54 protein-coding genes and 1 pseudogene (2 of these 55 cut by a window edge) are annotated in these 55,757 nt (G+C 65.0%); 26 read left to right on the forward strand and 29 right to left on the reverse strand.

Features of this window, described 5'->3' with window-relative positions; all coding sequences use genetic code 11:
• Positions 1-668, reverse strand: partial view of an amidase gene (locus tag HAP47_RS23960; protein ID WP_173642496.1) — the 5' portion only. Its footprint begins 571 nt before the window's first position; the window shows 668 of its 1,239 coding nt (coding positions 1-668); the start codon lies at positions 666-668; its stop codon lies beyond the left edge, outside the window.
• A gap of 101 nt (positions 669-769) precedes the next feature.
• Here HAP47_RS23960 and dprA point away from each other — a divergent pair, with 101 nt between their 5' ends.
• Positions 770-1,885, forward strand: coding sequence for a DNA-processing protein DprA (gene dprA / locus HAP47_RS23965; protein WP_173642495.1), 1,116 nt, complete (start codon positions 770-772; stop codon positions 1,883-1,885).
• A gap of 165 nt (positions 1,886-2,050) precedes the next feature.
• On the opposite strand, the gene HAP47_RS23970 is transcribed toward dprA, so the two are convergent.
• On the reverse strand, positions 2,051-2,449 hold the full coding sequence (locus HAP47_RS23970; protein ID WP_173642494.1) for a winged helix-turn-helix transcriptional regulator: 399 nt from the start codon (positions 2,447-2,449) through the stop codon (positions 2,051-2,053).
• Positions 2,450-2,548: 99 nt separating this feature from the next.
• Between HAP47_RS23970 and HAP47_RS23975 the strand changes: the two genes are divergently transcribed.
• A complete protein-coding gene (locus HAP47_RS23975) occupies positions 2,549-3,157 on the forward strand; it encodes an FMN-dependent NADH-azoreductase (protein WP_173642493.1) in 609 nt (202 codons plus the stop codon).
• A gap of 201 nt (positions 3,158-3,358) precedes the next feature.
• On the opposite strand, the gene HAP47_RS23980 is transcribed toward HAP47_RS23975, so the two are convergent.
• A complete protein-coding gene (locus HAP47_RS23980) occupies positions 3,359-3,523 on the reverse strand; it encodes a hypothetical protein (protein ID WP_173642492.1) in 165 nt (54 codons plus the stop codon).
• A 208-nt stretch (positions 3,524-3,731) separates the two neighbouring features.
• Complete coding sequence (locus tag HAP47_RS23985) at positions 3,732-4,505, reverse strand: SDR family NAD(P)-dependent oxidoreductase (RefSeq protein WP_171947609.1); 774 nt, start codon at positions 4,503-4,505, stop codon at positions 3,732-3,734.
• A gap of 109 nt (positions 4,506-4,614) precedes the next feature.
• Here HAP47_RS23985 and HAP47_RS23990 point away from each other — a divergent pair, with 109 nt between their 5' ends.
• Complete coding sequence (locus HAP47_RS23990) at positions 4,615-5,091, forward strand: winged helix-turn-helix transcriptional regulator (RefSeq protein WP_173642491.1); 477 nt, start codon at positions 4,615-4,617, stop codon at positions 5,089-5,091.
• A 438-nt stretch (positions 5,092-5,529) separates the two neighbouring features.
• Here the strand turns inward: HAP47_RS23990 and HAP47_RS23995 are convergent, their stop codons facing one another.
• On the reverse strand, positions 5,530-6,570 hold the full coding sequence (locus HAP47_RS23995; RefSeq protein WP_173640214.1) for an IS110 family transposase: 1,041 nt from the start codon (positions 6,568-6,570) through the stop codon (positions 5,530-5,532).
• A 135-nt stretch (positions 6,571-6,705) separates the two neighbouring features.
• Positions 6,706-6,948, reverse strand: a complete 243-nt coding sequence (locus HAP47_RS24000; RefSeq protein ID WP_173640770.1) for a hypothetical protein — start codon at positions 6,946-6,948, stop codon at positions 6,706-6,708.
• Between the two features lie 229 nt (positions 6,949-7,177).
• Here HAP47_RS24000 and topA point away from each other — a divergent pair, with 229 nt between their 5' ends.
• The 7 genes from topA (at position 7,178) to HAP47_RS24035 (ending at position 15,998) form a co-directional block, all read left to right on the forward strand.
• Positions 7,178-9,949, forward strand: a complete 2,772-nt coding sequence (gene topA, locus HAP47_RS24005) for a type I DNA topoisomerase (RefSeq protein ID WP_173642490.1) — start codon at positions 7,178-7,180, stop codon at positions 9,947-9,949.
• Positions 9,950-12,310 (forward strand): ribonuclease R, encoded by a 2,361-nt coding sequence (gene rnr, locus HAP47_RS24010; RefSeq protein WP_173642489.1) that lies wholly within the window; start codon positions 9,950-9,952, stop codon positions 12,308-12,310.
• A complete protein-coding gene (locus HAP47_RS24015; protein ID WP_173642488.1) occupies positions 12,301-12,738 on the forward strand; it encodes a DUF983 domain-containing protein in 438 nt (145 codons plus the stop codon). Before rnr ends, HAP47_RS24015 begins: the two co-directional genes overlap by 10 nt.
• A gap of 36 nt (positions 12,739-12,774) precedes the next feature.
• Positions 12,775-13,524, forward strand: coding sequence for an NUDIX hydrolase (locus HAP47_RS24020; RefSeq protein ID WP_173642487.1), 750 nt, complete (start codon positions 12,775-12,777; stop codon positions 13,522-13,524).
• A 212-nt stretch (positions 13,525-13,736) separates the two neighbouring features.
• Positions 13,737-15,062 (forward strand): LLM class flavin-dependent oxidoreductase, encoded by a 1,326-nt coding sequence (locus tag HAP47_RS24025; RefSeq protein ID WP_173642486.1) that lies wholly within the window; start codon positions 13,737-13,739, stop codon positions 15,060-15,062.
• 128 nt (positions 15,063-15,190) lie between these two features.
• Positions 15,191-15,358, forward strand: a complete 168-nt coding sequence (gene rpmG / locus HAP47_RS24030; protein WP_018271988.1) for a 50S ribosomal protein L33 — start codon at positions 15,191-15,193, stop codon at positions 15,356-15,358.
• A gap of 109 nt (positions 15,359-15,467) precedes the next feature.
• The gene (locus HAP47_RS24035) at positions 15,468-15,998 is read left to right on the forward strand and encodes a hypothetical protein (RefSeq protein WP_173642485.1); all 531 of its coding nucleotides are present in this window, start codon (positions 15,468-15,470) and stop codon (positions 15,996-15,998) included.
• On the opposite strand, the gene HAP47_RS24040 is transcribed toward HAP47_RS24035, so the two are convergent.
• The 3 genes from HAP47_RS24040 to HAP47_RS24050 form a co-directional block, all read right to left on the reverse strand.
• The gene (locus HAP47_RS24040) at positions 15,995-16,192 is read right to left on the reverse strand and encodes a hypothetical protein (protein WP_173642484.1); all 198 of its coding nucleotides are present in this window, start codon (positions 16,190-16,192) and stop codon (positions 15,995-15,997) included. The two genes, HAP47_RS24035 and HAP47_RS24040, sit on opposite strands and share 4 nt — an antisense overlap.
• A 2-nt stretch (positions 16,193-16,194) precedes the next feature.
• The gene (locus HAP47_RS24045) at positions 16,195-17,592 is read right to left on the reverse strand and encodes an ammonium transporter (protein ID WP_173642483.1); all 1,398 of its coding nucleotides are present in this window, start codon (positions 17,590-17,592) and stop codon (positions 16,195-16,197) included.
• Positions 17,593-18,040: 448 nt separating this feature from the next.
• Positions 18,041-19,273, reverse strand: a complete 1,233-nt coding sequence (locus tag HAP47_RS24050; RefSeq protein WP_173642482.1) for an MFS transporter — start codon at positions 19,271-19,273, stop codon at positions 18,041-18,043.
• A gap of 133 nt (positions 19,274-19,406) precedes the next feature.
• Here HAP47_RS24050 and HAP47_RS24055 point away from each other — a divergent pair, with 133 nt between their 5' ends.
• Both HAP47_RS24055 and HAP47_RS24060 read left to right on the forward strand, forming a co-directional pair.
• The gene (locus HAP47_RS24055; RefSeq protein WP_173642481.1) at positions 19,407-20,009 is read left to right on the forward strand and encodes a TetR/AcrR family transcriptional regulator; all 603 of its coding nucleotides are present in this window, start codon (positions 19,407-19,409) and stop codon (positions 20,007-20,009) included.
• 128 nt (positions 20,010-20,137) lie between these two features.
• Positions 20,138-21,343 carry a serine hydrolase domain-containing protein gene (locus tag HAP47_RS24060; RefSeq protein ID WP_231168353.1) on the forward strand — a complete coding sequence of 402 codons (1,206 nt, stop codon included), beginning with the start codon at positions 20,138-20,140 and terminating at the stop codon, positions 21,341-21,343.
• Between the two features lie 141 nt (positions 21,344-21,484).
• Here the strand turns inward: HAP47_RS24060 and HAP47_RS24065 are convergent, their stop codons facing one another.
• Both HAP47_RS24065 and HAP47_RS24070 read right to left on the reverse strand, forming a co-directional pair.
• On the reverse strand, positions 21,485-22,858 hold the full coding sequence (locus HAP47_RS24065) for a PleD family two-component system response regulator (RefSeq protein WP_173642480.1): 1,374 nt from the start codon (positions 22,856-22,858) through the stop codon (positions 21,485-21,487).
• A 15-nt stretch (positions 22,859-22,873) separates the two neighbouring features.
• Positions 22,874-23,239, reverse strand: coding sequence for a response regulator (locus tag HAP47_RS24070; RefSeq protein ID WP_027538546.1), 366 nt, complete (start codon positions 23,237-23,239; stop codon positions 22,874-22,876).
• A gap of 228 nt (positions 23,240-23,467) precedes the next feature.
• On the opposite strand from HAP47_RS24070, the gene HAP47_RS24075 reads away from it, so the two are divergent.
• Together HAP47_RS24075 and HAP47_RS24080 are read left to right on the forward strand one after the other, a co-directional pair.
• Positions 23,468-23,767, forward strand: coding sequence for a DUF3572 domain-containing protein (locus HAP47_RS24075; protein WP_050425563.1), 300 nt, complete (start codon positions 23,468-23,470; stop codon positions 23,765-23,767).
• Complete coding sequence (locus HAP47_RS24080) at positions 23,746-25,062, forward strand: DNA polymerase IV (protein WP_173642479.1); 1,317 nt, start codon at positions 23,746-23,748, stop codon at positions 25,060-25,062. The genes HAP47_RS24075 and HAP47_RS24080 overlap by 22 nt, the downstream gene beginning before the upstream one ends.
• Before the next feature lie 167 nt (positions 25,063-25,229).
• Here HAP47_RS24080 and HAP47_RS24085 read toward each other — a convergent pair whose 3' ends face one another.
• Together HAP47_RS24085 and HAP47_RS24090 are read right to left on the reverse strand one after the other, a co-directional pair.
• Entirely contained in the window at positions 25,230-25,631 is a 402-nt protein-coding gene (locus HAP47_RS24085; protein WP_173642478.1) for a RidA family protein, read from the reverse strand.
• A 253-nt stretch (positions 25,632-25,884) separates the two neighbouring features.
• Positions 25,885-26,748: a cell envelope integrity EipB family protein gene (locus tag HAP47_RS24090; protein ID WP_173642477.1), complete on the reverse strand. Its 864-nt coding sequence runs from the start codon at positions 26,746-26,748 to the stop codon at positions 25,885-25,887.
• Positions 26,749-27,008: 260 nt separating this feature from the next.
• On the opposite strand from HAP47_RS24090, the gene HAP47_RS24095 reads away from it, so the two are divergent.
• The 4 genes from HAP47_RS24095 to HAP47_RS24110 all read left to right on the forward strand — a co-directional run bounded on the left by HAP47_RS24095 (position 27,009) and on the right by HAP47_RS24110 (position 30,140).
• The gene (locus HAP47_RS24095) at positions 27,009-27,476 is read left to right on the forward strand and encodes a RidA family protein (protein WP_173642476.1); all 468 of its coding nucleotides are present in this window, start codon (positions 27,009-27,011) and stop codon (positions 27,474-27,476) included.
• 3 nt (positions 27,477-27,479) lie between these two features.
• A complete protein-coding gene (locus HAP47_RS24100) occupies positions 27,480-28,232 on the forward strand; it encodes a glycerophosphodiester phosphodiesterase (RefSeq protein ID WP_173642475.1) in 753 nt (250 codons plus the stop codon).
• Between the two features lie 178 nt (positions 28,233-28,410).
• Positions 28,411-29,661: a GNAT family N-acetyltransferase gene (locus HAP47_RS24105; RefSeq protein WP_173642474.1), complete on the forward strand. Its 1,251-nt coding sequence runs from the start codon at positions 28,411-28,413 to the stop codon at positions 29,659-29,661.
• A 53-nt stretch (positions 29,662-29,714) separates the two neighbouring features.
• Entirely contained in the window at positions 29,715-30,140 is a 426-nt protein-coding gene (locus tag HAP47_RS24110) for an HIT domain-containing protein (protein WP_173642473.1), read from the forward strand.
• Between the two features lie 105 nt (positions 30,141-30,245).
• On the opposite strand, the gene tsaA is transcribed toward HAP47_RS24110, so the two are convergent.
• The 5 genes from tsaA to HAP47_RS24135 all read right to left on the reverse strand — a co-directional run bounded on the left by tsaA (position 30,246) and on the right by HAP47_RS24135 (position 34,195).
• The gene (gene tsaA, locus HAP47_RS24115) at positions 30,246-30,737 is read right to left on the reverse strand and encodes a tRNA (N6-threonylcarbamoyladenosine(37)-N6)-methyltransferase TrmO (protein ID WP_173642472.1); all 492 of its coding nucleotides are present in this window, start codon (positions 30,735-30,737) and stop codon (positions 30,246-30,248) included.
• Positions 30,738-30,740: 3 nt separating this feature from the next.
• Entirely contained in the window at positions 30,741-31,721 is a 981-nt protein-coding gene (locus HAP47_RS24120; RefSeq protein WP_231168355.1) for a Bug family tripartite tricarboxylate transporter substrate binding protein, read from the reverse strand.
• Positions 31,722-31,782: 61 nt separating this feature from the next.
• Positions 31,783-32,127, reverse strand: a complete 345-nt coding sequence (locus tag HAP47_RS24125) for an AzlD domain-containing protein (RefSeq protein ID WP_173642471.1) — start codon at positions 32,125-32,127, stop codon at positions 31,783-31,785.
• Positions 32,124-32,876, reverse strand: a complete 753-nt coding sequence (locus HAP47_RS24130; protein ID WP_173642470.1) for an AzlC family ABC transporter permease — start codon at positions 32,874-32,876, stop codon at positions 32,124-32,126. Before HAP47_RS24130 ends, HAP47_RS24125 begins: the two co-directional genes overlap by 4 nt.
• Positions 32,877-33,115: 239 nt before the next feature.
• Positions 33,116-34,195 (reverse strand): lytic transglycosylase domain-containing protein, encoded by a 1,080-nt coding sequence (locus HAP47_RS24135; protein ID WP_173642469.1) that lies wholly within the window; start codon positions 34,193-34,195, stop codon positions 33,116-33,118.
• A gap of 121 nt (positions 34,196-34,316) precedes the next feature.
• Between HAP47_RS24135 and HAP47_RS24140 the strand changes: the two genes are divergently transcribed.
• Entirely contained in the window at positions 34,317-35,246 is a 930-nt protein-coding gene (locus HAP47_RS24140; RefSeq protein WP_173642468.1) for a glycine/sarcosine/betaine reductase selenoprotein B family protein, read from the forward strand.
• A gap of 156 nt (positions 35,247-35,402) precedes the next feature.
• On the opposite strand, the gene HAP47_RS24145 is transcribed toward HAP47_RS24140, so the two are convergent.
• Entirely contained in the window at positions 35,403-36,416 is a 1,014-nt protein-coding gene (locus tag HAP47_RS24145) for a bile acid:sodium symporter family protein (RefSeq protein ID WP_173642467.1), read from the reverse strand.
• Positions 36,417-36,519: 103 nt separating this feature from the next.
• Between HAP47_RS24145 and HAP47_RS24150 the strand changes: the two genes are divergently transcribed.
• Positions 36,520-37,371, forward strand: a complete 852-nt coding sequence (locus tag HAP47_RS24150) for a LysR family transcriptional regulator (RefSeq protein WP_173642466.1) — start codon at positions 36,520-36,522, stop codon at positions 37,369-37,371.
• A gap of 671 nt (positions 37,372-38,042) precedes the next feature.
• Here HAP47_RS24150 and HAP47_RS24155 read toward each other — a convergent pair.
• Positions 38,043-39,095, reverse strand: a complete 1,053-nt coding sequence (locus HAP47_RS24155; RefSeq protein WP_173642465.1) for a phenylacetaldoxime dehydratase family protein — start codon at positions 39,093-39,095, stop codon at positions 38,043-38,045.
• A 35-nt stretch (positions 39,096-39,130) separates the two neighbouring features.
• On the reverse strand, positions 39,131-40,141 hold the full coding sequence (locus tag HAP47_RS24160; protein ID WP_173642464.1) for a carbon-nitrogen hydrolase family protein: 1,011 nt from the start codon (positions 40,139-40,141) through the stop codon (positions 39,131-39,133).
• Between the two features lie 208 nt (positions 40,142-40,349).
• Here HAP47_RS24160 and HAP47_RS24165 point away from each other — a divergent pair, with 208 nt between their 5' ends.
• The 3 genes from HAP47_RS24165 to HAP47_RS24175 all read left to right on the forward strand — a co-directional run bounded on the left by HAP47_RS24165 (position 40,350) and on the right by HAP47_RS24175 (position 43,363).
• A complete protein-coding gene (locus tag HAP47_RS24165; protein ID WP_173642463.1) occupies positions 40,350-41,306 on the forward strand; it encodes a helix-turn-helix domain-containing protein in 957 nt (318 codons plus the stop codon).
• A 151-nt stretch (positions 41,307-41,457) separates the two neighbouring features.
• Complete coding sequence (locus HAP47_RS24170) at positions 41,458-41,811, forward strand: PilZ domain-containing protein (protein ID WP_173642462.1); 354 nt, start codon at positions 41,458-41,460, stop codon at positions 41,809-41,811.
• Between the two features lie 130 nt (positions 41,812-41,941).
• Positions 41,942-43,363, forward strand: a complete 1,422-nt coding sequence (locus HAP47_RS24175; protein ID WP_173642461.1) for an MFS transporter — start codon at positions 41,942-41,944, stop codon at positions 43,361-43,363.
• A gap of 85 nt (positions 43,364-43,448) precedes the next feature.
• On the opposite strand, the gene clpA is transcribed toward HAP47_RS24175, so the two are convergent.
• Both clpA and clpS read right to left on the reverse strand, forming a co-directional pair.
• Positions 43,449-45,848 carry an ATP-dependent Clp protease ATP-binding subunit ClpA gene (clpA, locus tag HAP47_RS24180; RefSeq protein WP_173642460.1) on the reverse strand — a complete coding sequence of 800 codons (2,400 nt, stop codon included), beginning with the start codon at positions 45,846-45,848 and terminating at the stop codon, positions 43,449-43,451.
• Between the two features lie 259 nt (positions 45,849-46,107).
• Positions 46,108-46,440, reverse strand: a complete 333-nt coding sequence (clpS, locus tag HAP47_RS24185) for an ATP-dependent Clp protease adapter ClpS (protein ID WP_106318898.1) — start codon at positions 46,438-46,440, stop codon at positions 46,108-46,110.
• Positions 46,441-46,940: 500 nt separating this feature from the next.
• Between clpS and HAP47_RS24190 the strand changes: the two genes are divergently transcribed.
• The gene (locus tag HAP47_RS24190) at positions 46,941-48,836 is read left to right on the forward strand and encodes a TadE/TadG family type IV pilus assembly protein (protein ID WP_173642459.1); all 1,896 of its coding nucleotides are present in this window, start codon (positions 46,941-46,943) and stop codon (positions 48,834-48,836) included.
• A gap of 72 nt (positions 48,837-48,908) precedes the next feature.
• On the opposite strand, the gene HAP47_RS24195 is transcribed toward HAP47_RS24190, so the two are convergent.
• Positions 48,909-49,244, reverse strand: coding sequence for a phasin family protein (locus HAP47_RS24195; protein WP_021078275.1), 336 nt, complete (start codon positions 49,242-49,244; stop codon positions 48,909-48,911).
• A gap of 425 nt (positions 49,245-49,669) precedes the next feature.
• On the opposite strand from HAP47_RS24195, the gene HAP47_RS24200 reads away from it, so the two are divergent.
• Positions 49,670-51,463: a D-alanyl-D-alanine carboxypeptidase gene (locus tag HAP47_RS24200; RefSeq protein WP_173642458.1), complete on the forward strand. Its 1,794-nt coding sequence runs from the start codon at positions 49,670-49,672 to the stop codon at positions 51,461-51,463.
• Between the two features lie 245 nt (positions 51,464-51,708).
• On the opposite strand, the gene HAP47_RS24205 is transcribed toward HAP47_RS24200, so the two are convergent.
• Positions 51,709-52,428, reverse strand: a complete 720-nt coding sequence (locus HAP47_RS24205; RefSeq protein WP_092114839.1) for a DnaJ domain-containing protein — start codon at positions 52,426-52,428, stop codon at positions 51,709-51,711.
• A 129-nt stretch (positions 52,429-52,557) separates the two neighbouring features.
• On the opposite strand from HAP47_RS24205, the gene HAP47_RS24210 reads away from it, so the two are divergent.
• Positions 52,558-52,965: a DUF302 domain-containing protein gene (locus tag HAP47_RS24210; RefSeq protein WP_173642457.1), complete on the forward strand. Its 408-nt coding sequence runs from the start codon at positions 52,558-52,560 to the stop codon at positions 52,963-52,965.
• Positions 52,966-52,978: 13 nt separating this feature from the next.
• On the opposite strand, the gene HAP47_RS24215 is transcribed toward HAP47_RS24210, so the two are convergent.
• The 4 genes and pseudogenes from HAP47_RS24215 to HAP47_RS24230 all read right to left on the reverse strand — a co-directional run.
• Complete coding sequence (locus HAP47_RS24215) at positions 52,979-53,719, reverse strand: VWA domain-containing protein (protein WP_173642456.1); 741 nt, start codon at positions 53,717-53,719, stop codon at positions 52,979-52,981.
• Between the two features lie 103 nt (positions 53,720-53,822).
• Entirely contained in the window at positions 53,823-54,764 is a 942-nt protein-coding gene (locus tag HAP47_RS24220; RefSeq protein ID WP_173642455.1) for an alpha/beta hydrolase family protein, read from the reverse strand.
• 343 nt (positions 54,765-55,107) lie between these two features.
• Positions 55,108-55,361: pseudogene (locus HAP47_RS24225) on the reverse strand (MmyB family transcriptional regulator).
• Between the two features lie 187 nt (positions 55,362-55,548).
• Positions 55,549-55,757, reverse strand: the 3' end of a protein-coding gene (locus HAP47_RS24230) for a serine hydrolase domain-containing protein (protein ID WP_231168356.1). It continues 913 nt past the right edge of the window; only the last 209 of its 1,122 coding nucleotides appear in the window; its start codon lies off the right edge, out of view — the gene reads right to left on this strand; the stop codon is at positions 55,549-55,551.

A 55,757-nucleotide genomic window follows, 5' to 3' on the forward strand; every position in this document is an offset into this window, starting at 1 on the left:
CGCGGTGCTGCGAGCTCGGACGGCACGACAAGCTCAGGACGCCTGGTCATCGCAGCCAGCCCCAACGCGACATCGCGCACGCCGGCGCCGAACAGCCCGACGGTATCGAGCGTCCAGGAGAAGCACTTCACGCCGACAGTCGGCAGCAGCCGGTAGCTCGGCTTGATCGCAGCGACGCCGCAGAACGAGGCCGGCCGGATCACCGATCCGCCGGTCTGCGTGCCCAGCGCCAGCGGGATCATCCCGGCGGCGACCGCGGCCGCCGAGCCCGACGACGAGCCGCCCGGCGTGTGCGCGTGATTGTGCGGATTGAGCGTTGCGGTCGGATCGTTCGCCGCGAACGCCGTCGTCGTGGTCTTGCCGACGATGGTCGCGCCGGCCTGCTTCAGCGCCATCACGACCGGCGCATCGGCGCGCGGTTGATGGCCGCGATAGATCACAGCCCCCATCTCGGTCGGGAATCCGGCGGTATCGATGATGTCCTTGATGCCGACCGCGATGCCGCGCAGCGGCCCGGCATCCTGCGCACGCGCCTTCGCGTCGTGGCGGACAAAGGCGCCGATCTTCTTCTCCTGCGCATCGATCGCCTGCAGCGATTGGTTGATGGCGGCCTCGGGCGACAGCGCGCCCTGTTCGATACGCGCTTGGAGGTCGGCAAGTGAGATCATCGGCGGCTTCCTCGAATTGGCGACCGCTTGTAGCGCGTCATGCCTACTCCGCCAATGTCGCGGTTGATCACAATCCCAGGTTGGGCGAAGCTGCACCCCGCATGCATGACCGGTCACCCAGCACCACTGAACTCACCGACACCGAACGGCTCAACCGCCTGCGGTTGATCCGCTCCGACAATGTCGGCCCGCGCACCTTTGCATCGCTGCTCCGCCATTTTGGCGATGCGGCGCACGCGCTGGAGCGCCTGCCGGATCTCGCGCGCCGCGGCGGTGCTTCGGGACCCGGGCGCATCACGAGCGAGGCCGATGCCGCCGCGGAGTTCGCGGCCTGCGCCAAGTTCGGCATCGATCTCGTCGCACCGGAGGAAGCCCACTATCCGGCGCGGCTTGCCACCATCGACGACGCGCCGCCGCTGCTTGGCGTGCGCGGCGCGCGCGACACGCTGATGCGGCCGATGATCGCGATCGTCGGCTCCCGCAATGCTTCCGGCGCAGGGCTGAAATTCGCGGGCCAGCTGGCGCGCGATCTCGGCGACGCCGGCTTTGTCGTGATCTCCGGCCTCGCCCGCGGCATCGATCAGGCGGCGCATCGCGCCACCGTTGCAAGCGGCACGGTCGCCGTGCTAGCCGGCGGCCATGACCGCATCTACCCGCCGGAGCACGAGGATCTGCTGGCCGCCCTGCTCGCGCGCGGCGCGGCGATCTCGGAGATGCCGCTCGGCCACGTGCCGCGGGCGCGCGACTTCCCCCGCCGCAACCGGCTGATCTCGGGCGCATCGCTCGGCGTTGTGGTGGTGGAGGCCGCGCACCGCTCGGGCTCGCTGATCACTGCACGGATGGCCGCCGAACAGGGCCGCGAGGTGTTCGCGGTGCCGGGCTCGCCGATCGATCCGCGCGCCGCCGGCGCCAACGATTTGATCAAGCAAGGCGCCACGCTGGTCACCGAAGCCGCCGACGTCATCAGCGCGGTCACGCCGATCATGGAGCGGCCCGTCATGCTGTCCGCGCGCGAAGACGACGAGCCGCTGGATTTTGCCACCGATGCGTCCGATCGTGCCCGCATCATCAATCTGCTCGGACCGAGCCCGATCAGTCTCGACGATCTGATCCGGATGGCCGATGTCTCGCCCGCCGTCGTCCGCGCGGTGCTGCTGGAGCTCGAACTCGCCGGCAGGCTTGAGCGTCACGGCGGCGGCCTGGTGTCGATGATCTAGCGTGGGCGGCTCTGGCTTACGCCAATCCGTCACCGTCATCCCGAGGACCTGCGCAGCAGGCGTCTCGAAGGATGCACGGCCTCGATGTCGCCGGGTTGAGAGAGCCGGGCCGTCGACCCTTCGAGGCTCGCTCCGCTCGCTCCTCAGGGTGACGGATAACACTCCCTACTCGTTGCGTCCGTCAAACCGTGTCCGCGCGCCCTCGATCTCCGGCAGATGCGCGAACGCCCATTCGCCGAGCGCCTTCACGGGCGCGGCCAGACCACGGCCAAGATCCGTGAGTTCGTAATCGACCCGCGGCGGAATGGTTGGAAACATCGTGCGCGTGACGAGGCCATCGCGCTCCAGCCCGCGCAGCGTCAACGTCAGCATCCGTTGCGAGATGCCGTTGATCATGCGCTTCAGCTCGTTGAAGCGCTTTGGCCCATCGGTCAGCATCATGATCACGAACACGCTCCACTTGTCGCCGACCCGCGCCAACACGGAGGCAACCGCGCGGCAATCGCTGTGATCCTGATCAGGCAGGGGTGGAAGGGCAGGCACACGGATGTGCTCGGGTTTCATTGCTGTGCTCGGGTTTCAAAAATGTGCGTTCTTGCGGACATCTAGGACGGTCACTCATATAGCGCCAGTTACAAACCTATACCAAAGGTGACCCCTGCCATGAAACTTCTGCACATCGACTCCTCGGTCCTCGGCCCCCACTCCGTCAGCCGCCAGGTTTCCGCCGCCGCCGTCGAGCGGCTGCGCCAGGCCAATCCCGGCCTAGTCGTGAGCTACCGCGATCTGACCCAGACCCCGCTCGCCCACCTCTCCGGCCTGCACCTCGCCGCCAGCCAGGGCGCGGCGCCGGACCCGTCGGTGCGCGACGACATCGCGACCGGTCAGGCGGTTCTCGACGAGTTCCTTGCCGCCGACGTCGTCGTGATCGGCGCGCCGATGTACAATTTCACCATTCCCTCCCAGCTGAAGGCCTGGATCGACCGCGTCGTGGTCGCGGGCAAGACCTTCAGATACGGCGCCACCGGCGTCGAGGGATTGGCCGGCAACAAGCGCGTCATCATCGCGATCTCGCGCGGCGGCTATTACGGCGCCGACACGCCAATGGCCGCGCTCGAGCATCTCGAGACCTATCTGCGCGGGGTGTTCGGCTTCATCGGCGTCAAGAATCTCGAGTTGATCCCCGCCGACGGCATCCAGGTCGGTCCCGAGCATCGCGAGAAGGCGGTCGCGGGTGCGCTGCAGGCCGCCGGCAGTCTGAACGCCGCCTAGTTCCGCAAGCGCTGTCGTCACCCGTCATCGGGCCTCGCCTTCGGCGAGCCCGACGACAGGCTCCAGCGGGTGACCCAGTATTCCAGAGAGGTCGTCATTGAACCGATGGGCCGCGGCGTACTGGATACCCCGCATGCGCGGGTTATGACAGTTGTGGACGGGGCAAGGCTTACGCCAAGCGGGCTTAGCCCGCGCGATACCTCAGAGCCAGACGCCCTGAATGCCGAAGATGACGGCGACGAGCGAGATCAACAAACCGATGCCGGAAAACAGCGCGACCGTCACAAATTGTGCCGAGTCTGAGGTTTCATCTCTGGAGGTAGACGAAACCGGGATCGGCGTCGAGATGCGGGCTGCTTTCGGCATGAAGGAACTCCAAAATGATTCCGTGGTGAAAAAAATTCCCGCCCATTCAAGAGTCCGGCGAGTACGTCAAAGGTTCAAGCACGATCCGGAAAAGTGCGAAGTCGCTTCCGACGAAATCATGCTTCGACAACGAAGCGATGATAGTCGCGTACGAAATCGGCCGGTGTGAACTGCTTCACACCGGCCGTTCTCTACAATGCGAAACAAATTAGCCGCGATAGATCGGCGCGCCGGCGGGAGATGCCGTTGCACCGCCATCGATGAACAGTTCCTGTCCCTGCACATGTGCCGCGTCGTCGGACGCCAGGAACAACACCGTCTTCGAGATGTGATCGGGTTCACCGATGCGTCCGAGCGGCGTGGACTTTCCGATCCGCTGCTCGAACGCCTTCTCGGCCTCGGGCGTTGCGATCGCAGCGCCCCAGATCGGCGTACGCACCGCGCCCGGCGCCACCACGTTGACGCGGATGTTGCGCGGCGACAGTTCTGACGCCATCACCCGCGCCATCGCGCGCACGCCGGCCTTGCTCGCGGCATAGGCCGAGTAGCCGGGATTGCCGAGCACCGAAATTACCGAGCCGTTGAGGATGATCGAAGCGCCGTCGTTGAGATAGGGCGCGACCGCCTGCACGGTGAAGAACACGCCGGTAAGATTGGTGCGGATCACATTTTCGAATGCGGCGAGCGTGGTGCCGCCGACCGGCGTCTGGCCGGGAATGCCGGCATTGGCGAACAGCACGTCGTACTTGCCGAACTTCTCCGCGCCCTGCTTCACCGCGGCTTCCAGCGCCGCGACATCGGTGGCATCGGCCACCACCGCGAGCGCGTTCGGTCCAAGCTCCCGCGCCGCCGCCGCGAGCGTCTCCTTGTTGCGCCCGGTAATGACGACCTTGGCGCCTTCGGCCACGAACAGCTTTGCTGTCGCAAGCCCGATGCCGCTGTTGCCGCCGGTGATCAACGCCGTCTTGTTCGCCAGTCTCATGTCCGCCTCCAGTTGGTTGCATTATTAAACTTCGTTGCCTACCTAGGGCATCAGGTTTAATATTGCAACCACACAAGACCGTGATGGCCCAACTTTCGGAGCGAGCGTCGTGAAACGAACCAGCCTTGCAGGCGACAGCTGTCCGGTGGCGCGCGCGCTCGACGTGTTCGGCGACTGGTGGTCGCTCCTGATCATCCGCGACGCCAGCCTCGGCCGGCGCCGTTTCGGCGAATTCCAGGCCAGCCTCGGGCTTGCGAAGAACATCCTCACCACCCGGCTGCGCACGCTGGTCGAGCGCGGCATCCTGAAGATGGTCCCCGCCTCCGACGGCAGCGCCTACCAGGAATACGTCCTGACGCCGAAGGGCCACGGCATCTTTCCGATCCTGGTTGCACTCCGGCAATGGACCGAGGAATTCGACGACCATCCGGACGAGATCGCGACCATCATGGTCGACCGCGACAAGGGCAAGCCGGTGAAGAAGCTCGCACTGCTTTCGCAGGACGGTCGCGTGCTGGGGGCGGCCGATACGACGCTGAAGCCGCGGCCTGCGGCGAAGCGCGCGCGGCGTGTTATGATGACGTAGGCGCAGACAGCGTAGGCGGATCAGTTAGCGAAGCGCAATCCGCCGCAACAGCACGTATCGCAGATTGGCGGATTACGCCTTCGGCTAATCCGCCCTACGGTCCCTGCTTTCGCAGGGACGATCATCGGGACGCAGGCCGCGCAACACACTCGGTGTCGTCCTGGCGAAAGCCAGGACCCATATGTGGACGGCCCCCGTGGCACAAGAGCTTTCTGGGATTGATCGGATCGCTTGCATCCATATGTCCGGCCTGTTGAGTGCGATCGAATGGATCGCTGGCCAAGATGGTTTGCGCGATGCGAGTTCCAAACAACCACGCGACCTGTTGGCGGCCGATGGGTCCTGCGGATTGTCTCGCATCGTTGCTCGATCGATCGCTCCATCTGCTCTTGCAGCTCCGGGTCGGCTGACGAGCGAGCCCGCCGGCCGGCCAATCTGTTAAGCGGTACCCGTCGTAGCGGCATTCAGCCGTGCGGCGTCATAACTCTCGCCCGTCACCATCAGCTTCCAGGCGATGCGCGCCACCTTGTTGGCGAGCGCTACGGCCGCAAGCTTCGGCGGCTTGCGCTTGATCAGCGCCAGCAGCCAGCGCGAGTGATGACCGCGTCCGCGCCTGGCCTGCTGGATCACCGCCGTGGCCCCGACGACCAGCAAACGGCGCAGGTCCTCATCGCCCGCCCGCGTGATCTTGCCAAGCCTGGTCTTGCCAGCGGTGGAGTGGTCCTTGGGTGTCAATCCCAGCCAGGCCGCAAAGTGACGACCGGAGCGGAACGCGCCCGGATCAGGTGTCTTCATCACCAGCGCGGTTGCAACGATCGGACCGACCGAGGGGATCTGAGCCAGGCGCCGGCCCGTGGCATCGCCGCGGTGCCAGGCCATCAGCTTGGCCTCAACCGCCTCCAACTCACCCTCGAGCCTGACGCGCTCCCGGCCCAGCACCACAAACAGTTCGCGCGCCAGAGCGGGAAGCGTCTCGTCCTGCGCGATCCGCGCCAGCAGTGGTTCGATCGCGTCCAGTCCCTTGGGCGCGATCAGGCCGTACTCCGCCGCATGGCCGCGTATCGTATTGGTCAATTGGGCGCGCCGGGCGATCAATCCGTCGCGGACCCCCATCAGCATCAGCGCAGCCTGCTGCTCGGCCGTCTTCACCGGTACGAAGCGCATGCTCGGCCGGCTCATCGCCTCACACAGGCCTTCTGCATCCCGCCCGTCATTCTTGTTCCGCATCACGTAGGGTTTAACCAATTGCGGCGCCATCAGCTTCACCTCATGGCCCAGCCTGGAAAGCTCTCGCGCCCAATATTGCGACGCCCCGCAGGCCTCCATCCCGATCACGGTCGGCGGCAATTTGGCGAAGAACTCCAGCACCTGTCTGCGCGACAGCTTCTTGCGCAGTACCACCTGCTCCGTCGCATCAACCCCATGCAACACAAAAATATACTTCGACGTATCCATCCCAATGCGGATAATCTGGCTCACGGACGGTCTCCATGTCTGAGATTTGCAACAACCTCATTCTGGCACACTGATGCCGTAGGGGGCCGTCCACACCATCAACCACAAATCTCAATTGTTGCGCGACGCTAGGGCCGCGATCACGCCCATCACCGAATCTCACGACAGCTTCCTTCGGCTGCGCGCGCGCAATTGCTCGTCGGCCTCCAGCCGGGTCATCGCGAGCAGATGGTCGAGGACTTCGAATTTGTGGCGCTGGGCGAGTTTGGCGAGCTCGGTCGCGGCCGCTGCGATCAGGACCAGGGCGTCATCCGGGCCGCCCTCCCCACCTGGCTCGTCGTCGCCTTCCGGTCGCCGTCGGCCGGACGGCTTGGGCTTCCGCCCACCCCCTGTGTTGCTCAAAAGGCCTAATCCGATTCCCACCCTATATATAAAGAGATACGCGGTTTCCGGCCGCAACTCTAGGACGTATTTTTCAACCCTTGGGATCAAAACTCCACAGCTTGAGCCTACCCTTCAATATCTGGCGATTTGACAGGGACCGCCCCAGCACCCATGTTCGCCCCGACACGGCGGGCCGCGAGTCTAGCGGAACCCGCCTTCAAGATTTCCCGTAAGCCATTGGAATGACATGAATATCGTCATTGTGGAGTCGCCTGCCAAGGCCAAGACGATCAACAAATATCTGGGGTCCTCCTACGAGGTCCTGGCGTCGTTCGGCCATGTTCGCGACCTCCCGGCCAAGAACGGTTCGGTCGATCCGGACGCCAATTTCCAGATGATCTGGGAGGTCGATGCCAAGGCCGCCGGCCGGCTGAACGACATCGCCAAGGCGCTCAAGGGGGCCGACCGCCTGATTCTGGCGACCGACCCTGATCGCGAGGGCGAAGCGATCTCCTGGCACGTGCTGGAAGTGATGAAGGAGAAGCGCGCGCTGAAGGACCAGAAGGTCGAGCGCGTCGTGTTCAACGCCATCACCAAGCAGGCGGTCACCGACGCCATGAAGGCGCCGCGCCAGATCGACGGCGCGCTGGTCGACGCCTATATGGCGCGCCGCGCGCTGGACTATCTGGTCGGCTTCACCCTCTCCCCCGTGCTGTGGCGCAAACTGCCGGGCGCCCGCTCCGCCGGCCGCGTGCAGTCGGTCGCGCTGCGGCTGGTCTGCGACCGCGAGCTCGAGATCGAGAAGTTCGTGCCCCGTGAGTACTGGTCGCTGGTCGCGACGCTGCTGACGCCGCGCGGCGAAGCCTTCGAGGCCCGGCTGGTTGGCGCCGACGGCAAGAAGATCGCACGGCTCGACATCGGCTCCGGCGCGGAAGCCGAGGACTTCAAGAAGGCGATCGAGGCCGCGCTGTTCAAGGTCGCGACCGTCGAGGCCAAGCCGGCCCGACGCAATCCGCAGGCGCCCTTCACCACCTCGACCCTGCAGCAGGAAGCCAGCCGCAAGCTCGGCTTCGCGCCGGCGCACACCATGCGCATCGCGCAGCGGCTGTATGAGGGCATCGACATCGGCGGCGAGACCACCGGTCTCATCACCTATATGCGAACCGACGGCGTGCAGATCGATCCGTCCGCGATCACCCAGGCCCGCAAGGTGATCGGCGAGGATTACGGCAACGCCTATGTGCCGGATGCCCCGCGCCAATATCAGGCCAAGGCCAAGAACGCGCAGGAAGCGCACGAAGCGATCCGCCCGACCGATCTGTCGCGCCGTCCGGCCACCATCGGCCGAAGGCTCGATACCGATCAGGCGCGGCTCTACGAATTGATCTGGAAGCGCACCATTGCGAGCCAGATGGAATCGGCCGAACTCGAGCGCACCACCGTCGACATCGAGGCCAAGGCCGGCGCCCGCGTGCTGGAGCTGCGCGCTTCCGGTCAGGTCATCAAGTTCGACGGCTTCCTCGCGCTCTACCAGGAAAGCCGCGACGACGAAGAGGACGAGGATTCACGCCGCCTGCCCGCGATGAGCCAGGGCGAGGCGGTGAAGCGCCAGAGCCTTGCCGTCACCCAGCATTTCACTGAGCCGCCGCCGCGCTTCTCGGAAGCCTCGCTGGTGAAGCGGATGGAAGAGCTCGGCATCGGCCGCCCCTCGACCTACGCCTCGATCCTGCAGGTCTTAAAGGACCGCGGCTACGTCAAGCTTGAGAAGAAGCGGCTGCACGGCGAGGACAAGGGTCGCGTCGTGGTCGCGTTCCTGGAGAATTTCTTCTCGCGCTATGTGGAGTACGACTTTACGGCCGATCTCGAGGAACAGCTCGATCGCATCTCCAACAACGAGATCGCCTGGCAGCAGGTGCTGCAGGATTTCTGGCGCGGCTTCATCGGCGCGGTCAACGACATCAAGGACCTCCGCGTCGCCGAGGTGCTCGATGCGCTCGACGAGATGCTCGGCCCGCATATCTATCCGCAGCGTGCGGATGGCGGCGACGTCAGGCAGTGCCCGACCTGCGGCACCGGCCGGCTCAACCTCAAGGCCGGCAAGTTCGGCGCCTTCGTCGGCTGCTCGAACTATCCGGAATGCCGTTACACCCGCCCGCTCGCGGCCGACAGCGCTGAGAGCGCCGATCGGGTGCTCGGCACCGATCCCGACTCCGGGTTCGACGTCACGGTGAAGGCCGGTCGGTTCGGCCCCTACATCCAGCTCGGCGAGCAGAAGGATTACGCCGAAGGCGAGAAGCCGAAGCGCGCGGGCATTCCAAAGGGCACCTCGCCTGCCGATGTCGATCTTCAACTGGCGCTGAAGCTGTTGTCGCTGCCGCGCGAGATCGGCAAGCATCCGGAGACCGGGCAGCCGATCACCGCCGGCCTCGGCCGGTTCGGGCCGTTCGTGAAGCACGAGAAGACCTATGCCAGCCTCGAGGCCGGCGACGAGGTCTTCGACATCGGATTGAACCGCGCCGTCACGCTGATCGCGGAGAAGATCGCGAAGGGCCCGAGCGGCCGCCGCTTCGGCGCCGATCCGGGCAAGCCGCTCGGCGATCATCCGACGCTCGGCGCCGTCGCGCTGAAGAACGGCCGCTACGGCGCCTACGTCGCGGCCGGCGGCGTCAACGCGACGATCCCGAGCGACCGCACCCCGGACGAGATCACGCTCGCGGAAGCGATCGCGCTGATCGACGAGCGCGCGGCCAAGGGCGGCGGCAAGAAGGTCAAGAAGGCAAAGGCGGAGAAGCCCGCCAAGGCCAAGAAGGCCAAGTCCGACACGACTGAGACCAACGGCGACGCCGAGGCCAAGCCTGCCAAGAAGGCTGCGTCGAAGAAGGCCGCGGCGAAGCCGAAAACGGATGCGACCAGCAAGGCGCGCGCGCCGGTCGCCTCCGGTGCCAAGACCTCGCCTGCAAAGTCATCGGCACCAGCGAAAGCGCCCGCGAAGAAGAGCGCCGGCAAGGCAAGAGGATAAGTGAAACGAAAACCCGACCATGGCTTTCCGGGCCGGGACGCCATCGTCGCCTTCATCCGCGCCAATCCCGGCAAGGTCGGCACCCGCGAGATCGCGCGCGAGTTCGGCCTGAAGAACGCCGACCGCATCGAGTTGAAGCGGATCCTCCGCGAACTCGCCGACGACGGCACGCTCGCCAAGCGCCGCCGCAAGATCCACGAGCCGGCGGCGCTGCCGCCGACCGTGCTCGCCGACATCACCGGCCGCGACAGCGACGGCGAGTTGATCGCGACGCCCGCCGAGTGGGACTCGGAAGACGGCACCGCCCCGAAAATCCGCATCGAGACGCCGCGGCGGCCAAAGCCCGGCACCACCGCCGGCGTCGGCGACCGCGCGCTGCTCCACGTCGAGGTGACCGACGAGCACGACGGCACGCCCTACCGCGGCCGCGTCGTCAAGGTGATCGATCACGGCCGCGCTCGCATCCTCGGCATCTTCCGCAAGAACCCTGATGGAGGCGGGCGCCTGATCCCCGTCGACAAGAAGCAGGCCGGCCGCGAGCTCAACATCGCCAAGGCCGACAGCGGCGACGCCGAGGACGGCGACCTCATCAGTGTCGACCTGATCCGCACCCGCGGCTACGGGCTCGCCTCCGCCCGGGTCAAGGAGCGGCTCGGCTCGATCGCGAGCGAGAAGGCGATCAGCCTGATCGCGATCAACACCCACGACATCCCGCAGGTGTTTTCGTCCTCTGCGCTGCGCGAAGCCGAAGAGGCAAAACCCGCGACGCTGCAGGGCCGCGAGGACTGGCGCGACGTGCCGCTCGTCACCATCGATCCGCCTGACGCCAAGGACCACGACGACGCCGTGCACGCGGAAGCCGACCCCGATCCGAACAACAAGGGCGGCTTCATCGTCCATGTCGCGATCGCCGACGTCGCCTTCTACGTGCGGCCCGGCTCGGCGCTCGACCGCGACGCGCTGCAGCGCGGCAACTCGGTGTATTTCCCCGATCGCGTGGTGCCGATGCTGCCCGAGCGGATCTCCAACAATCTCTGCTCGCTGGTGCCGGGGGAACCGCGCGGCGCGCTCGCGGTGCGGATGGTGATCGGCGCCGACGGCCGCAAGCGCTCGCATACATTCCACCGCGTGCTGATGCGCTCGGCAGCGAAGCTCAATTACGCGCAGGCGCAGGCGGCGATCGACGGCAGGCCCGACGACACGACAGGTCCCCTGCTCGATCCGATCCTGAAGCCGCTGTGGTCGACCTACGAGCTGGTCAAGCTCGCACGCAACGAGCGCGACCCCCTCGATCTCGATCTGCCCGAGCGCAAGATCCTGCTGAAGCCGGACGGGACCGTCGATCGGGTGACCGTGCCGCAGCGGCTTGATGCGCATCGGCTGATCGAGGAGTTCATGATCCTCGCCAACGTCGCCGCCGCCGAGATGCTGGAGAAGAAGGCGCTGCCGCTGATCTACCGCGTGCATGATGAGCCGAGCCAGGAGAAGGTCCACAACCTCCAGGAATTCCTGAAGACGCTCGACCTGCCCTTCACCAAGCAGGGCGCGCTGCGTCCCACGCAATTCAATCGCGTGCTGGCGCAAGTTGCCGGCGAGGATTACGAACCGCTGGTCAACGAGGTGGTGCTGCGTTCGCAGGCGCAGGCCGAATACTCTGCCGAGAACTACGGCCATTTCGGCTTGAACCTGCGCCGCTACGCGCACTTCACCTCGCCGATCCGCCGCTACGCCGATCTGATCGTGCATCGCGCGCTGATCCGCGCGCTCGGCCTTGGCGAAGGCGCCTTGCCGACCGACGAGAGCGTGGAGACGCTGGCCGAGATCGCCGCGCAGATTTCGGTCACCGAGCGCCGCGCGATGAAGGCGGAGCGCGAGACCACCGACCGGCTGATCGCGCATTTTCTCGCCGATCGCATCGGCGCATCGTTCCAGGGCCGCATTTCCGGCGTGACACGAGCCGGCCTGTTCGTGAAGCTCGACGACACCGGCGCCGACGGCCTGATCCCGATCCGCACCATCGGCAGCGAGTATTTCAACTACGACGAAACTCGCCACGCGCTGATCGGCACGCGCAGCGGCACCATGTATCGGCTCGGCGATGTCGTCGACGTGCGGCTGGTCGAGGCCGCGCCGGTGGCGGGCGCACTGCGCTTTGAGCTATTATCCGACGGTCAGGCAATTCCGCGCGGCAGAAAACGCGATGGCGTCGGAACCGAGCGCCGCAGCGCGGGATTTGGCAAGGGGCCCAATAAGGGATCCGGCAAGAAAGCGCACAAGGAACGGAAGGCACGCAACAAGAAGGACCGCAAGCCGGCGAAGCAGACGTCCGGCAAATCGAAGCGAGGCAAGTCATGGAAATGACACCGCCCACGGTGGTCTGGACCCGCGACCCAGCTGAGCCCGAAAAGCGCGACGTGTGGACCGCGATGAAGCGCGGGTTCCTTGGCCGCTGCCCGCGCTGCGGAAAAGGCAGGCTGTTCCGCAAATTTCTCAAATGCGACGGCCATTGCCCGGTCTGCGATCTCGATTTCACACCGCATCGCGCCGACGATCTGCCCGCCTATCTCGTCATCGTCATCGTCGGCCATATTGTGGTACCGACCGCGCTGTGGATCGAGACCAACTATTCGCCGCCGGTGTGGCTGCAACTTGCGATCTATCTGTCGTTCACGCTGTTCGCATCGCTGGCGCTGTTGCAGCCGGTGAAGGGAGCCGTGATTGGATTGCAATGGGCCCTGCGCATGCATGGCTTTGACGAGAATCCCCCTAGCGACATCCCGCCGGTCTAGCTAAACCGGGCACCAAGAAGAAATGAAAGGGATGAAATGACTGAAGCTGCCGCCCCTGCCGCCGCCGTCCACCAGGGCGAAAAGGAAGCCGATCATCACGCATACTTCCGGCCGAAGGATGCGGCGACGCTGATCCTGATCGATCGCTCCGGTGCCAAGCCGAAGGTCTTGGTCGGCAAGCGCCACGACAAGGTCGTGTTCATGCCGGGCAAATTCGTCTTCCCCGGCGGCCGCGTCGACAAGGCCGACAACCGCGTGCCGGTCGCAGCCCCGATCACACCGGAGCTCGAAGCCAATCTGTTGAAGGGCAGCCCGAAGATCACACCCGGCCGCGCACGCGCGCTCGCCAACGCCGCGATCCGCGAAGCCTGCGAAGAGACCGGGCTCTGCCTCGGCCGCAAGGTCGAGAAGACGACGAAGCTGGACGGGCCTTGGGCGCCGTTCGCCGACGCAGGACTCTTGCCCGATCCGTCCGGCCTGTTCCTGATCGCGCGCGCGATCACCCCGCCCGGCCGCGTCCGCCGTTTCGACACGCGCTTCTTCACCGCCGATGCCTCGGCGATCGCACATCGCGTCGAAGGCGTGGTGCATGCCGATGCCGAGCTGGTCGAGCTCGTGTGGGTCGAGATCGGCTCCGAGCCGCTCGCGGACGCGCACGCCATGACCAAGAACGTGCTCGCAGAGCTCGCCCGCCGTCTCGCCACCGGCCCGCTCCGCCACGACGCGCCGGTGCCGTTCTTCCATTTCTACGGCGGCAAGATGCAGAAGCACGTGCTGGGGGCGTGATATGAGGCTCGTCATTCCGGGGCGATGCGCAGCATCGAGCCCGGAATCTCGAGATTCCCCGGTGCGCAATTGCGCATCTGAGGTTCTCGCATCGCGAGCCCGGGAATGACGATGTCGAGAGATCGGCCAAAAACAAAATAATCTTCCCGATGGCGTGCCGCGAAACGCCTCCCTATCTGTTCCGCTAACGACAACAACGACGGAACGGGGCAATGGCGAAGCGTCAACTCAAGCTCGGCGCATTCATGCGGCCGATCAGCATCCACACCGGCGCCTGGCGCTATCCCGGGGCCTGGCCCGACGCCAATTTCAACTTCGACCATATCAAGACGCTGATCCGAAAGCTCGAGGCCGGCAAGTTCGACGCCTTCTTCATGGCCGACCATCTGGCCGTGCTCAACATGCCGATCAATGCGCTGAAGCGCAGCCACACCGTGACCTCGTTCGAGCCGTTCACCCTGCTCTCGGCGCTCGCGGCCGTCACCGAGAATATCGGCCTGATCGCGACCGGCTCGACCACCTTCGACGAGCCCTATCACGTCGCCCGCCGCTTCGCCTCGCTCGACCACATCTCCGGGGGCCGCGCCGGCTGGAATATCGTCACCACTTCCAATCCGGACGCGGCGCTGAATTTCGGCCTCGACGATCACATGGAGCACGCCGAGCGCTACAAGCGCGCCCGCGAGTTCTACGACGTCGTCACCGGCCTGTGGGATTCCTTCGCCGATGATGCGTTCGTCCGCGATGTCGAGTCCGGGCTGTTCGTCGATCCCGACAAGATGCACGTGCTCAACCACAAGGGCAAATATCTCTCGGTGCGTGGCCCGCTGAATATCGCCCGCCCCGTGCAGGGCTGGCCGGTCATCGTGCAGGCCGGCGCATCCGACGACGGCAGGCAGCTTGCGGCCGAGACAGCGGAGGCCGTGTTCACCGGCGGCGGCAGCCTTGCCGACGGACAGAAGCTCTATGCCGACATCAAGGGCCGCATGGAGAAGATCGGCCGCGATCCCGAGCATCTGAAGATCCTGCCCGGCGCCTTCGTCGTGGTCGGCGACAGCGTCGAGGAAGCCAAGGAGAAGCGCGCGCTGCTCGACAGCCGCGTGCATTACGACAGCGCGATCGCCTCGCTCTCGGTGATCCTCGGCACCGATGCGTCGGGCTTCGATCCCGACGGGCAATTGCCGCCGATCCCGGAAACCAATGCCAGCAAGAGCGGCCGCCAGCGCCTCGTCGATGTCGCGGCGCGCGACAAGCTGACCGTGCGCCAGCTCGCCCAGCGCGTCGGCGGCTATGGCGGGCTTGCCTTCGTCGGCACGCCGCAGACCATCGCCGACCAGATGGAAGAATGGCTGACCGGCCGCGGCAGCGACGGTTTCAACATCATGTTCCCCTATCTGCCGCAGGGCCTGTTCGAGTTCGTCGACAAGGTGGTCCCGGAACTGCAAAAGCGCGGGATTTTCCGCACCGAGTACGAAGGGCGGACCCTGCGCGAGAATTTGGGCCTGCCGCGGCCCAAAAATCAGTTCTTCGGGGGGTAATCGGCCCGGAATCGGGGTGGTTTTGGCTCGGAAATCCTTGACTTTGGACGGTTTCTGGCTAGTTTCCGGGCCAAACGCGGGCCGATTTGGCCGGCTCCCGAACTCCCTGCATTTTCGAGGTTTTGTACATGGCCAAAGCGGTCACCATCAAGGTCAAGCTCGTGTCGACGGCCGATACCGGCTTCTATTACGTCGCCAAGAAGAATTCGCGCACCATGACCGACAAGCTGGTCAAGAAGAAGTACGATCCGGTCGCGCGCAAGCACGTCGAGTTCAAGGAAGCCAAGATCAAGTAAGATCGCCTGCTTCCGACGTTTCGAACGGGGCCCTCGCGGCCCCGTTTTTGCTTTCTCACCTGCGTCATCCCGCATGATTCCCGGACGAGTCCCGGGGCGCAGGGCACAGATGATCGCAAGCTTGGACGAGGGAAACGCAGGCGGCTACTCGGTCGCCTACGGCCGCGAGGACATCTACTTTCCGGTCTATGTCACGGCCGCTTTGGCCGCGATCTTCCTGACCGCGAGCTGGATCACGGGCGCGATCTATTGGCTGGCGCCGGCGGCGGCGGCGGGCGGCTTCACCTATTACAACATCCCCCTGCTGGAGGCCGGTCGTCCGACCATCGGTGCCAACCAGTACGGCATCTTCATCCAGGCCTTCGGGCTGATTCGCTGGCGCGCCATCACGCGCATCGACCTTGTCGAGATCGCCGAGCGCGCGATGACCGTTCACGAACTGCAGATCGCGCTCAACGGGCCGCTCGGCAGCGCGCTGGTGGCCGATTGGCGCAAACGGCCGGCCTATCGGCTGCTGATGCGCCTGCCGTGGCACATGGACCATCGCGGCGTGGTCCGCGTCAGTCTCGAGCCATTCGACCGGACGCCCGACGAGATCCACCGGACGTTCCTCAGGATGTGGCGCTACTACCGGAGCTAGCCTTTGAACGCCTCATCGCGCAGATGCGCGTCCGCGATCTCTGCATCCGGATTGTGTGTGATGGTCATGAACCAAATGAGGCTGAAGAACAGCGACCAGGCTGTGTTCCAATAGAACCAGTTCATCGGATCACCTCGAACAGCTTTGATCCGCGCCAGCCGGCGAAGATCGCCGGCTGAGCGGAACGCCGCCAAGTCTACTGCACGACCTCGCCGTGCAGTGCCAGATCCAACCCTTCGCGCTCGATGTCGCGCGTCACGCGAAGCCCGACGAAGAGATTGATCACGAACAGGATGATCAGGCTCACGACGGCATCATACACGAAAACCGTCGCGACGCCGATGCATTGATTGATGAACTGCCCGGGATTTCCCTCCAGAACGCCGGCCGTACCACCATACTGCTCGACCGCGAATATCCCGGTCAGCAGCGCCCCGACGATGCCGCCGAGGGCATGGACGCCGAAGCAGTCCAGCGCATCATCGTAACTGAACAAGCGCTTCAAGCCGGTGCATCCCCAGTAGCAACAGACGCCAGCCGCGATGCCGATGGCGAACGCGCCGACCGGCCCGACGAAACCCGAGGCCGGCGTGATCGCGACGAGGCCCGCGACGGCACCCGAGCAGATGCCGACGACGGTCGGCTTGCCCTTCAATGCCCACTCCACCAGCATCCAGGTGAAGCCCGCCACTGCTGTCGCGATCTGGGTCACCAGCATGGCCATGCCGGCCTGCATCCCCGCGGTGACGGCGGAACCGGCGTTGAAGCCGAACCAGCCGACCCACAGCAGCGAGGCGCCGATGAAGGTCAGCACCATGTTGTGCGCCGGCCCCGTCTCGACGCGCTTGCCGAGCATGATGGCGCACATCAGGCCCGCGACGCCGGCATTGATGTGCACCACGGTGCCGCCGGCGAAATCGAGAACCTTGACATAGGCAGCATCGTTGCCCGCCGAGAAGATGCCGTCGGGGCCCCAGACCCAATGTGCGATCGGCGCATAGACGAAGATCGCCCACAGCCCGATGAACCAGAGCATCGCCGAGAACTTCATCCGCTCGGCAAACGCGCCGGCAATCAGCGCCGGCGTGATGATGGCGAACGTCATCTGGAAGCAGATGTAAACCGACTCAGGGATGGTCGCGGCGAGCGGATTAGGATTGCCGATGCCACCCTTGCCGATGTCGCTCAGGATGTCCTTGAGGAACATCCGATCCAGACCGCCGATGAACGGCGTGCCGGCACGAAACGCCAGGCTGTAGGTGAGGACGGCAAACAGGATCGTGACCAGGCAGGTGACGGCGAAGCTGGTCATCACGGTGTCGCCGACATTCTTCTTGCGCACCATGCCGCCATAGAACAGGCCGAGCCCCGGGATCGTCATCATCAGGACGAGCGCGACGGACGTGAGCATCCAGGCGGTGTCGCCGGAATTCGGCGTGCACTTCTCGAGAATCTTGCCGCCGCAGGCCGGCGGTGCCGCCGCATCCTCGGCCAGCGCGAGGTCGCTGAACAGCAGGCAAAGAACCGCCACTCCCAGCAGAGCAACCAGGATTCTCACGAGCTTCGGGCGCGTGTATGTCGCAGACTCCATCATCGTCCTCCCATCACAAGAAATGCTGGTGTTCGGAATGGGCGCAGCGCGCTCCGGGCATCGCGGGTGTTGACGGCGCGAAGCAGCAAGGCCGCGGCATCAGGCCGGACGCGAGGCGCAAGCGCCCCCTGCTCGGCGGCGCGGCGAAAGCCGTGGTGCGCGGATGACTGGAGAATGACGGCGACTAGCCTCATCGCGGCCAGCCCTTCCCATGGGTCCCCAGGCCGGAACCTCAGCGATGGGTTCCGGCACGATTTCTAGCCAAATTCAATCAAGATTCGTGCCACCGACGCTTGCTGAGTAACGCGTTGAAGACGCTGTGACTTCAATCCGTGCACGGCGCGGCTTGGAGCTCCATTGCACGTTCTCGGAGCAAGCAATCGATGGAAAAATAGGCAGCAATCGGCGACTGCCCTCGCATGGGGCAGTCGCCGGTTGCCGGGATCGGAAGCTAGGCGGCCTTGAGCAGCGGCGGTTGTGCCGGTCGGGCCAGCGCGAAGGCGAGCTGGATGATGCCGCCGGCAAGACCGAGCGCGACGCCGATCCGCCAGGCCATGGTGTAGGAGCCGAGCGAGTCGTAGATCACCCCTCCTCCATAGGCGCCAAGGAAGCTGCCGACCTGGTGGCTCATGAAGGCAAGGCCCTGGATCATCGCCTGCCAGCGCAAGCCGAACATCTCGGCCACCGCGCCCGCGACCAGCGGACCGACGCCCATCCAGAGGAAGCCCATGATGGCGCCGAACAGCAACGTCGAGCCCGGCGTTGCCGGCAGCATGAAGTACCAGGCGAGCGCCAGCGAGCGCAGGATGTAGATGCCGCCGAGCAGCGCGAGCTTGTTCCAGCGCTGACCGGCCCAGCCGAAGAACAGCGAGCCCAGCACGTTGAAGCCGCCGATCATGCCGAGCGTCTGCGCGCTCAGCATCGGATCGAGTCCGCAGATCGCCAGATAGGACGGCAGATGAGTGGTGAGGAAGACAAGCTGCATGCCGCAGACCATGTAGGCGCAGGTCATGACCACGAAGGACGCGTTGCCGAAGGCGGTCTTGGCCGCGGTCGCCGCCGTGGCGTTGCCGATATCATCGGCCGCGGGCTTCGGCAGCGGGATCTTGTCGACGCGACCGGCGTACAACGCGGCTGGAATCATCCCGATCGACAGGATGACGAATCCGGCAAGCCCGACACGCCAACCGAACCCTTCGTTGAGCATCTGGCCGATCGGCGCCGACAGCAGTGCGCCGAGCGAGCCCGCGGCGGAGACCATGCCGAGTACGGTCGAACGCACCGTCTCCGACACCGCGCGCGCCGCGACCGACATGGCGATCGCATTCGCGGTGCAGGCGAGCGAAAGGCCGATCAGCACACCGGCGCCGATCATGATGGCGACGAGGCCGTGCGCCGTCGTCATCAGCACGAGGCCCGCGATGTAGGCCAGCGCACCGACCACCATGATCGGGCGGAAGCCGTAACGCACCGTCATCGCGCCGGCGAGCGGCTGCAGGAAGCCCCAGGCGAGGTTCTGCACCGCCAGCGCCAGCGTGAAATGCGACACCGAGATGCCGATGTCGTGCGTCAGCGGCTGCATGAAGATGCCGAGGCTCTGCCGCAGCCCCATGCTCAGCGTGAGCATGATGGAGGCGCCGAGCAGAATGGGAAGCGTGGGACGCAGGACCTGCAACAGGGGCATTGTTCTTATTCTCCCATGACGGCGCGGCACGAGTGCCACGGCCTGCGATTCACGCATGTTTTGATTACACAGACCTGTGTACTTAGGCTATACAGGGGGCGACCTGTCAAGCGAAGAGGATCACGGCCGGCGCATGGCTTCCCCGCCTCCCAAACAGACCATGAAAGAGCGGATCCTCGAGACCGCCGACAAACTGTTCTACCTGCAGGGCATTCGCGCCATCGGCGTCGACACCATCGCGGCCGAGATCGGCATCAGCAAACGCACGCTCTACAATCACTTCCCGTCGAAGGACGCGCTGATCGAGGCCTATTTGCAGCGCCGCTTCGTGCAGCCCCGCCCCTCCGACAAGCCGCCGGCCGAGCAGATTCTCGCAACCTTCGATTCGCTGGAGCGGCGGTTCTCGACGAAGGATTTTCGCGGTTGTCCTTTCGTCAACGCGGTCGCCGAGCTCGGGCCGGACGACGAGGACCGTACCGTGCGCAATATCGCCGTCGCCTTCAAGGAAAGCCGCCGGATCTGGTTTCGCGATCTGCTGCGGCAGCTCGGCGTCGCGGAGGCCGAGGCACTTGCGACCCAGCTGACGCTGCTGGTCGACGGCTCGATCGCGCAGGACCTGGTGCGCGACGATCCGGCCATGGCGCGCGCGGCCAAGGAAGCCGCCCGCGTGCTGCTGGCGAATGCGGGGGTCAAGGTCGGCGGCGCCGCGGCTGCGGACAACAAGCGCACTGGATAAATCCGGTTGCGTCCACAAGTCCGGTTTGGTTGGTAGCGTGACGGCACGCGACGGCATACCCGATTGGATATTCCGTCCGGCGAGATTGACGACCGCGCGACAACCTGCGGCACAACTGGGGAACGACCATGGAAGATCTGAAGGTGACGGCCACCGGCTACGATTTCGCGCCGGCGCGCGCCGCCATGCAGCGCTATATCGACAACAATCTGCTGTCCGGAATCTCCTGGTCGGTTCTGGTCGGGCGCGACATCGCCGACACGGGTTGCGTCGGATGGGCCGACAAGGAAGCGCAGACCCCGCTGCGCACCGACCATATCTTCCGGGTGTTCTCCAACACCAAGCTGATCACCTCCTGCGCGGCGCTATTGCTGCTCGAGGATGGCCGCTTCCAACTAGACGATCCGATCGAGAAATTCATCCCGCAGCTCCGCAACCGCAAGGTCCTGCTGAAAGGCGCGACGTCGATCGATCAAACCGAGCCCGCGAAGAGTTCGATCACCATCCGCCAATTGCTCAGCCACAGCGCCGGCTTGAGCTACGGTTTCTTCGATCCCGGCACCGTCATTTTCAAGGCGCTCAACGAGCGCGGCGTGCACAATCCCAATACGACCCTGGCTGAAATGGTCGACGTACTGGCCGATTTGCCGCTGATCTATCAGCCGGGCACGTCGTGGGAATACTCGCTTGCGATCGACGTGGTGGCACGCTTGGTGGAAGTGGTCAGCGGCCAGACCTTCGACAAGTTCATCAAGGCGCGCATCCTCGATCCGCTCGGCATGGTCGATACCGGCTTCGTCGTTCCGCAACAGGATCACGGGCGCCTTGTCGCGTACTACGCAGGTGCCGATCTGATGGAGCCAATGAAGCCGGGCCTCACCCGCACCGACAATGCGCCGTTCCCCGGCGCCTATCTGCGCCCGGTCGCAAGGCTCAACGGCGGCGGCGGCCTGGTCTCGACGATGCCCGACATGGTCGCGTTGATCCGCAGCCTGCTGCCCGGCGGACCGACGCTGCTGAAGCCGGACACGATCGCCATGATGATGTCCAACCAGTTGCCCGAAGGACAGTGGATCCGCTTCGCGATGATGGGCGAGCAACCTGGCAAGGCGCACGGACTTGCCGGTGGCCTGATCCTCAACCCCTCGCCGATCGATCATCCCGACGCGGCCGGCGAGTGCTACTGGGGCGGCGTCGCGGGCACGCAGTGGTGGATCTCGCCGAAGACCGGGACGGCCGGCGTCATGATGGCGCAGCGCCAGATGGCGTTCGTCCATCCGTTCTCGTTCGAGTTCAAGCGGCTGGCCTATGACGCGGTGAAGCGCGGGCGATAGGTTCATTTCCTCTGTCGTCACCCGCGCAGGCGGGTGACCCAGTATTCCAGAGGCGGTGTCGTCTCAGACGAGAGGCCGCGGCGTACTGGATACCCCGCTTTCGCGGGGTATGACGACGGATGACGGAAGGTATGACGCGCGTTACGCCGCCGCTGAAACCACGCGGTTGCGGCCGTCGTGCTTGGCGCGATAGAGCGCGGTGTCGGCGCGCTTGAGCACGTCGGTGACCTGCTCGCCCTTGCGCTCCAGCGTGGTGAGCCCGATCGAAATCGTGACCGTGATCCGCTTGCCGCCCTTATTGACGGCAAACGGCTCGCCCGCGATCGAGCGGCGTAGCCGCTCGGCGACCATGCCCGCGACATGCAGGTCGGTCTCCGGCATCACGATCACGAACTCCTCGCCGCCATAGCGGCAGGCGAGATCGATGCCGCGGATCGACTTGCGGATGCGAACGGCGAATTCGCGCAGCACGTCGTCGCCGGCGTCATGGCCGTAGGTGTCGTTGATCGCCTTGAAGTAGTCGATGTCGAGGATCATCAGCGCCAGCGGCTTGCCGCGGATCGAAGCCTGCTCCGCCAAGGTCGCGAGATGGCTCTCCATGTAGCGGCGGTTATTGAGGCCGGTCAGCGCATCGGTGATCGCCATCTCGATCGAGTTCTGCACGTTGTCGCGCAGATGATCGGTATAGCGCCGGCGGCGGATCTGGGTGCGTGCACGCGCCAGCAGTTCGTTCTTGTCGACCGGACGCAGCAGATAGTCGTTGACGCCGATCTCGAGCCCGCGCATCAGCCGCGCGTTGTTGTCGGCATCCGAAACCGCGAGGATCGGCACCTGGCGCGTGCGCTCCAGCGAGCGGGCCTGGCTGCACAACCGCAGGCCGTCGAAATTGTCGAGGCTGAGCGACACGATCAGGAGGTCGTAATTGCCCTCGGCGGCGTGGAACAAGGCTTCCGCCGGATTGGTTTCGACGTCGACGGTGTGCTCGGCGGAAAGGATCGGCGCCAGCTTCTCATAGGACGACGGCCGGTCATCGACGAGCAGGATGCGGCCGCCGGTTCCCCGGTCAGCGATCGCGGTGCGCTCGGGCGCCTGCATGCCGATCTCGAGCGAGGTGATGGCGCGCATGCGCAGCTCGTCGGTCATCATCTTCAGCCGCGTCAGCGAGCGCACTCGCGCGATCAGCACGACGTCGGACACCGGCTTGGTCAGGAAGTCATCGGCCCCGGCCTCGAGCCCGCGCACGCGATCGGCGGGACTGTCGAGCGCGGTGACGATGACGACGGGAATGAAATGGGTCGCCGGATTCGACTTCAGCCGGCGGCAGACCTCGAAGCCGTCCATGTCAGGCATCATGACGTCGAGCAGGATGATGTCGCATTCCGCGCGCGTGCAGATCTCCAGCGCCTCGGTTCCGTTGGACGCGGTCAGCACATCGAAATATTCGGCTGACAAACGGGCTTCCAACAGCCTGACGTTCGCCGGAACGTCATCGACGACGAGGATACGCGCGGACATGGCACCACAACTCCCCTATCCGATAAAGCGTCGGACAGTCTCAATAAATTTGCCGACCGAGATCGGCTTGGACAAATAGGCTTCGCAGCCGCCCTCGCGGATGCGTTCTTCGTCGCCCTTCATGGCGAAGGCGGTGACCGCGACCACCGGAATCGCGCGCAGCTCGGGATCGTCCTTGATCCAGCGCGTGACCTCCAGGCCGGAAACCTGGGGCAGTTGAATATCCATCAGGATGAGATCGGGGCGCAGCTTGCGGACGAGATCGAGCGCTTCGAAGCCATTGCTGGTGCCCGAAGTCTGATAGCCATGCGCTTCCAACAGATCGCGAAAGAGCTTCATATTGAGCTCGTTGTCCTCCACGATCAGGACGGTTTTGGCCATCCCGTCCCTCCCAGACTTAGGAAACAGGCCCGGCTGCGGCACCTCACGCACCGCGCGCGGAGCGCGTCGAAAATGTGAATTCAAACTAGCGCCAGAATCGCTCTAACCCGTTAACCCGTAGTCCAACTTCCGCAGCGTGGTTTCCGTTGCTTGAACACATGCGGAAGACTCGGGCATGATGGGCCTCTCATTAGAGACCATAAGTTAACGGAAAGGCAAACCGGCGCGTTGAAAAAGCCTGTTCACAACCCCCGGGAAGTCGCTGAAATCGTTGCGATTCAGGCGCTGGGCTTCATTGCCGGCGATCCCGAGCGGCTGGGCTTGTTCCTGGCCGAAACCGGAATCGGTCCGGAGACGCTGCGGAACGCTGCCTCCAATCCTCAATTTCTTGCGAGCGTGCTCGATTTCGTGATGCGCGACGATGCCACCGTGAAGGCGTTCGCCGCCGCCTCCGAACTGCACCCGACCAACATCGCTGCCGCCCACCAGGTGCTGGGCGACCCGAAATGGGAGCGCGACGTGCCGTGACGACGGCAGCGCCAGCTTCCGACGGCCCCCTCAGTTTCTGCCGAGACTGCCTCGGCGATCTCGATATCAAGGTGAAGCGATGCAGCCATTGTGGCTCGCCGCGGCTGGTCCGTCATCGCACCCTGCCCGCGCTGGCGCTGGCGCATATCGACTGCGACGCGTTCTATGCCACCGTCGAGAAGCGCGACAATCCTGAGATCGCCGACCGCCCCGTCATCATCGGCGGCGGCAAGCGCGGCGTGGTGTCGGCTGCCTGCTACATCGCCCGCACCTACGGCGTCCGTTCGGCGATGCCGATGTTCAAGGCGCTGGAACTCTGCCCCGACGCCACCGTGATCCCGCCCGACATGGCGAAATATGTCCGGGTCGGGCGCGAGGTGCGCCAGGCCATGCAGGCGCTGACGCCGCTGGTCGAGCCGCTGTCGATAGACGAAGCCTTCCTCGATCTCTCGGGCACGCAGCGCGTCCACGGCATGATCCCGGCCAAGGTGCTCGCCAAATTCGCCCGCGACATCGAGCGCGATATCGGCATCACGGTGTCGGTCGGGCTGTCCTGCAACAAGTTCCTCGCCAAGATCGCCTCCGACCTCGACAAGCCGAGGGGCTTCGCCACGCTCGACCAGGACGAGGCGCGCGAGATGCTGGCCAGCAAACCGGTCGGCTTCATCTACGGCGTCGGCCCTGCGACTCAGGAGAAGCTCGTGCAACGCGGCTTCCGCGTCATCGCCGACCTGCAGCGCGCCGACGAGAATGAGCTGATGAAGCAGTTCGCGAGCGAAGGCCGCAGGCTCTGGCGGCTGGCGCGCGGCATCGACGACCGCGATGTGGTGCCCGATCGCGGCGCCAAGACCATCTCCAGCGAAACCACCTTCGAGACTGACATCCGCGATTTCGCGACGCTGGAAAAGCTGCTCTGGAAACTGTCCGAGAAGGTCTCGGCGCGGCTGAAGAGCAGCGAGCTCTCGGGCTGCACCATCACGCTGAAGCTGAAGACCGCCGACTTCCGCCAGCGCACCCGCTCGCAATCGATCCAGACGCCGACCCAATTGGCCGCAAAGATCTTTGCGGTGACGCGCGAGATGCTGGTGAAGGAGATCGACGGCACTGCCTTCCGCCTGATGGGCACCGGCGTCAGCGCGCTGCGCCCGGGCGCGCAGGCCAACGATTCCGACATGCTCGACCGCCGCTCGGCGCACGCCGAACGCGCGATCGACAATCTGCGCAAGAAGTTCGGAAACGCCGCCGTGATCCGGGGCATTGCCTATGAGGGGCCGGGAAAGCCGGCGGAGGATTAGCTCTCAGTTGACGTCATCCCCGCGCAAAGGCTTCGCCTTTGTCGCTGGAGGTGCGAGCGGAGCGAGCCTTGAAGGATGCGCGGAAAGACTCGGGCCGTCGCCCTTCGAGACGCGCGCGATGCGCGCTCCTCAGGGTGACGGTTCCTTCAGCAGCGCCATGAGAGGCGTCAATCCGCGACGGCCACCGCCTCGATCTCGATCAGCCATTCCGGGGCCGCGAGCGCGGTGACGCCGACGAGCGTGGAGGCCGGCGGCTCCATGCCCTCGAAGAAGGCGGAGCGTGCCTTGCCGATGACCGGGCGAAGCTCCGGTCTGTAGTCGACCACGAAGGTCGTGATCTTGACGATGTTGGAATAGCTCGCGCCGGCGGCTTTCAACGCCATGCCGAGGTTCTGCATCACCTGCGTCGTCTGCGCGGCGAGATCGCCGGCGCCGACCACCCGGCCCTCCTCGTCGACCGACACCTGTCCCGAAATGTAGATCGTGCGCGCCCCCGACGCGACGACGACGTGGGAGTAAGCCGGATTGTGATGCAGGCCGCTGGGGCGCAGATGGTCTAGCTTGCTCATGATGTGCCTCCCTGACACGCGTGTTTTGGGAAGCGTACTCGTGTCGGACGGTTCCGGCCAGTGTGGTTTGGCTAGGTGCGTCCGCTTGCTCCGCTGTCGTCCCGGCGAAGGCCGGGACCCATAACCACAGGGTTGAGTTATGACACAGCGCTGTGGCCCAGGGAGGCCCGACTATAGACGACGGTGGTTATGGGTCCCGGGTCGCGCTTCGCTTGCCCGGGACGACGGCCGTACATGCTGAGAGGATCAACCCTCACTTGCAGGGCTTGGAATCCCTGACGTCGAACTTGTCCAGCGCGCCCGAGATCACGAAGTCGTTGTAATCGAGTACCAGCGCGCGGGAGACGCCGTTCTCGTAGAGCTCGAACGACATCGCGTAGACCGGCGTCTGCTCGCCGTCCTTGGCGCGCGCGTCGCTGTCGTAATAGCTCACCGTCACCGGCCAGCGCGTCATGGTCTTCATCGCGTCGCTCGCGGTCGACGGATCGGGCGATGACGGCGCGCGGTCGCCTGCGATCGGCCGGCCGATCACGGTCAGCGTGTTGTAGACCTTCTCGCCATTGTCGGAGCCGTCGTAGACAGTCTGTTCGAGCACCGATTTGCCGTCGCGGGCGGCGGCGATGATGTGCTGGATCTGCTCGGTCGGGAACACGATCTTGCCGTCGAGATTGAAGGTCTTCTTCACCGGCTGGGTCAGCTTCACGGTGATATGATCGCCCACGCGCTCGGCGATACCGTCGACCGGCGACGGTTCACTGTCGTTCATCCGGGTATCGATCTTGAAGCGGTAGCTCTTGCCCGACGCGTCCTCCCAGGAGGTCGAGCGTAGATCTGACAGCGTCACCTTGCCCTCGCCGCTGTCGAGTTCGGACACCTGGCGGAATTCAGAGGTGTAGCCTTCGCAGGAATTGCCGGAGAAATTGTACAGGATGCGCCCGCGCGCATCGCTGACCGAATTGGAGCCGCGCGATTTCACGAGGCTCAGATCGTAGAGCGCCTGATGCGCGAGAAACGGCCCGCCGGCCGCAGCTGCCGCCCCATGAACCAGACCGGTTCCTGCGGCGACGGCGATCGTGAGCACCAGGGCACGCGACGGATTCCGAAACGGCAAGGTCATGGTTTTTCCTCGATGAGGCAGGGATTCGCCACAATAGTGACGGTGGTATTGCGCCGCAACTGGGGCAAGTCTGACAAAATAGCAATGTAAGGCGCGAGTTTGCCGTCATTTTTGGCAGCTCCGTGCGATTCCGCGCGTCACGGCCGCGCCGTCCTCACCTTACCGTCGCTTGCAACCGGCGGCACGATGCGCGAAACAATCGAAACAAACTTGGCCCTGACCGCGTTTCAGGCTTCGTGCAAATCCAATTGGGGAAAAAAATGGCGGGTACCGTCGAACAGAAACTGGCGTCACAGGGCATCACACTTCCGGAGCCGACCTCCCCGGTCGCAAACTATGTCCCCTTCGTCCGCAGCGGAAACCTGTTGTTCGTCTCGGGCCAGGTTTGTTTCAACGCCGAAGGCAAGCTGATCGCCAAGGGCAAGCTCGGCGCCGGCGTCACGATCGAGCAAGGCACCGAGGCGGCACGCGGCTGCGCTATCAACCTCTTGGCCCAGGTCAAGGCGGCGCTCGGCGATCTCGACAAGGTCGTGCGCGTGGTGCGATTGGGCGGCTTCATCAACTCGGCGCCGGACTTCTTCGATGGACCGAAGGTGCTGAACGGCGCTTCCGACCTGATGGTCGCAGCGTTCGGCGACAAGGGCCGCCATGCCCGCACCACCGTCGGCGTCGCCTCGCTGCCCGCGGACGCGGCGGTCGAGGTCGAAGGCGTGTTCGAAGTCTCCTGATCGATGCGCGCCCCTGATTGGCTGACCAGACGGCCGGTCGCCCATCGCGGCCTGCACGATGTCGCACGCGGCGTCATCGAGAACATGCCGGCCGCGGCCAGTGCCGCGGTCGCCGGCAATTTCGCGATCGAGTGCGATATCCAGCTCACCGCTGACGGCGAGGCGATGGTGCATCACGACGATGCGCTCGGCCGCCTCACCGAGGGTTCCGGCCTGCTGTCGGCCAGGACCGCAGCCGAGCTGAAGGCGGTGAAATTCAAGAACACCTCCGAGCAGATGATGACGCTCGGCGATCTCTGCGCGCTGGTCGCCGGCCGCGTCCCGCTGGTGGTCGAGGTGAAGAGCCATTTCGACGGCGACCGCAAGCTGGTTCGGCGGATGGCCGAGGTGCTGTCGTCCTATTCCGGCCCCGTTGTCGGCATGTCGTTCGATCCCGACCAGGTGCTGGCGTTGCGCGAGACCATGCCGAACCTGCCGCGCGGCATCACCGCCCAGCGCACCTATGACGATAGTTCCTGGACCAAGCTGACGCCGGCCCAGCGCCACGGCATGCTGTACCTGCGCCACGGCTTCAAGACCGAGCCGCATTTCGTTGCCTTTTGGGTCAACCAGCTGCCGGCGCCGGCGCCCTGGATCGCCCGCAATGTGTTCGGCTGCCCGCTGCTGGCCTGGACCGTGCGGACGGCGGAACAGCGCGAGCGCGCGGCCCGCTACGCCGACCAGATGATCTTCGAGGGGTTTGTGCCGGGAACCTAAGATGTCCCGGACAGGCCCTTTGCAGTCTTGAACTCGTCGCTGCGACGCACGATCTTGGCAAGGGTTGGTCAAAGCGTTGGTCGTCATCGGCGATGGCGGAATGCGGAGCATGATCCGGAAGTGGAGCCAGCTGTTCCGGAAAGATCATGCTCAAAAGAGGCACCGGTCTTCACTCTCGATGGCGTCGTCTGAAATCACCCTAGAGGCTGTAGCTGACATCGGCGGCATTCCGGCCGCGGAATGGGATGCCTGCGCCAATCCGAAGGCCGACGCGGACAGCATTCACAGCCTCGACACGCTGGCCTCGCCCGGCTCCGCAAGCGATTGCCAGACGACTGCAGGCTCGAGCTATAACCCGTTCGTTTCCCATGCCTTTTTCGCCGCAGCCGAGGCCTCCAATTCGGCCTGCCCGCGAACCGGCTGGGGGCCGCGGCATCTGATCGCGAAACTTGATGGCCGGATCGTCGGCGTCGTGCCGTGCTATCTGAAATCGCACTCGCAGGGCGAATACGTGTTCGACCGCGGCTGGGCCGAGGCCTATCACCGCGCCGGCGGCAGCTATTATCCGAAGCTCCAGGTCTCCGTCCCCTTCACGCCTGCGACCGGCCCGCGGCTGTTGATCCGCGACGGTGTCGACCGCGAGGCGATCGGCTCCGCGCTGGCGCGCGGCCTGCGGGCACTTTGTAATGCCACCGAGGCCTCCTCCGTTCACGTCACCTTTGCCCGCGAGGACGAGGCGAAGTTCTTGGGCGCACACGGCTTCCTGCAACGGACCGACCAGCAGTTCCACTGGCACAATGAGGGCTACAAGAGCTTCGACGATTTCCTGGGATCGCTGAACTCCCGTCACCGCAAGGGCATCAAGCGCGAACGCCGTGAGGCGCTTGCGGCCGGGATCACCATCCACTGGCTGACCGGCTCGGATATCACCGAGGACGCCTGGGACGCGTTCTTCGAGTTCTACATGGAAACCGGCTCGCGCAAATGGGGCCGGCCATATCTCACCCGAGAGTTCTTCTCGTTGATCGGCGAGAGCATGAGCCGGGACGTGCTGCTGGTCATGGCCAAGCGCAACGGGCGCTGGATCGCCGGCGCGATCAACTTCATAGGGTCGGATACGCTGTTCGGCCGCAACTGGGGCGCGATCGAGCACCACCCGTTCCTGCATTTCGAGGTCTGCTATTATCAGGCGATCGATTTCGCGGTTCAGCGCGGGCTCAAGGTGGTCGAGGCCGGCGCGCAGGGCGAGCACAAGCTGGCGCGCGGTTACCTGCCGCAGACCACCTATTCGGCGCATTTCATCGCCGATCCCGGATTGCGCCGGGCGATCGCCGATTACCTCAAGCGCGAGCGCGACTATGTCGCCGAGGTCGGCCGCGAGCTGACCGAGGCCGGTCCGTTCCGCAAGACCGTCGACGACGACGCTTGACGTTTGCCTCGCGACCGAGAAATTAGACCCACAAAATCCGAGGAGCCGCCGCCATGCCCGCCGCCTATGACAACAACAACCCCTTCGCTAAAATCCTGCGCGGCGAGTTTCCCTCCTACAAGGTCTACGAGAACGAGCACGTGCTCACCTTCCTCGACATCATGCCGCGCTCGCCCGGCCACACCCTTGTCATTCCGAAGGCCCCTGCCCGCAACATCCTCGACATCAAGGCGGACGACTACGCCCATGTCGCACGCGCCGCCCACAAGATCGCGGCCGCGGCGATGAAGGCGTTCGAGGCCGACGGCATCACCGTGCAGCAATTCAACGAGCCCGCCGGCGGCCAGGTCGTGTTCCATCTCCACATGCATGTGATGCCGCGCAAGGACGGCGTGGCACTGTTGCCGCCCGCCAGCCACAAGGAAGACGGCAAGGTGCTGGAGGCGAATGCGGCGAAACTGATCGCGGCGTTGAAGTAGCGGCTCGTCGTCATTGCGAGCGAAGCGAAGCAATCCATCGTTCGGCATATGCGGAGCAATGGATTGCTTCGTCGCTCCACTCCTCGCAAGGACGGCGGTGAGACTTCACTCCGTCTCGAAATCCCCGGCCTGCGGCGGGGCCAGCGGGGTAAACTCGCAACGGTCGGGCTTGACGTCGATCAGCGGCGTCTCGTCGAGGCAGTCGAGGCCGCGCACCAGGATGACGTTGTCCTCGACGCCGACCAGCTTGACGATCGAGGTCCCGATCGGGTTCGGGCGCACCGGCGAGCGCAGCGAGAAGGTGCCACGGGTGTTGCCGTTGTTCTTCGGGCTTTGCAGCACGATGTCGCGGCGCGACTGGTGCAGCCAGTACAGCACTTCGAGGTTCGAATAGAAATCGACGCCCTTGATCGCGGCGACCCAGGGCTCGAAGATCTCGAGCCGGCACACCGGACCGTCATGCCGCCCCTGCCGCGGCGTCGCCAGCCGCGAGGTCCAGGGCGTGCGGATGCGGCCGATGAAGACGAGCCCGGCGTCGCGCGCCGTCGGCATGTCGACGGCGACCTCGCCCTGGCGCAATTCCATTTCACGTACCATGTGTCAGTCCAACGATATGTTCAGCGCCTTGACCACGCCCGCCCACCGCGCGCGATCGGTGTCCACGAATCTGTCGATCTCGGCCTGGCTCTTCGCGCGCAGCGGCGGAAAGCCGATCCTGACCAGCGAAGCGCGAAACGCCTCGTCGTTCAAGGCCCGGTCGAGGCTCGCCTTGATCTTGTTGGCGATTTCGTCAGGCACTTTCGACGGCGCTGCAATACCATACCAGACGCTGACCGCATAATCGGGATAGCCGCTCTCGGCAATCGTCGGCAGATCGGGCAAGTCGGGGATGCGCTCGGTCGAGGTGACGGCGAGCGCGCGCAGCATGCCTGACTTGACCGGCGGCAGCGCGGTGCCGAGCGTGTCGAACATCAGCTGGATGTTGCCTGACAAGAGGTCGGTCAGCGCGGGTCCGGCGCCCTTATAGGGCACGTGGGTCATCTCGACGCCGGCCATCTGCTTGAACATCTCGCCGGCGAGGTGAACGGTGCCTCCGGTGCCCGCCGATCCGAAATTGAGTTTGCCGGGATTCTTCTTGGCGTAGGCGACGAACTCCGCGATCGTGTTTGCCGGGACGGAGGGATGCACCTCCATGATCATCGGCGCGTCCGTGATCACCGACAGCAGGCGGAAATCCCTGGCGGGATCGTAGGGCAGCTTCTTGTAGAGCAGTGGGTTGAGCACAAAGATCGAGGCGGCTGTCACGAACAGCGTGTAGCCGTCGGGATCGGAGCGCGCCACCGCCTCGGCACCGATCGCGCCCTGCGCGCCCGCCTTGTTCTCGACCACGACCACCTGCTTGAGATCGCGCCCGAGATATTCGCCGACGATGCGGCCGAGCACGTCGGTCGGGCCGCCGGCGGCATAGGGCACCACGAGCTTGATCGGGCGCGTCGGATAGTCCGCGGCACGCGCGGGCAGCGCTGCCACCAGCAAGGCCGTCAGGGCCACGATGAAGGCCGATGATGCGCGCCACGGCATGACGTTCCCCCGTTATTATTTTCTTGGAGAGCGAGAGTAACGGATAATGCGGTTGCCGCAATCAGCCGAGCCAGTATTTGCCTGACAGCATGACCATTTCACCCACGATCACGCCGGCGAAGATCGATTTCCTCGCCAGCATGAACGCCACGAAGCCTGCGGCAACGGCGCCGTAACGCAGCCAGTCCGGCACGCTGGCGAGCGCGCCCGGCGGCTGCACGACGATCTGCGCGATGATACCGGCGAGGATCGCGGTGGCGACCGCCCTCACCCAGACCAAAAGCTCCGAGTTCTCGTCGATGCCGCCGCCGAACCAAAGGCCGAGCATGCGCCAGATCTGGTTGGGGATGACGCCTGCCACGAACAGGATCGCGAGCGCGTGCCAGTCGCCGATGAAGCTGCTCATGCGCCCGCCCTCACGATGCCAGCCCTCGCGCGGTGCACGCCATAGGCGATGGCTCCCGCAACGACGCCGCTGACCAGGATGTCGACGCCGCTGTTCAGCATCGCCGCCAGCGGGAACAGCAATAGCCCAAGCGCCAGCGCAATGACGTCGGCGAGCTCGCGGCAGTTGCGCGCGGTGGAGAACAGGAAGGCGAGCGGCGTCAGCATCAGCATGCCGGCGGCCAGCAGCGGCGTGAGATTGGCCGCGAGTGTGTAGCCGATCGTGTTGGCGATCAGGCAGACCGAGACCAGCCCGCAGCCGAGCCCGTGGATGAAGGCGATCCGCCGGTTGCGCGGCACCTGCGGCAGGAAGCGGAAGCACTCGACCCACAGCGTTACGGCTGTGAGATGCGCCACCAGGATCAGATGCCGGCGCTTGGTGTCCTCGGTGCGCATCATCGGCAACACCGACACCACCATCGGAAACAGCCTGATCGCGCTGACGGTGACGGCGATCGCCGATTGCAGCACGGTGGCGCCGGAGCCGAGCGTCGTGATCACGATGATCTGCGCGGGGCCCGCCCAGACGAATGCCGTGCTCGCCAGGGTCCAGCCCAGCGAGAAGCCGGAATCATGCGCCAGCGCGCCGATGCCGAGATAGGTCGCAAAAAGCACCAGCGTCAGCACGGTGGCGGCGATCGACCGCGCGCCCCACAGGAAGGCGCGGAACGAGGTCTGCCATTGCGGAGAATCGAGTGGAGGAAGCGCCACGGGAAGCCGGATGGTTTGCAATGGCGGCGGCTTAGGGCGCTGACAGCGCAGGGTCAAGCAATGGACGGCACAGCGCTGCTATGCGACGATTATAGCCCCAGCCTTCATTGCGAGCGAAGCGAAGCAATCCATTCCTCCACATAAGCGGACAGGTGGATTGCCTCGTCGCTTCAGCGCAAAATTGCCTTGCAATTTTGTCGCGAGCTCCTCGCAATGACGTGGAGAGTTCAACCCTTCCCTCACGCCCTGTTCTTCAGCACGAAGCACGCGCCGCCCGCCTTGCGGATGCGGTTGCACAGGCCGTCGGCCTCGGGGCGCGTGTCGGCGCCGATACGCACCTGGTAGAACATCGCGCTGCCGCGGCTGCGCAGCCGCGAGCCGAGCAGGCTCGGATCCTGATCGCCGATCACGTTCGACAGCCGCTTGATGGCACGGGCATACATCGCGAGCGCCTTGTCGCGGCTGAAGCCGGCAGCGAGCTGCACGCCCCAGACCTTGGCGGCCGACAGCGTGATGTGCTGCTCGAGCCCGGCCACGAACGGATTGGGCGCGCGCTTCAACAATGCCATCAACTCACGGCAGCTCGAAGTCGGCGCACGCTGTGGCATCTTGCCGTTGCGGCCGGCGGCAGCCCAGTCGTCGACGCTGGAGCCGGTGATCGCGGAGACGTAGTTGCGTGTCTCCTGCGGCACGTAGCCGGAGCCGGCGAGCCAGTCCTGGATCCGGCGCGGGCCGGCATTGTAGGCGGCGGCCGCGAGGCCGAGATTGCCGAACTGGTTGCGCAGCTCGCTCAGGAATTCGGCCGACTTCGGCAGCGCCTGCACCGGATCGAGCGGATCGAGCAGCCCGCGCTCGCTGGCGGTGCCCGGCATGAACTGCGCGATGCCCTGCGCGCGTTCGCCGCTCCGGGTCACGGGCCCAACCGCATCGGCCTGGAAACGGCTCTCCTGCCAGATCACGCGGGCGAAGAATTCGAGCGGCAAATCGTTCGCCCGCGCCGCCGACTCGATCATCAGGCACATCGCCTCGCGGGTATCGCTCGCGCGCGCGTCGTCCGCGGGCTTGTCGGTTGCTGCCGCGGGCTTCTCGGCAGGTGCTGCGGGCGTGTCCGCCGAAGGTGTCGCAGGTTTCCCGGCGGTTGGAGCGGCCTGCTCTCCCGGCGGCGGCGCAGACTGCTCCGCCGGCGCGGCCGCGGGTTTCTCGGCGGGCTTGTCGCCGGGCGGCGTTGCGGGCTGCTCAGGGCTTGGCGGCGTCGCCGGTACCGCGGCAGGCGCGTCCTCCGCGCCGGCGCCGGCCGGCGACCCCAGCAACACAAGCATGACCCATGCGGCGCAAAGACCTGGTCGCATCGCAAATCTGTTCCCGCGCGGCGCGGCTTGACACCGCAGGCTCGTGGTCTAGCTATGGACTGAAATGATGGCGCGCAAAAGGGAGCGCAAAATGGCCGCAGCCTCAGACGATCAAACAGGCTTTGCCCCCGATGACGACGCCCCGATCGGCTACATGAAGCGGACCCGCGATTATTACGCGGCGATTGGCTACACCACCCCCTACCGCTGGGCGCACTACACGTCCGCCCCGTTCCAGCCGTTGAAGAAGCCGCTGAGCCGGTCCCGCGTCGCCATCATCACGACGGCGGCACCGTTCGATCCCGCCAGAGGCGACCAGGGCCCCGGCGCAAAATACAATGGCGGGGCAAAATTCTATGCGGTCTATGACGGCGACACGTCGCAGCCGCACGACTTAAGGATTTCGCACATCGCCTATGACCGCGCCCACACCACGGCGACCGACAGCGGCACCTGGTTCCCGCTGGCGCAGCTCAAGCGCCTCGCCGCGGCCGGCAAGATCGGCGAGGTCGCGCCGCGCTTCTTCGGCGCCCCAACCAACCGCAGCCACCGCGTCACCATCGAGACCGATGCGCCCGAAATCCTCAAGCGGTGCCGTGACGACAAGGTCGACGCCGCGGTGCTGGTGCCGAACTGCCCGGTCTGCCATCAGACCGTCAGCCTGGTCGCACGGCATCTCGAAGCCAATGGCATCCCGACCGTCGTGATGGGTTGCGCCAAGGACATCGTCGAGCACGCCGCGGTGCCGCGCTTCCTGTTCTCGGATTTCCCGCTCGGCAATTCCGCCGGCAAGCCGCATGACGAGGCCTCGCAGGCGTTTACGCTGGAACTGGCGCTGCGTGTGCTTGAGCAAGCTCCCGGTCCGCAGACCACCGTGCAATCGCCGCTGCGCTGGAGCGAGGACGCGTCCTGGAAGCGCGATTACAGCAATGCCGATGCTCTGAGCGCCGAGGAGCTCGCCCGCCTGCGCCGCGAGTTCGACGCGCAGAAGGAAATCGCGAAGGGCCTGCGCGTGGCGTGAGGCTTTGCGTTAGACACGATCACTCACCCAACTCGCGGTGTCATCGCCCGGCTTGCCGCCTCCGCAAATGCTACGGCGCGCCTGATAGCTGAGCCGCGTCGAAGCCTCGGCGAAGGCGGCGAGCCGGGGGACGACAGCGGAGGCAAATGCCTCCACTCAGTGCGCTTCGACAAGCGCAGGAACCGCGTCACGTGATGCCCCTTCCTCCACCCCCGCATAGCGGCGCGCCAGCGCGGCGCAGGTCATCAGCTGGATCTGGTGAAACAGCATCAGCGGCAGCACGATCAGGCCGACCGATTGCCCGGCGAGCAGCACGCTCGCCATCGGCAGCCCACTCGCCAGACTCTTCTTCGAGCCGCAGAACATGATGGCGATGCGGTCGGCGCGCGAGAAGCCGAGCAGCTTGCTGCCGAAATTGGTGACCAACAGCACGACCACAAGCAGCAGCGCATCGAGGCCGAGCACGATGGCCATCTGGCTCGCATTCACCTGGTGCCAGATGCCATGGCTGACGCCGTCGCTGAACGCGGTGTAGACGATCAGGAGGATCGAGCCGCGGTCGACCAGGCCGAGCATCGCATGGTGCCGCTCGACCCAGCGGCCGATCAGCGGCCGCGACAATTGCCCCGCCACGAACGGCAGCAGCAGCTGCACGATGATGTCGAGCGCGGCGTTGCCGGAGAACCCGCCATGGCTGGAGAGCAGCACGCCCGCCAAGAGCGGCGTCGCGACGATGCCGAGCAGGTTGGAGGCCGTCGCCGAGCACAGCGCCGCCGACACATTGCCGTGCGCGATCGAGGTGAAGGCGACCGACGACTGCACGGTCGACGGCAGGATGCAGATCAGGATCACGCCCGCCCATAACGCCGGCGTCAGCAGATGGGGCGCCAGCGCATGCGCTGCGAGCCCGAGCAGCGGGAACAGCGCGAACGTCGACAGGAAGATCACGAGGTGCAGCCGCCAGTGCCGGGCGCCGACCAGCGCCTCCGTGGTCGACAGCCGGGCGCCGTGCAGAAAGAATAGCAGCGCGATCGCAGCATCGGTGGCATAGCCGCCGATCACGGAGCCCTGCCCTTGCAGCGGCAGCAGCGTGGCGAGGCCGACCATGCCGACGATGGCGGCGATGTAGGGGTCGACGGGCACAAATGATCGCAGGCGGCTGATGGTCATGGTGGCTTCCTTTCCCTAACCGGAAAATGGCTCTCCCCATGTCGATTGTGAACCGCGCTTACCGATGTTATTGTCATAACGTTACGTAATGACGGATCCGGCCATGCTCGACCCGGCCCAGCTCGAAACCTTCCTCACGGTGGTGCAGACCCAGAACTTCACCGAGGCCGGCCGCCGCCTTGGCCTGAAGCAGTCGACGGTCAGCCAGCACATCCGCAAGCTCGAGGCCGCCGCCGGGCGTCGCCTGTTCGTGCGCGACACCCATTCGGTCGTGCTCACCGCCGACGGCGAGGCGATGACGGGCTTTGCGCGCCCGATCCTGGAGGCCAATGCCCGCGCCCGCGACTACTTCGCGGGGTCGCAGGTGCGCGGCAAAGTCCGGTTCGGCGCCGCGGAGGATTTTGCGAGTTCGCGCCTGCCCGATCTGCTGCGCGACTTCGTCCGCCGCCACCCGCAGGTCGATCTCGAGCTGACGATCGGCCTCAGCGCCGTGCTGTACCAGCAGCTCGACGCCGGCGAGCTCGACCTCGTGCTGGGCAAGCGGCGGCCCGGCGACGCGCTGGGACAGCTGGTGTGGCAGGACCGCCTGGTGTGGACCGCCGCGCCGGGCATGCGGCTCGATCCCGAACAGCCGCTGCCCCTGATCCTCTACGCGCCGCCGAGCGTCAGCCGCAGCGTCGTGCTGGAGGCGATGGAGCGGTTCGGACGGCCCTGGCGCATCGTCTGCTCCAGCGGCAGCCTCAGCGGCCTGCACGCCGCGGCGCTCGCCGGTCTCGGCATCACTCCGCAGGCGCAGGGCCTGATCCCGGATGGACTCGAAGCGATGCCGGCGTCGGGCCTGCCGCCGCTCGGCAGCGTCGAGTTCGTGGTCCGCACCGCCCGCCGGACCAGGCGCGGCCCGGCGGTCGAACTGGCGCAGGCGATCACGGAACGCGGCGGCCGGCTCCGGCCGTAGAGGTTCGGCTAGAACGGTCTGACGCCGCGGCCCTTCGGCTCAAGCGCTGCGGTCGCTGGAATACTAATCATCCGCATACGCATGTGCGGGTGATGACACCGCGGGGTGTGACGCCTTGAATCGCGAGCCAGCCTCATCGTCGTCCCTGCGAAAGCAGGGACCCATAACCACAAATGCCAATTGTTGCGCGATGCTGGAACGACGAGCCCCTTCAACAAGGTCCGCCGCGGCGTATGAGTCCCTGCTCCCGCGCGCAATTGCGCACTAGGCAGGGACGACGTGTTGGAGGAGCCGCGGACTTACATCTCTCTCCGGTGCCACGCCCCGCACACGCATCCAGTACGCCGCAGCCTCTCGGCTCAAGCACTGCGGTCTCTGGAATACTGGATCACCCGCATGCGCGGTGATGACACCGAGCGAGAGGGCCCCTGTACGATTTCTGAATAATAGAACAATACCGCTGAGTTGCCCGACGAGTCAAGTTGCCGTGTCGATCCGGCTACTTTGCATGGGGTTGTTTTCGATATTTTGGCAGTGCGCCCCTGCGACGGCGGGCTATCGCATCCGGCTATGACGACGTCGACACGTCAGCGCCATGCGATAGCCCTGCCCGCAAGCGGGAGAAGGAATGCAGCTTCGATGCGGCCCCTGCTCGGACCCGGCGCCCCGCGTCAGGCGGACGGCGCCGCCGCGACCTGCACCGCGTTGAGCATGCCGGTCCGTTCGTGGCAGCCGAGATATTCGAAGAACTGCTCGTCGGCCGCGGCGACCGTGACCTCGTGATACAGCCTGAGTTTTGCAGCGGGTCCCAAGGTCGACAGATACTTCATCGCCGCGCCGAAGATCCTGACATGGGTCGGATGCGATTCCGCCCAGCGCTCCAGCGCCGCGAGGCTCTTCCACCAGCTCTGGCCGTACGACTTTTCGGTCAGCCGTCCATCCGCGTCGACGACGCGCATGTAGCGGTTGGCGTAGCAGCCGATCGGCACGCCATCGTCGCGCAGAAAGTCCATGCCCTCGCGCAGCACCGGCTCGACATCGTCGAGATACATCTTGCGCTCCGACGCCTCGGTGTCGCTCCAGTCCTGACCGGAGCGGATCAGGCAGAGATTGTCATGGGCAACCACGCGAATGCGCGCCCCGTCGCGGATCACGCGGGGCTCGCCGCCCGGCGTCATCGCGTCGGTCTGCGACAGCGGAATGCGGTCGCGCATGCCGCCCCAATAGGCGTGCTCCTGCACTTCCCCGCTCATGCCGTCGGCAAGCACCGCGACGCCCTCCGGACGGCCGAGCGACGAGAACAGCGTCTCGTAGCGCGCAACATGCGGCCGCAGCACTTCGATGAAGCGGCCAATACCATCGGTGGCGCCATTGCCGGTCCAGGCCTCGCGCGCGCCCTCGAACCAGGCATCGAAACGGCCGGCATCGTCCCAATAGGCCACCGAGACGACGTTGGTGTAGCCGGCCCGGTCGACATATTGCGCGCGATCCCAATGCGTCGGGCCGTTCTCACCGGCAAAGCGCGTTGCGATCGATGCCAGCGCCTCGGCCAATGCTGCGGTCGGCTCGCCGCGAACCTGTACGCCGAAATAGGCCATGATGACGCTTGCGACCGCGGGTTTGTGCCGCGCGACGAACGAGGGATAAGGCGGCGCGTAATCGTCGGGCACGCGACGATGACGGGAGCGCGCCGTTTGCAGATGAGAGGGAATCGCGGATTCCATGGCAGTCGCCTCCGGTTGGATGTTGCTCTGATGCGTTAGCTCGCGGCCGCGTCGACCTCCTCAAGACTGTCGAGCGGCAGCGCGAAATGCTCGACGCGCTTCGACGGCTTCCTGTTCAGCAGCAGGCGCGTGACGTCGGGCCGCGAATAATGCCCGGCCGGGTCGGCGGCGTTCTTGGCGATCCCGATCGCGCCGAGATCGATATCGGCGAGTAGCAGGCCCTCCTGGTCGGGCGGCAGCTTCTCGGCGATCGAGCTGCCGTCCGGCCCGTAGATCGCGGCGTGTCCGCCGCCGACATGCAACAGCGCGTGCTTGTCGTCGCGGTCGCACATCTCATCGATCATCGCCTGCGAGACCGTGGCGCACGGCGCCAGCACGAAGCACGAGCCCTCGACCGCATAGACCCGCGAGGCCGCGTTGTTGACCTCCCAGCCGAGTGCCGGCGCGAACGGATCGTACAGCGAGAAGCTCGGCCAGGCCGCGACATGCACCTGCTCGTTCTGGGCGTACATGGCGTATTTCGACAGCGGCTGCAGATGCTCCCAGCAGCACAGCGCGCCGAGGCGGCCGATGCCGGGGCGGTCATGCACCGCAAGGTCGCTGCCGTCGCCCTCGCCATAGACGGTGCGCTCGGCATGGGTCGGCCGCAGCTTGCGCCGCTTGGCGATGGTCTCGCCGTCGGGCCCGATCAGCCATTGCGCCAGATAGAGGCTGCCGCCGTCGCGCTCGGACAGGCCGAGCACCGCGGTCATGCCGGCCTTCTTCACCGCTATCCGCAGCTTCTCGGCCTGCGGACTATCATAGCTCAGCGAGTTATCGAAATAGCGCTGCACGAAGCCGCGCCCGATCGCCCAGGCCGGCGAGTCCAGCCAGATGTACCAGGGATAGCCGGGGATGAAGGCCTCGGGGAATGCGATCAGTTTTGCTCCCTTGGCGGCAGCCTCCTCGATCAAGGCAATGCTCTTGGCCACGGAGGCGTCGAGGTCGAGCCAGGCAGGCGCGGCCTGCACCACCGCAACGCGATATTTCGGATGTTCGATGCCCATGATGTCCTCCTCGCAGGCGGCCACTCTGGCCGGTTCGTACTTGATCGGGCCCAGCGGCCTCTGACATCATGCTGCCCCGGGACTGCCAGCGCCGTTCGACCAGGACGGAAGGAAAATTCGACTGCGGAGGAGATTTCCCCCGCCGTCCCCGGTACGAAGCTTGCTTTGTTTGCGTGGCCAGCGTTTGCACTCGTGAAGGGAGGAAATCATGCCAGCCCTGTTCACCACGGAAGCCGCGCCCACGCATCGGCGCCTGGCACTCTGGCGCGACATCGTCTGCGACGTGTTCGTGCAGCTCGACTGCAAGTCCGATCTCGGCACCGCCTTCCACGGCGCCATCACCAGCGCGCAACTCGGCGCGGTGAAATGCTCCGTCGTCTCGTCGGGCCGGCAGCGCGTGATGCGCACGCCATCGCGGATCGCGCGCACCAGCGAGGACTTCGTCCTGATCGCGCTCGGCCAGCTCGGCTGTGGCGCCGTGCTGCAGGACGGCCGCGAGACCGTGATCCGGCCGGGCGAGTTTGCGTTCTACGACACCACGCGCCCGTATGAGCTGCGCTTCAACGACGACTTCACGCAGACCATCTTCCAGGTGCCGCGCGCGATGCTGCACCGACGCTTTGCGGGCACCCAGGGCCTGACGGCGACCACGTTCACATCGGATCGCCCGGTCCAGCGGCTCGCCTGGCAGTTCATCAGCGGGCTCTCCGAGATCGCCGACAAGCTCGATCGTGACAATGCGATCCGGCTCGCCGATCAAGCCGCCGACCTGCTCGCGATGGCGATCAGCGAGCGGCTCGGCGGCGCGCCGCTACCGGCCTCGACGCACCGCTCCGCCCTGCTCTACCGGCTGAAGGCGCATGTGCTCGCGCATCTGCCGAACCCCGAGCTCAGCCTCAGCGAAACCGCCGCCGCGCTCGGCATCTCGCCGCGTTACGTCAACAGCCTGCTGGCCGACGAGGACACCTCGTTCCAACGCTTCGTGCTGGCGCAGCGGCTGGAGCGCTGCAAGCGCGACCTCGCCTCGCCGGCGCATGCGCATCGCCATATCGGCGAAATCGCGTTCGCCTGGGGCTTTAACGATCTCTCGCATTTCGGCCGCGTGTTCCGTGACCATTACGGCCTGTCGCCGCGCGATTGGCGGCAAAGTCGGGTGCCGAACTAGCTTCTCGGGCCGTTTGCGGCGCAAAATAGCCGGGAATCCGGACCTTCACAGATGCAAACAATTTACACTAACTCCAACGGGTTCCGTTCGTACCCTTCTTTTCGCAGGTCCGGACCGGTACAGTCCTGCCGTTCATTTAGGAGGATTTCCCATGCAGGACCGGCGCCAGAGCCCACGTGAAAAGGTGTTTTACGGTGCGGTTGCGGAGATCAATGAGCGTGGCTCGACGATGGATTGCGTCGTCCGCAACATCAGCGAAGGCGGCGCCTCTGTTGAATTTGGTGATGCCACGCGACTGCCCGAAAAGATGAATCTCAGCGTCGCGCGCAAGGGCCGTTCGTTCCTCGCGCGCATGATCTGGCGCCAGGCCAACAAGGTCGGCCTTGCGTTCCGGATCATGACCTCGGACACCCCGGTCAGCGATCTCGACGAGCGGGTCCGCCGCAGCGAGATCAAGAAGCGGCAGCTTCAGCGGCGGATCAAGGAACTGCTCGGCGAGGGTTGAGCGTCCTCCCGCAGCTCCCCGGCCGCGTTTGGATCGCCGCCGATATGTGTCATTTCGGGGGTTGCAAAGGCCAGGTTAATCCAGCATCCGGTAGGCACGCCAACGCTGGAACCAAGGGCCATTTCACGACATGTCGTCCGCGATCATCGAGCATCCCGACGGGCTGCCGCAGCCGCAGCGCAATTGGGCCATTCTCACGATCGCACTCGGCCTCGTGATGGCGGTCGTCGACGGCTCGATCGCCAATGTTGCGCTGCCGACCATCGCGCGGGATCTTAACGCCAGCCCCGCTTTCTCGATCTGGATCGTCAACGGCTATCAGCTGGCGATCACGATCTCGCTCTTGCCGCTGGCCTCGCTCGGCGAGATCATCGGCTATCGCCGCGTCTATCTGGCAGGCCTGTTGCTGTTCACGCTCGCGTCGCTGTTCTGCGCGCTGGCGCATACGCTGCCGCTGCTGACCATCGCCCGCATTTTGCAGGGGTTCGGCGCCGCCGGAATCCTCAGCGTCAATACGGCGCTGGTCCGCTTCATCTATCCGCATTCGCAACTCGGCCGCGGCATCGGCGTCAACGCGCTGGTCGTCGCGATCTCGGCCGCGGTCGGCCCGACCATCGCCTCGTTCATCCTGGCGGTCGGGACCTGGCCGTATCTGTTCGCCATCAACGTCCCGCTCGGCATCGTCACGCTGGCGCTGGGCTGGCGCTTCCTGCCGCATACCAGGCCCGCGGTCCACGCCTTCGACTGGCAGAGCGCCGCGATGAGCGCCATCGCATTCGGGTTCGGCATCAGCGCGATCGACAGCGCCGGCCATGGCGAGGCGCTGTATCTCTGCGCGTTGGAGTTCGCGATTGCCGCGGTCGCTTCCCATCTGCTGTACCGGCGGCAACAGAACTTGCCCTCGCCGCTGCTGCCGGTCGACCTCTTGCGGATTCCGATCTTCGCGCTGTCGATCGGCACGTCGATCGCCTCGTTCTGCGGCCAGATGCTGGCCTTCGTCGCGATGCCGTTCTATCTCGAGAACCACTTCGGATATTCGGCGGTGCAGATCGGCCTGCTGATCACGCCGTGGCCGATCGCCGTCGCGTTCGCCGCGCCGATCGCGGGCTGGCTGGTCGAGCGCTACCCGGCCGGCCTGCTCGGCGGCATTGGCCTGCTGCTGTTCGCATTGGGTCTGGGCACGCTGGCGTTCATGCCGGCTCATGCGACGCCGATCGACGTGATCTGGCGGATGGCGCTCGCCGGTGCAGGCTTCGGCCTGTTCCAGACCCCGAACAACCGCACCATGATCGCCGCCGCGCCGCGCGAACGCTCGGGCGGCGCCAGCGGCATGCTCGGCACCGCGCGCCTGCTCGGACAAACCATCGGTGCCGCCTTGGTGGCGATGCTGCTGGCGCGCTATCCAGCCGATGGCACCAGGATCTCGCTGATGGTCGGCGTGGGCTTTGCCGTGGTCGGCGCCGTGCTCAGCACGCTGCGGCTGTCCTCGGCGGGCAGCCGCGGCGCAGAGCAGGTACGGGTTCACGAGGGCCAGCGCTTGAAGGGCGAGTGACGCTGCGCGGCAGCGCCCCTCAGTCGTCCAACAAAAAGGCCGGCTGTTTTCAGCCGGCCCTTTCATTTGGTTATTCGCTCGCGCCTCAGGCCTTGACCATCGGCCCCTTTGAGGCCGGCCCCTTGGTGCCGCCTCCGCCGCCCCCGCCCTTCGGCGGCTTGCGCTTGCGCGGCGGCAGGTTCTCGGGCTTCGGAGTGACCGGGCCCTCGACATATTCGAACCCGATCTTGTCCTTGGCGGTCGCCTCGTCCTTGACCAGGACGACGCGGACGTGTCCGCCGCCCTTGAGCTGGCCGAACAGCACCTCATCCGCGAGCGGCTTCTTGATGTGTTCCTGGATGATCCGCGCCATCGGACGCGCGCCCATCTGCTCGTCATAGCCGTGCTCGATCAGCCAGGCCTTGGCAGGCTCCGACAACTCGATCGTGACGTCGCGGTCGGCGAGTTGCGCCTCGAGCTGCAGCACGAACTTCTCGACCACCATGCCAATGACGTCGGCATTGAGGTGCGCGAAGGAGACGATCGCATCCAGCCGGTTGCGGAACTCGGGCGCGAACTGGCGGTTGATCGCCTCGTGGTCGTCACCTTCCCGCTTCGAGCGGGTGAAGCCGAAGGCCTGCCGCGCGAGGTCGGCCGCGCCCGCGTTCGTGGTCATGATCAGGATCACGTTGCGGAAGTTGACCTGCTTGCCGTTGTGGTCGGTGAGCCGGCCATGATCCATGATCTGCAGCAGTACATTGTACAGATCCGGATGCGCCTTCTCGATTTCGTCGAGCAGCACCACGCAATGCGGATGCTGGTCCACGCCATCGGTGAGCAGGCCACCCTGGTCGAAGCCGACATAGCCGGGAGGCGCGCCGATCAGGCGCGACACGGTGTGCCGCTCCATGTATTCGGACATGTCAAAGCGGATCAGCTCGACGCCGAGCGAGGCCGCCAGCTGCTTTGCGACCTCGGTCTTGCCGACGCCGGTCGGTCCCGAGAACAGATACGAGCCGATCGGCTTTTCCGGCTCGCGCAAGCCGGCCCGCGACAGCTTGATCGACGCAGCCAGCGCCTCGATCGCTTTGTCCTGGCCGAACACCGTGCGCTTCAGGGTCTGCTCGAGATGCTTCAGCACCTCGGCATCGTCCTTCGACACGCTCTTGGGCGGAATCCGCGCCATGGTCGCGATCGTGGTCTCGATCTCCTTGATGCCGATCGTCTTCTTGCGCTTGCTCTCGGCGACCAGCATCTGCGCCGCGCCGGACTCGTCGATCACGTCGATCGCCTTGTCGGGCAGCTTGCGGTCGTGGATGTAGCGCGACGACAGCTGCACCGCCGCCTCGATCGCCTCATTGGTGTATTTCAACCGATGGTAATCCTCGAAATAGGGCTTGAGGCCCTTGAGGATCGCGATCGCGTCTTCCACCGTCGGCTCGTTGACGTCGATCTTCTGGAAGCGCCGCACCAGCGCGCGGTCCTTCTCGAAGTGCTGACGATATTCCTTGTAGGTGGTCGAGCCCATGCAGCGGATCGTGCCGGACGCGAGCGCAGGCTTCAGCAGATTGGACGCATCCATCGCGCCGCCCGACGTCGCACCCGCACCGATCACGGTGTGGATCTCGTCGATGAACAGGATGGCGTTCGGATGCGCCTCCAGCTCCTTCAGGACCTGCTTGAGCCGCTCCTCGAAATCGCCGCGGTAGCGGGTGCCCGCGAGCAGCGTGCCCATGTCGAGCGAGAACACGGTCGCGGCCGCCAGCACCTCAGGCACATCGCTGTCGACGATGCGCTTGGCGAGGCCTTCGGCGATCGCGGTCTTGCCGACGCCGGCTTCGCCGACGAACAGCGGGTTGTTCTTCTGGCGGCGGCACAGCACCTGGATCGCACGGTTGATCTCGGCATTGCGGCCGATCACCGGATCAATCTTGCCGTCGCGCGCCTTCTTGTTGAGGTTGACGCAATAGGTGTCGAGCGCCTCGCCCTTCTTCTTGGCGTCCTCGTTGCCCTTGGTCTCGGTTTCCTCGTCGACGCCGCGCACCGGCCGCGCCTCGGACACGCCGGGCCGCTTGGCGATACCGTGACTGATGTAGTTGACGGCGTCGTAGCGCGTCATGTCCTGCTCCTGCAGGAAATACGCGGCATGGCTCTCGCGCTCCGCGAAGATCGCGATCAGGACGTTGGCGCCGGTCACTTCCTCGCGACCGGACGACTGAACGTGAATCACCGCGCGCTGGATCACGCGCTGGAACCCGGCGGTCGGCTTCGCGTCGTCGGCGCCGTCAGTCACCAGGTTTTCGAATTCGGTCTCGAGATAATTGACGAGGCTTGTCCTCAGCTTGTCGAGATCGACGCTGCAGGCCCGCATCACCGCCGCCGCATCCGAGTCATCGATCAGCGACAGCAGAAGGTGTTCGAGCGTCGCGTATTGATGGTGACGCTCGTTCGCGATCGCCAATGCACGATGCAAGGATTGTTCTAGGCTTTGGGAAAAAGTAGGCATTCGCGTCCTCTATGGCCCCCGCCCATCATGATCGCCATTACCGGGTCAGGCAATAACAACCTTCGTGATCGCCATTGATATAGTTACGACGGATCGTGGCAAAAGACCGGTCCCGCGATGATGGTTTTCTTCTAAATTCGGGGCACCGGAACGTTGTCCGGCGGCGCCCCGTGATCATACGGGAACGCCGTTCGCTGCCTTCAAAAACGCGATGCAAGACCCGTTCCGCTTCCCGCGGCAGGTCAATCGTTCCCGCGAACTACTTCTTTTCCATCACACATTGCAGCGGATGCTGATGCTTGCGCGCGAAGTCCATGACTTGCGTCACCTTGGTCTCGGCGATCTCATAAGTGAACACGCCGCACTCACCGATCCCGTGATGGTGAACGTGCAGCATGATCTTGGTCGCCGCCTCGGCGTCCTTGTTGAAAAATCGTTCCAGCACGTGAACCACGAACTCCATTGGCGTGTAGTCGTCGTTCAGGATCAGGACGCGATACAGGTTCGGGCGCTTGGTCTTCGGCTTGACCTTGGTGATGACCGAGGTCGACGGGCCGCTGCCCGCTCCATTGCGGTTGTCGTCATTGCTCATTTTCGGCTCCGGCGCGGCGGACACCGCGGGCATGGCCGAAACCGGCTCGGAGATCGGGACTGTCAACGTGTATTGCAGCATGGCTCAGGCGTTCGAATTCCCCAGGGGAACCGGTTGGCGATTGGACGGTGGTCGCGATTGCCGCAAGACTGATCGCTGAACCCCCAGCAATGCTTTCCAGATTGCCGCTCCCGGTCCGATCCGGCGGGGCCGGATCGACCTTCCAAATATGGGCCTCACGACGCCCTGCCGCAAGCGCAGACCCGCCGCAGCCCACCGGTCCGATCCCCGGCGCGGCAACCCTCGGAAGGTTAATCATTTCTGCATGATTTGACAAAGGACTAGGGCATCCAATTTAGCCCGCATTGAGGATAGCGCGTGCTTTTACCCTGCTTTTGACTGTCCGCAGGGCCGCCCGCCGGGTTTCCCTTGTCCGATTCACCATCTGTTTAGCCGCGCACGTCGAGATGGCTGCGCAATCCATTTTTGACGAGAGCGCCATGCTTGGTTCAGACATTTCCAATCGCGTCCGCGCGGCCGTCCGCCGGTTTTCCAGGGCAACGGACGGCAATGTCGCAGTGATCTTCACCTTCGCGATGCTGCCGATCCTCGCCTTCGTGGGAGCGGCGGTCGACTATACCCGCGCCAACAATGCTCGCACTGCGATGCAGTCGGCCCTCGATTCCACCGCGCTGATGCTGTCCAAGGATCTGACCATGGGCACCATCACGGCCGCGCAGATCCCGAGCAAGGCCCAGACCTATTTCAACAGCCTCTTCACCAACAAGGACGGCCAGGGCATTGCCATCTCGGCCACCTATACGACCCCGACCTCGAGCGCGGCCGCGACCATTCTCCTGAGCGGGTCCGGCTACATCAACACCTATTTCATGAAGTTTGCCGATCTGTCCGGCGGCAATTTCCAGAAAATGAATTTCGGTACCTCGACCACCACCACCTGGGGCAACGTCAAGATGCGCGTCGCGCTGGCCCTCGACAACACGGGATCGATGGCTCAGGATGGCAAGATTACCGCGCTGCGAAACGCGGTGGCCGGAACCGGCGGCCTGATCGACCAGCTCAGCGCGCTCAGCAAGAACAACGGCGACGTCTATATCTCGGTCATCCCGTTCGCCAAGGTCGTCAACGTCGGCTCGAGCAATTATAGCCAGAACTGGATCGACTGGACCGACTGGCTCAATCCGCCGACTGCGCAGCCCAACAACGGCAGCACGCAGGCCAGCCTGCCGATGAACTGGCACGCGGTGGGACCAACTGCGCGATGCCCCTGGACCAACAGCAGCGGCGGTTTCACCTGCAACACAAGCCCGACCAGCACGTCCAACGCGAACTACATCCCATCGAGCGGGACCTATTCTGGCTACATCTGCCCGAGCGTCGATTATAACTCCCACACGCGTTACAACGGCTGCTGGGTAAGCACGCCGGCAGGCACCGGCGTATTCTGCACGGGTTCGTCGTCCTGCAGCTGCCCGAAGAATTCGTCCGGCAGCAACGTCTCCGGCTGCAGTTGCACCACGACCGGCGGCGTCACATCCTGCTCCGGCAATCTGTACACCCACGATTGGACCCAGCCGGGCCCCTTGGACGTTGTTCACAATTTGGGGCAGCCGCGCGTGAGCGCCGTGGTGGGCTGGACCAACAACAAGTGGACCTCGACCAATCAGCTCCCGACGGTCAAGAACAACTGGTTGCAAGCTTCCACCAATCCGATCAGCAACTGGACGGGCTGTATCACCGATCGCACCCAGCCGAACGATGCGACCGGTGTGCTGCCGAACACATCCGACGTGACCACGCTGTTCCCCGCCAACGAGTACTATGAGAACAGCTCGTACTATTGCAGCAACAGCGCTTCGCCGCAGCTCGGGCCGATCATTCCGCTGAGCTACAACTGGAGCGCGCTCAAGACGGCGGTCAACGCCATGCAGCCGACCGGCGGTACCGACCAGTCGGTCGGATTGGCCTGGGCGTGGCAGTCCCTTCTGGTGGGCGGTCCGCTGAACGCGCCGGCAGAGGACTCCAACACCACCTACAACCGGGTCATCATCATTCTTTCCGACGGCCTGAACACCGAGGACCGCTGGCCGGACTACGGCGACGGCAGCAGCCAGGCGTCCGGCAATCCGATCGATGCACGGCAGGCCCTGCAGTGCCAGAATCTGCAGAACGCGAAGGATGCCAACGGTGCGCCGATGTACACGATCTACGCGATCCAGGTGAACACCAGCACGCCCGCCGATCCGACCTCGACCGTCCTGAAGAACTGCGCCAGCAGCCCCGACAAGTTCTACATGCTGACCAGCTCGACCCAGATCCTGACGACGTTCAACACGATCGGAACTGCTCTCAGCAAGCTGCGGCTGGCGAAATAACCGCCCGCTTCAGGCGCAACAAAAAAGCCCGGCCGAAACGGCCGGGCTTTCGTTTGTCTTGGTCAGTAGCGCTTACTGAGCGGGCGCGAACTTGGAGACCAGGCCCTCGTAGGGCTTGAAGGTCTGCTTGGCGCAGTCGCTGTACAGGCCAGCGATCTTCTGCGATTCCGCGACGAAGGTCTCGTAGGAGGAGCGCAGGTACTCGGTCTGCGCCTCGAGCGCCTTGTCCAGCGACTTCACGCCCGACAGCTTCTCGACGAACGACTTGGTGTCTTCAAACGACTTCTTGGCGTAGTCGCCATAGGCGGTGGCGATCGCCTGGACGCCGCTCTGCAGGTTGTTCGCAGACGCAGTGACGGACTCGAAATGCTCTTTGCCGTAGTTCTGAATGTCTTCGATCTTGACCATGGATTGGAATTCCTTTTCCCAGACTTGAAGGCGCAAATTCCCATTGCCGGGAAGCTCCCGGCCCCCTGACAATGATTAGAATATCGCATTGCACAATAAAGTCAATAAATATTGTGCGACGCACAATGATATTTACCCGAATCCTAAGCATTTGCGATAAACGCCGGGGGACTGCGCAACGGTTGCTTAATCTTTTGGAAACTCGGTCCGCCTAACCTGATTCCCGGACTTTGTTCGCCTTCCGACGGGCAGCCCTTGAAAGCTGTTTGTGAACAACACCTTAGCTAGAAGAGCGACCTGAGCCGCCACCAGGGCCGATGGTTCTGCCCGAAGTGGTCTGTTGCGCAGGCAAGGATCGACGGCCGCCGGGCACAATTTCGCCTCACGAGCCAGTGATCTAGATAGAAATTGGGACGGGGAAGTAGATGTTTCGAACAACCTTGGCCTCCTCGCGGGCGCTGCGAGTTGGCGTTCTTGGGCTCGTTACCGTCGCGACGGCGATCCTGATCACCAGTGATAGCGCGGAGGCGCGCCGTCACCGGCGCCACACCGCCCGTCACCACCACAGCGAGGCCGCGCGCGAAAGCTACAGCCCGCAATTCGCGTCGATCATCGTCGACGGCAACACCGGCTCGGTGCTGACATCAAACAGTCCCGACGGCCTGCGGCACCCCGCCTCGCTCACCAAGATCATGACGCTCTATCTGCTGTTTGAGCGCCTCGATTCCGGAAAGATGAAACTCGACACCGAGATGCCGGTTTCCGAGCATGCCTCCGAGCAGGACCCGACCAAGCTCGGCCTGCGGCCCGGCCAGACCATCAAGGTCGAAGACGCCATCAAGGGTCTCGTCACCCGCTCCGCCAATGACGCTGCGGTCGTGATCGCCGAGGCGATCGGCGGCAGCGAAGACGACTTCGCCCGGATGATGACCCGCAAGGCCCGCGCGCTCGGCATGAGCCGGACCACCTATCGCAACGCCTCGGGCCTGCCCAACGACGAGCAGATCACCACCGCGCGGGATCAGTCGACACTCGGCCGCGCCATCCAGGATCGTTTCCCGCGCTACTATCGCTACTTCTCGACGACGGCGTTCAATTTCCGCGGCCACACGATCACCGGTCACAATCGCCTGCTCGGCAGCGTTGAGGGCGTCGACGGCATCAAGACCGGTTACACCCGCGCCTCCGGCTTCAACCTCGTGACCTCGATCCACCGCGGCAATCGCTTCCTGGTCGGCGTGGTGCTCGGCGGCCGCAGCGGCGGCTCCCGCGACGCCATCATGCGCAACCTCCTGGCCGAGAATATCGGCAAGGGCGCGACCACCCGCACTGCCGCCGCGATCACCGAACGCAACCCGGCCGACGCCAATGTCGAGGTTGCCGATGCCGACAACGCCCGCAACGCGGACACCGCGCCGGTCGCGGCGTCGGAGCCCTCCGCGGCAGCCGTCGCGGTGCAGGCGCCGCGCCCGGCCAGCAAGCCCTCGCTGATGGCGGCCGTCGCCGCCGCGCTGCCGCCGCCGCCAGCGAAGCCTGAGCCGCAGGCCAAGCCCGAGCCGGCCCCGCTGACCTCAGGCGTGATCCAGACCCAGCCGATCGCCGCGATCCCCGGCTCGGCCGAACCGATGAAGCCGGTCAAGGTGAAGACCGTGCAGGTCAAGGCCGGCCCGATCAAGCTTGCCGCCGCCGGCCCGGCACAGTCCGCGCCCCCGATCACCAGCACCATCCCGTCGCGCGGCGAAGTTCCCGAAACCTCCAATGCGATGATGGCGCGGGCCGCCGAGACCTCAAGGCCCGAGATGCCGCCGCAGCCGGCCAATTTCGGCACCGGCAACGGCATCCTCGGCGTGCTGCCGGCCTCCTCCGTCCATGCACCGGCCGCCGCCCCGGCACCGCAGGCCGTGGCCTCGATCGAACCGACCCGCAGCCTGCAGGCCGCGCCGCAGACCAGCGTCGTCAAGCCAGGCGCCGCGCATTCCGGCTGGATCATCCAGGTTGGCGCGCTCGAGTCCGAAGGCGAGGCCAACAAGCGCATCGACCTCGCGCGCAGTTCGGCCCGCGGCCTCCTCAGCAAGGCGGACCCATTCACCGAGGTCGTGGCCAAGGACAATCGCAAGCTCTACCGCGCCCGCTTTGCCGGCCTCGAGCGCGATCAGGCCGAAGCGGCGTGCAAGACGCTGAAGCGCGCCGAGATCTCCTGCATCACCGTTCGCAACTGATCGACGCGATCGTCTGATTTCAAAGGGCCGGCGCCGCAAGCGCCGGCCCTTTTGCTTTGCAGGCCGCCGCGCGAACGACCGGCCTTTCCGCGCGCGGCGCAACCATGAAACTTCTCGTCAAGCTTTTACGGTTAAGTTTTCCCGAAAGAACGATCGGCCACGCCGGACAGCGGCGGGCCACACGGGGCATCAATCAGAGAAACGGAAGGCAGCTCTCGGCTGTGGCGTCAGTAGCGTAGCCGGAGTTAGAGATGCGTGCGAAGCAGAGTATCCTTGGCCTCGTTCACTCGGGCAGCGAGATACGTCGAGCCCCCCTGGTCGGGATGGAGTTTCTTCATCAGGGTGCGGTGAGCCCGGCCGATGTCGTCGCGCGACGCTCCCGGCTGCAGGCCAAGGATCTGATAGGCCTCCTCGTTCGTCATTTTGCCGGTCGCCGCCGCGCGGCCCTGCCCCCCTGTCCGGTCGCCCTGTGCGTCCTGACGCCAGGCGGGAAAGCGGCGGTCCAGATAGCTTTCAAGTAGCGCGACGCTTTCGGCGTCGAAGCTCGGGACCATCGCCAGAAGCTGCGACAGGTCGAACTCGTCGAGCATGCGGCCGGCCTGCGGTCCCGCCACGATCTGGCCCTTGAGCACGCCGCTGTCGTGATCGAGGCTCATGTCGAGATATTGCGAGCGCACCCGCGAGCTTTGTCCCTGATTGCGAGAACCGCCGAACATGCCGCCGAAATTGGGAAAGCCCGTGCTCCCGAACGGCGACCAGCCGAGCAGTCCGGCGCCGAAGATGCCGAGCGGGATTGCGACTGCCAGTTCGCCCCGCACGCCGGTAAAGGCCGCAACGGCAAGCGCGAGCACGCCGCCCACGATCTTGATCGCACGCGCAAGCACGGCCGGATTGGCCGCACGAAACATCTGCAGTGCGGAATAAAGGATGACAATTGCGACGACGCCGGCGATCAGGGTTGGCATGCGCGGAATATAGGCGGCCCGGCGACAAAAAGCATGCGAAGCTTCGTCTCACTGGAGCGTGAAGCGCCCTCGCGTGGCGCCGCCCCCTGCGATTGAGTAGCTTGCGGCAATCGCGCTGGAGGAAGCCTGATGGCGATTGACGGACTGATCAGCCTTCGCAGCCAAGTCGGGCCGAAGCAAACCGCCGACCGGCTCAAGGCCGAACTGCAGGCGCGCGGGCTGACCTTGTTCGCGCAGATCGATCATGCCGCGGGCGCCGCCGGCGCCGGTCTTGCGCTCCGTCCCACCGAGCTGTTCGTGTTTGGCAACGCGAAGGGCGGCACGCCGTTGATGCAGGCTGCGCAGACGATCGGGATCGATCTGCCGCTCAAGGCGCTGGTCTGGCAGGACGAAGCCGGCGACTGCTGGTTCTCCTACAATGATCCGGCCTGGCTCACTGAGCGGCACGGCGTCGCGGAAGCGACCGGACAGGTCACGGCCAACATGTCGGCGCTGCTCGGCGCAATTGCCAAAGCCGTGACGTCGGGCGGAGCCTGACGCGCCAAGCGGCCTATTTCATCTGGCCGATCAGCCTGGCCGCGCCGCTCGTCGTCTTCGCCAGTTGCAGCAGCGCCTCGCGGCCGCCGGCAGCATAGGCTGCAGCGGCGCGCAGCAGCTCGCGGAGTTGTGCCGCCGCGCCGGGATCGAACCTGCACCATGCGCCGCCGGTCAGCCGCGCGATCTCACGAAACGTCTGCTCGGCAGTCGCATCCGCGCCCTCCTGGAACATGAAGACCGGCACCTTGAGCAGCCCGAGCTCACCGGCGCTTGCGCACAGCGCGTCGGCGTTCTCCTCCATCGCGTCGCCGACGAACACGAGCGCGCGCACACCTGCCGCAACCGCCTCGCGGCGGGTCTCCGACAGCACCTTGCCGATCTGGGTATTGCCGCCCTGGCAATCGATCTTGCTCATCAGCCGCGCGAGCTGCGCGCTGTCGGAGATCCAGCCCGACGCGCGGCACTCGTTGAAGCCGCGATAATAGACGAGGCGGATATCCAGGCTGCCGAGCGAGCCGGCCTCGCGGAACATGTCCGCCTGCAGCGTGCATGCCATGTCCCATGTCGGCTGCCGGCTCATCGTGGCGTCGAGCGCGAACACCAGCCTGCCGCGTGCGCCGGCGCGATGCGGCGACATCGCGCGCGCCTTCGCCACGAACGCGGCGATGTCATTGGCGCTCGACGCCGGCACGCCAGGCGCATCGGCCGGGCGCACGTCGCTTCCGGATGTCGGTTTGATCGTCTTGCCAGCCATCAGCGCTTGCCTCGTAGAGCAAACACTATGTGGGCCGCGGCATCGGATAGGTCAACGTCACCGCGCCCGCCCGCCCGCCCGGATCGGATCCCGGGCGGCCCTGTCAGTTCGTGACCGACGGACCCTTCTTGGTCTCGGTCTTGGTCAGCGAGAGCGACTTCTTGACCTTCTCGCCGAAGGTCTGAGGCTTCTCGACCGGCACGTAGAGCGAGACGGGACCCGGCTCCAGAATCTTCGGCGGCGCATTCCTGGTATCGACCGGTGCGACATCGCTGTCGGTGTCGGCCAGGAATTTATCGAGCATCGCCTGGATCGAGTCCTTGGCCTTCTCCGGCCCGGTGTCGCGCATGTCGTTGTGCTGGAAGTTGGTGTTCACAACGGTGATGCCGGCCTTCTCACACTCTTCCTCGTCCGGCACCACGCCGGGATCTGGCTTGAATTGAGAATCGTGAGACCGGAACGAGAGGATCTTGAACTTGCCGTCGGTCATGAACGGCACGCGCAGATTGTCCAGCGTGACGACCTTCTTGATCTCGTCCGGATACTGCTTGGCGAAATACATCGCGATGTCGCCGCCATTGGAATGGCCGACCATCGTCAGCTTGCTGTAGTCCGCGTTCGGCTGACGCTTCTTCATCTCCTCGATCGCGAATTTGATGTTGGTGATGCCGCGCTGATACTGCGGCAGGCGCCCGACATAGAGCTCGCCAGCCTTGGTCACCATCGGTCCATCCGACGGCAGGTCGTTCTGAATGCTGATGGTCAGATAGCCGCGCGCCGCGAACACGTTCGCGAGGAAGGAATATTCGGTAAATTTGACGGTATTGCCATGATTGAGGATCGCAACCGGAAGCTTGATCATGCCGGCGTCGGCCTGCATCTCCTTGTCGAAGCGCACGGCCACGTCGACCGCGACCGGCCGCTCATCGCGGGTCGGATCCTTGAACATGAGAGTTTCGTGACGGATCGCCCACTTGCTCGCGGTGAAATACGCACCCGTGATCACTACGGAGAGCGAAAGCAGAACGAGAATTCCACGCTTCATGACGTCCTCGAGATGCCCGCCTTTACAGGGCGATTTTGGCCGGAGGCTCTTCGACCTCTTTGTAAGAATATATGTCACAGCGCCGTGACCGGAAGTCCAAATATTGTGGCTTCGGTGGCATAACGTTGTGCGCCGCACCTATAGTTTGTGCAGATGCACACGCCTCATCGCGACGGCTCGTGCTCTCCTCTACTCTTTGACGTGAGTTCCCCAGGTTGCGTTCAAGCCCTGGATCGCCCTTGGATCGCTCCTTGGACGGACGTGGAGGAGAAACGGGATTTCGGCTGCTTTGTTCCGGCTTTTTGGCCGTGGTGTGGCCGAAATTACCGGAAAACCACGGATTTCAACCGATTTCGGTGTACATGGTCAGCTTCAAGCCGGGATCGTCGTTGGCCTGGAAACTGGCGTACTCAAAATTAAGCCTGCCGCGCCTGGGGTGGCCGAGCACGTTCCGCCCGGCAACGCTGCCGCTCACATCATGGGTTCCCCATCCCCGGCCCACAGGTCGTGAGTCCTGCGGAACTGCGTCACCATCCTGCGCGCCTCCTCGGCCCAGCCTGCGGCAAACAGCCGGCGGGCCTGGGGATTGGTCAGCATGTAGATCAGGGTATTGCGCTCGCTCTCGGGCAGGCGGCCGAAGGCGCCTCGTCAACCTCGCCGGCGCCGGGCTGTTGCGGCTCGATCAATTCGAGGTCACGACCTTCGATCTCGATCAAGTCAACGATGCCGTTGCGCATGCCGCCGCCAATGGCGGGCCGTTCAAGCTGACGGTGTTGAAGCCAAACTAGACCCGAGGCGAGATCCCCTGCAGGACGTCCCTGAAGACGCCGTACTGCAATTGAAACGCTTGCGGGCTGTAGTCCTGATAATATCCCGCGGTGACCACGACAACGAGATCGAGCTCGGGGACGATGCGGATCGACTGCCCACCTCGCCCGAGGGCGCCAACCCAGTCGACCTTGCGCCCGTTGAGCCGAGACTGGCCGAGCCACC

This window comes from Bradyrhizobium sp. 41S5 (assembly GCF_011516665.3).
GTDB classification, from domain to species: domain Bacteria; phylum Pseudomonadota; class Alphaproteobacteria; order Rhizobiales; family Xanthobacteraceae; genus Bradyrhizobium; species Bradyrhizobium quebecense.

What these genes read in the sequence shown, in the direction of transcription:
- dprA (WP_173642495.1), top strand. Translation starts at nt 770, where the DNA reads ATGCATGACCGGTCACCCAGCACCACTGAACTCACCGACACCGAACGG.
- HAP47_RS23970 (WP_173642494.1), bottom strand. Translation starts at nt 2,449, where the DNA reads ATGAAACCCGAGCACATCCGTGTGCCTGCCCTTCCACCCCTGCCTGAT.
- HAP47_RS23975 (WP_173642493.1), top strand. Translation starts at nt 2,549, where the DNA reads ATGAAACTTCTGCACATCGACTCCTCGGTCCTCGGCCCCCACTCCGTC.
- HAP47_RS23980 (WP_173642492.1), bottom strand. Translation starts at nt 3,523, where the DNA reads ATGCCGAAAGCAGCCCGCATCTCGACGCCGATCCCGGTTTCGTCTACC.
- HAP47_RS23985 (WP_171947609.1), bottom strand. Translation starts at nt 4,505, where the DNA reads ATGAGACTGGCGAACAAGACGGCGTTGATCACCGGCGGCAACAGCGGC.
- topA (WP_173642490.1), top strand. Translation starts at nt 7,178, where the DNA reads ATGAATATCGTCATTGTGGAGTCGCCTGCCAAGGCCAAGACGATCAAC.
- HAP47_RS24015 (WP_173642488.1), top strand. Translation starts at nt 12,301, where the DNA reads ATGGAAATGACACCGCCCACGGTGGTCTGGACCCGCGACCCAGCTGAG.
- HAP47_RS24020 (WP_173642487.1), top strand. Translation starts at nt 12,775, where the DNA reads ATGACTGAAGCTGCCGCCCCTGCCGCCGCCGTCCACCAGGGCGAAAAG.
- HAP47_RS24025 (WP_173642486.1), top strand. Translation starts at nt 13,737, where the DNA reads ATGGCGAAGCGTCAACTCAAGCTCGGCGCATTCATGCGGCCGATCAGC.
- rpmG (WP_018271988.1), top strand. Translation starts at nt 15,191, where the DNA reads ATGGCCAAAGCGGTCACCATCAAGGTCAAGCTCGTGTCGACGGCCGAT.
- HAP47_RS24035 (WP_173642485.1), top strand. Translation starts at nt 15,468, where the DNA reads ATGATCGCAAGCTTGGACGAGGGAAACGCAGGCGGCTACTCGGTCGCC.
- HAP47_RS24045 (WP_173642483.1), bottom strand. Translation starts at nt 17,592, where the DNA reads ATGATGGAGTCTGCGACATACACGCGCCCGAAGCTCGTGAGAATCCTG.
- HAP47_RS24050 (WP_173642482.1), bottom strand. Translation starts at nt 19,273, where the DNA reads ATGCCCCTGTTGCAGGTCCTGCGTCCCACGCTTCCCATTCTGCTCGGC.
- HAP47_RS24055 (WP_173642481.1), top strand. Translation starts at nt 19,407, where the DNA reads ATGGCTTCCCCGCCTCCCAAACAGACCATGAAAGAGCGGATCCTCGAG.
- HAP47_RS24060 (WP_231168353.1), top strand. Translation starts at nt 20,138, where the DNA reads ATGGAAGATCTGAAGGTGACGGCCACCGGCTACGATTTCGCGCCGGCG.
- HAP47_RS24065 (WP_173642480.1), bottom strand. Translation starts at nt 22,858, where the DNA reads ATGTCCGCGCGTATCCTCGTCGTCGATGACGTTCCGGCGAACGTCAGG.
- HAP47_RS24070 (WP_027538546.1), bottom strand. Translation starts at nt 23,239, where the DNA reads ATGGCCAAAACCGTCCTGATCGTGGAGGACAACGAGCTCAATATGAAG.
- HAP47_RS24080 (WP_173642479.1), top strand. Translation starts at nt 23,746, where the DNA reads ATGGGAGCGCGACGTGCCGTGACGACGGCAGCGCCAGCTTCCGACGGC.
- HAP47_RS24085 (WP_173642478.1), bottom strand. Translation starts at nt 25,631, where the DNA reads ATGAGCAAGCTAGACCATCTGCGCCCCAGCGGCCTGCATCACAATCCG.
- HAP47_RS24090 (WP_173642477.1), bottom strand. Translation starts at nt 26,748, where the DNA reads ATGACCTTGCCGTTTCGGAATCCGTCGCGTGCCCTGGTGCTCACGATC.
- HAP47_RS24095 (WP_173642476.1), top strand. Translation starts at nt 27,009, where the DNA reads ATGGCGGGTACCGTCGAACAGAAACTGGCGTCACAGGGCATCACACTT.
- HAP47_RS24100 (WP_173642475.1), top strand. Translation starts at nt 27,480, where the DNA reads ATGCGCGCCCCTGATTGGCTGACCAGACGGCCGGTCGCCCATCGCGGC.
- HAP47_RS24105 (WP_173642474.1), top strand. Translation starts at nt 28,411, where the DNA reads ATGGCGTCGTCTGAAATCACCCTAGAGGCTGTAGCTGACATCGGCGGC.
- HAP47_RS24110 (WP_173642473.1), top strand. Translation starts at nt 29,715, where the DNA reads ATGCCCGCCGCCTATGACAACAACAACCCCTTCGCTAAAATCCTGCGC.
- tsaA (WP_173642472.1), bottom strand. Translation starts at nt 30,737, where the DNA reads ATGGTACGTGAAATGGAATTGCGCCAGGGCGAGGTCGCCGTCGACATG.
- HAP47_RS24120 (WP_231168355.1), bottom strand. Translation starts at nt 31,721, where the DNA reads ATGCCGTGGCGCGCATCATCGGCCTTCATCGTGGCCCTGACGGCCTTG.
- HAP47_RS24125 (WP_173642471.1), bottom strand. Translation starts at nt 32,127, where the DNA reads ATGAGCAGCTTCATCGGCGACTGGCACGCGCTCGCGATCCTGTTCGTG.
- HAP47_RS24135 (WP_173642469.1), bottom strand. Translation starts at nt 34,195, where the DNA reads ATGCTTGTGTTGCTGGGGTCGCCGGCCGGCGCCGGCGCGGAGGACGCG.
- HAP47_RS24140 (WP_173642468.1), top strand. Translation starts at nt 34,317, where the DNA reads ATGGCCGCAGCCTCAGACGATCAAACAGGCTTTGCCCCCGATGACGAC.
- HAP47_RS24145 (WP_173642467.1), bottom strand. Translation starts at nt 36,416, where the DNA reads ATGACCATCAGCCGCCTGCGATCATTTGTGCCCGTCGACCCCTACATC.
- HAP47_RS24150 (WP_173642466.1), top strand. Translation starts at nt 36,520, where the DNA reads ATGCTCGACCCGGCCCAGCTCGAAACCTTCCTCACGGTGGTGCAGACC.
- HAP47_RS24155 (WP_173642465.1), bottom strand. Translation starts at nt 39,095, where the DNA reads ATGGAATCCGCGATTCCCTCTCATCTGCAAACGGCGCGCTCCCGTCAT.
- HAP47_RS24160 (WP_173642464.1), bottom strand. Translation starts at nt 40,141, where the DNA reads ATGGGCATCGAACATCCGAAATATCGCGTTGCGGTGGTGCAGGCCGCG.
- HAP47_RS24165 (WP_173642463.1), top strand. Translation starts at nt 40,350, where the DNA reads ATGCCAGCCCTGTTCACCACGGAAGCCGCGCCCACGCATCGGCGCCTG.
- HAP47_RS24170 (WP_173642462.1), top strand. Translation starts at nt 41,458, where the DNA reads ATGCAGGACCGGCGCCAGAGCCCACGTGAAAAGGTGTTTTACGGTGCG.
- HAP47_RS24175 (WP_173642461.1), top strand. Translation starts at nt 41,942, where the DNA reads ATGTCGTCCGCGATCATCGAGCATCCCGACGGGCTGCCGCAGCCGCAG.
- clpA (WP_173642460.1), bottom strand. Translation starts at nt 45,848, where the DNA reads ATGCCTACTTTTTCCCAAAGCCTAGAACAATCCTTGCATCGTGCATTG.
- clpS (WP_106318898.1), bottom strand. Translation starts at nt 46,440, where the DNA reads ATGAGCAATGACGACAACCGCAATGGAGCGGGCAGCGGCCCGTCGACC.
- HAP47_RS24190 (WP_173642459.1), top strand. Translation starts at nt 46,941, where the DNA reads ATGCTTGGTTCAGACATTTCCAATCGCGTCCGCGCGGCCGTCCGCCGG.
- HAP47_RS24195 (WP_021078275.1), bottom strand. Translation starts at nt 49,244, where the DNA reads ATGGTCAAGATCGAAGACATTCAGAACTACGGCAAAGAGCATTTCGAG.
- HAP47_RS24200 (WP_173642458.1), top strand. Translation starts at nt 49,670, where the DNA reads ATGTTTCGAACAACCTTGGCCTCCTCGCGGGCGCTGCGAGTTGGCGTT.
- HAP47_RS24205 (WP_092114839.1), bottom strand. Translation starts at nt 52,428, where the DNA reads ATGCCAACCCTGATCGCCGGCGTCGTCGCAATTGTCATCCTTTATTCC.
- HAP47_RS24210 (WP_173642457.1), top strand. Translation starts at nt 52,558, where the DNA reads ATGGCGATTGACGGACTGATCAGCCTTCGCAGCCAAGTCGGGCCGAAG.
- HAP47_RS24215 (WP_173642456.1), bottom strand. Translation starts at nt 53,719, where the DNA reads ATGGCTGGCAAGACGATCAAACCGACATCCGGAAGCGACGTGCGCCCG.
- HAP47_RS24220 (WP_173642455.1), bottom strand. Translation starts at nt 54,764, where the DNA reads ATGAAGCGTGGAATTCTCGTTCTGCTTTCGCTCTCCGTAGTGATCACG.